Origin of the sequence: Tessaracoccus lubricantis, from assembly GCF_039544535.1 — a bacterium.
Lineage (GTDB): Bacteria > Actinomycetota > Actinomycetes > Propionibacteriales > Propionibacteriaceae > Arachnia > Arachnia lubricantis.
Window position 1 is genome coordinate 1 of the sequence record NZ_BAABLV010000017.1, and the last position, 57,671, is coordinate 57,671.

The following is a 57,671-nucleotide window of genomic DNA, read 5'->3' on the forward strand; positions in this document are numbered from 1 at the left end:
GGTGTTCGACCAGCGCGAGGCGTTGTTCGAACTTCAACGGGTCCGGGGAGAGTGAGGCAGCGGTGTCCCACAGCGCGGCCATCGCGCGTTGCAGCAGCTCGACTGTCTCGTTCATGACCACTATTCTAAACGAGCATGGGGTCAATATCGATGACGTTTGCCATCGAATCCCCAACGTCTTTGGTGGGGGTGCTGGGTCGGCTGCGGGGCCCCTTCGTCGTGTCCTGGTGCTCGTCCCTCGCACATGCCACGCTCAGGGACCGGCCCTTCGTCGTGGCTTGGTGCTTCCTTCGATTGTTCGCTCGTTCCTCGCGAACACTCAGGACAAGCGCAAGCTCGCAGGGCACGCTCAGGGACCGGCTCAGGGGGCGACGTCGCTCAGGGCGAGCCGCAGCTGCTCCACCGCCCAATCCAGCTCGGACTCACTGATCACCAACGGCGGGGCGATGCGCACGGTCTGCCCATGCGTGTCCTTCACCAGCACGCCCCGCTGCATCAGCCGCTCGCTGACCTCCCGGGCCGTGCCGACCGCGGGGTCGACGTCGACGCCGGCCCACAGCCCCGCCACGCGGACGGCGGTGACACCGTGCCCCATCAACTCCTCGAGCCGACCCGCCAAGTGCCCGCCCAGCCGACGTGCGCGCTCCTGGAACTCGCCGGTCTGCAGCATCTCCACCACCCGCAGCCCCACGGCCGCCGCCAGCGGGTTGCCGCCGAACGTCGAACCGTGCTCACCCGGCCGGATCACGCCCAGCACCTCGCGGCTGCCCACCACGGCCGACACCGGCAGGATGCCGCCTCCCAGCGCCTTGCCCAGCAGGTACAGGTCGGGCACCACGCCCTCGCGGTCGCAGGCGAACGTCTCGCCCACCCGGCCCAGGCCCGACTGGATCTCATCGGCCAGGAACAACACGTTTCGCTCGTCGCAGAGCTGCCGGATCCGCCGCAAGTAGCCGTCGGGCGGGATGATCACGCCCGCCTCGCCCTGGATCGGCTCGACGAGCACCGCCGCCGTCTCGTCCGTGATCGCGGCCGCGATCGCGTCGGCGTCGCCGTAGGGCACCATGTCGAAGCCGGGGGTGTAGGGGCCGAAGTCGTTGCGGGCCACGGGGTCGTCGCTGAAGCTCACCACCGTCGTCGTCCTGCCGTGGAAGTTGCCGGCCGCCACCACGATGCGCGCCTTCCCCGCCGGGATGCCCTTGACGCGGTAGCCCCACGCACGGGCCACCTTGATCCCGGTCTCCACGGCCTCTGCGCCGGTGTTCATCGGCAGCACCAGGTCCTTGCCGCACAGCCGCGCCAACGCCTCAGCGAAGGGCTCCAGGCGGTCGTTCCTGAACGCCCGGCTGGTGAGCGTCACGCGCCCCAGCTGCTCGGCAACCGCGTCGACCAGCGCCGGATGGCGGTGCCCGAAGTTCACTGCGGAGTAGGCGGCCAGCAGGTCGAGGTACCGTCGGCCCTCGGTGTCGGTCACCCACACGCCCTCCGCCGACGCGATGGTCACCGGCAGCGGGTGGTAGTTCTCCGCCACGTGCAGCTCGGCCGCGCCACCATCGACGACACGGGGGCCCGACGGCGACACCTCGCTGCCCCTCAATTCCAGCGTGCAGCACTTGATGCCACCGCCGCCCAGCAGCAGTTCCGACAGGTCCACCGGGATGGGCTGGAAGCCCCGCTCCCGAAGTTGCCGGGCGAACTCGTGCGCCGAGCGGGGGAGGATCACGTGGTAGCCGTCGCTGACGCAGTTGAGCCCGAACACGGCGCCGTCCTCATCGGAGACGACGATGGCGTCGGGGTATCGCTCCTCGAGCACCGCCCGGCTGGCGGCGTCGAAGGCGCTGGGCAGGTAGGCGATCTCGCCGCGCTCGGAGTCCAGCACGGCGATGGCCATGTCCAGGTGGTAGAACCGGGCGTCGATGAGGGTGAGCGAGACCACCTCGCGCTCGAACAGCTCGGCCACCTCACGGTGGCTCTCCGGCGTGGAGCGGAACCCGGTGCCGGCCAGGATGGTGTCGCCCACCAGGAGGAAGTCGCCCTCGCCCTCGTTGACGTGCGTCGGCTCGACGGTGTCGTAGCCGTTGCCGCGGAACCAGTCGGCGAACGCAGCCGCCTCGCCGGCCCGCTCCGGGTACAGGCACCTGGGCAGGTACGCCCGGCCGTCGACGACGAGGCCGCCGTTGGCGGTGTAGACCATGTCGGGCAGGCCGCGGACGGGCTCGATGAGCTCGACGTCGTGCCCGAGCGCCACGTACAGGTCGTGCAGTTCCTGCCACTGGGCGACGGCGCGGGCAGTGTCGGTGGGCCGGTCGGGCTGCATCCACGGGTTGATGGCGTAGGTGACCTCGAAGTGGTCTGGCCTGCACATCAGGAAACGACGGTGGTGCGGGGTGCGTCGTTCGGCGTCGGGGGCCGTGACGTGGGAGATGGCGGTATCCAGTGCTGCGGACATGGTTGCTCCTCGGAGGCGACGAGGCGGACGCTGTCCAGTGGCCCGGCGGAAGTTCGACCCGTCCGCAGCGGAGCGGACGAGGAAGATGCGACACGGGCACGCCACTTTCATTCTGGCACACGGGCCGCAGCGTGGGCAGAGGCTAGGGTTGCTTTGTGAGTACAAGCGGGTACGGCCGTGCCGCGTGGGTCGTCTGGGGAGTCGGCCTGCTCGCCTACGCCGTCGCCGTGATGCACCGCACGTCCCTCGGCGTGGCGGGCCTGGAGGCCGCCCAGCACTTCGGCACCACCCCGGGCATCATCTCCACGTTCGTGGTGCTGCAGCTGGCGGTCTACGCGCTGGCCCAGGTGCCCGTGGGGCTGACCCTCGACCGGTACGGGTCACGGGCCGTCATGACCGGCGGCCTCCTGCTGATCGTCGGCGGGCAGGCCCTGTTGGCGCTCGCCGACGACCTGCCGCTCGCGTACGCGGCCCGCATCCTGCTCGGCGTGGGTGACGCCTGCATCTTCAACGGCATCCTCAAACTGCTGCCGCGCTGGTTCGAGCCCCGCCGCATCCCCATCCTCACGCAGGTCACCGGCATGTTCGCCGGGTTCGGCCAGATAGCGTCGGTGGTGCTGGTGCTGCCGCTCATCCAGACGATGGGCTGGCGCATGGGCCTGCTGCTCGTCGCCGGCGCGAGCGTGTTCGCGGCCCTCGCCATCGTCGGTTGGGTGCGCAACGCGCCACCCGGCGAGGAGGCCGACACCGTCGTCGACCCGCTGCGCGAGATCCCCGGCCGCATCGCCGGCGTCACGCGGCACCCCGCCACGCAGCTCGGGTTCTGGGTGCACTTCACCTCCGGCTTCTCGATGAACGCGTTCATCTTCATGTGGGGCATGCCGTACCTCATCGTGGGGCAGGGCCTCAGCCAGCTGCAGGCCTCCGGCCTGTTCACGTTCCTGTCGATCGCGTCGATGTTCGCGGGGCCGGTCATCGGGGCGCTCACCGCACGGCATCCGCTGCGGCGCAGCACCCTGGCGCTCATCGTCGTGTGGTCGCTGATGCTCGTGTGGGCCGCGGTACTGCTGTGGCCGGGCCGCGCGCCGTGGGTGCTGCTGGTGCTGCTCGTCGTCGTCCTGTCGGTGGGCGGCCCGGGCACGGGCATCGGTTTCGACTTCCCGCGCACCTCGCTGCCGTCGACGCGGCTGGGTGCGGCCAACGGCATCGTCATCACCGGCGCGTTCACCGGCGGCACGCTGCTGATCCTGCTGATGGGTGTGTTCCTCGACTGGATCGCGGGCGGCCGCGCCTACACGCCGGAGCACCTCCGGCTGGCCTGGGCGCTGCAGGCGCCGTTCTTCCTCGTCGGCATCGCGGGCATCCTGCTGAGCCGGCGCCGGCTCCGCAAGCTGATGGAGGCGCAGGGCGTGGTGGTGCCCAGCTGGCGCGAGGTGCTCGAACGCCTGCGCCGCCGTCGCGGTCTGGGGTAGGCAGGCGGGGCAGTTTGGGGCCCTTCGACCTTCGCTGGCGCTCAGGCTCAGGGAGCGATCAGAACAGGCCCTCGGGCTGCGGCGGCGGAGCGTGCGTCGGGTCCACGTTGTCGAACAGCTTCGACACGGAGCGCCCGTTGTGGATGCGGTCGATCGCGCTGGCGAACAGTTGCGCGACGCTCAGGCACGTCAGGCCCGGGAAGTTCTTCGGCGCCGGGACGGTGTTGGTGGACACGATCTCCTTGATCGCGTCGGTGCCCATCAACTTCTCGACGGCGTTGCCGGTGAAGAGCCCGTGCGTGCAGGCCACGCTCACCTCGGCCGCGCCGAAGTCCTGCAGCGCCCGCACGATCTCCACGATGGAGCCGCCGGTGGCGATCTCGTCGTCGAGCACGATCGCGCGCTTGCCCTGCACGTCGCCGACGATGGCGTCGATGACCACCTTGTCGTCGGCCTTGCGCTGCTTCGAGCCGGCCGCGACGGGGAGGTTCAGCAGCCGCGACAACAGCGTCGCCTGCTTCGCGTTGCCCAGATCGGGCGAGACGACCACGCAATTGGTGAGGTCCTTGTCGCGGTAGTGGTCGGCGATCACGCCCAGCGCGGTGAGGTGGTCCACGGGCACCGAGAAGAAGCCGTGCACCTGGGGCGCGTGCAGGTTCATCGTCAGTACCCGGTCCACGCCCGCCGTCGCGAGCATGTCGGCCACCAGCTTGCCGCCGATCGAGATGCGCGAGGCGTCCTTCTTGTCGGAGCGCGCGTAGGCGTAGTGGGGGATGACGGCGGTGATCTGCCCGGCGGAGGCGCCGCGGGCCGCGTCGATCATCAGCAGCAGCTCCATGAGGTGCTCCTGCGTGGGCGGCACCAACGGCTGCACGATGTAGACGTCGCGCTGGCGGCAGTTGGCCAGGAGCTGGGCCTGGAGGCAGTCGTTGCTGAAACGTGAGATCTTCACCCCGGAGCGCCGCAGCCCCAGGTGGTCGCAGATCTCGTCGGCAAGCTCAGGATGTGCCGACCCGGAGAAAACGACGATGCCCTTCACCGGCAACCCCTAACGTCCTCGGTCTGGCCACAGCCTAGCGATCCGGACACCCCCGCCGCTGCCGGGTTCAGCGACACGGCCACCAGAGGCGCGTCGCCAACCGTTCACCCGCCGTTCAGGTAGCGCGCAGGAATCGTTCAGCCGACAGGCATAGCTTCCACGGCGGTGGTCGGACGACTGCCCCGAACGAGAAGAGGACACGCTCATGCGAGCAACCCGTACAGCCGCCTTCGTCGGCCTCGCCGCCCTGGTGACGCTCAGCGCCTGCGGTGCGGACAGCACCACCCCGGCCGACGGCGAACAAGCCGCCGCTGCCAACGCCGCTGCCGGCGACGCCTGCGCCCCCGTCGACATCGAGGCGAAGGAGGCCGAGATCGACGCGGCCACCGCCACCTCCGCCGCCGACTTCGGCGGCATCGACGGCCTCGTCGCCGCCGCGAAGGCCGAGGGCCAGCTCAACACCATCGCGCTGCCCCACGACTGGGCGAACTACGGCCAGATCATCGACTGCTTCAAGAACAAGTACGGCATCACCATCAACGAGCAGGCCCCCGACGCCTCCTCGGCCGAGGAGATCGCCGCCGCCGAGGCCAACAAGGGCACCGACAAGGCTCCCGACGTGTTCGACCTGGGCACCAACGTCGCGCTGTCGTCGACCGACTACTTCGCCCCCTACAAGGTGGAGCAGTTCGACGAGATCCCGGCCGACCAGAAGGAGGAGACCGGCCTGTGGGTCTCCGACTACACCGGCGTCATGGTGGTGGGCTACAACAAGACCCTCTTCGGTGAGATCACCTCGATCGACGAGCTGACCGACGCCAAGTTCGCCGGCACCGTCGCCCTCAACGGCAAGCCCGCCGAGGCCGGCGCCGCGTTCAACGGCTTCCTCCTGGCCAACCTGGCCAACGGCGGCTCCATGGCAGACCCGCAGCCGGGCCTGGACTACTTCAAGAAGCTCAACGAGGCCAAGGTGCTGAACCTGACCGACGTCACCCCGGGCACCATCGAGTCCGGTGAGCACGGCGTCGTCTTCGACTGGTCCTACAACATGGTGCCCGTCACGGAGAAGCTCGAGGCGCAGGGCGTCGAGTGGGCCACGTTCCTGCCCGAGGACATCGCGCTGGGCTCGTACTACAAGCAGGCCATCAACGTCGACGCCCCCAACCCGGCGGCCGCTCGCCTGTGGCAGGAGTTCCTGTACTCCGCCGCCGCGCAGAACCTGTGGGCCGAGGGCGGCGCCGTGCCGGTGCTCAACGGCCTCTACGGCGACGACTTCTCCGACGAGGCCAAGGCAGCCGCCCCGCAGGTCGACGCGCTCGTCTCGCCCACCACTGAGGAGGCCGACGCCATCACCGCGTTCCTCCAGTCCAACTGGGACTCGACGATCTCCTGATGCTCCAGACGGCAGCGGGCGTGAAGGCGCCCAGGACACGCCTCGCGCGGCAGGTGCGCGACGCGGCGGTGACGCTTCCCTTCTTCGCCTATCTTGCGGTGTTCCTGTTCCTGCCGACGGTCATCGTGATCTTCGGCGCGTTCAGGAACCGCGCGGGGGAGTTCACCGTCGACGGCGTGGCCAAGCTCTTCACGCCCGCTACCGCCCAGATCTTCGCCACGACGGCGTGGTTGTCGTTCGCGTCGGCGCTCATCGGCGCCGTCGTGGGCGGCGTCGCGGCCCATGCGCTGTCCACCGTGCCGCCCTCATCGCCGCTGCACCGCGTCTACACCGCGGTGTCGTCGGTGCTGGCGCAGTTCGGCGGCGTGATGCTCGCGTTCGCGTTCATCTCCGTGCTGGGCAAGAACGGCAACTTCACCCGCCTCATGGCCGGCGCCTTCGGCATCACCGTGCCGGGCGACTTCCTCACCTCGGTGCCCGGCCTCATCGTCGTGTACTGCTACTTCCAGATCCCGCTGATGATCATCGTGTTCCTCCCGGCCGTGTCAGGGCTGCGCAAGGAATGGCGCGACGCCACCGACAACCTGGGCGGCTCCGGCTGGACCTACTGGACGCGCGTGGCCGGGCCCATCCTCGCGCCCAGCTTCCTCGGCAGCTTCCTGCTGCTGTTCGCCAACGCGTTCTCGGCCTACGCCACCGCGGCCGCGCTCATCTCGCAGCGCACCATCATCGTGCCGATGGCCATCGAGGGCGCCATTCGCAACGAGAACAACATCGACATGCACTCGTACGCGCAGGCGCTGGCCACCGGCATGATCGTCGTGATCGCCGTGGTGATGGCGCTGTACGCGCTGCTGCAGAAGCGCACCGCGAGGTGGACCCGATGAGCCGCAGCGGGGCCCGCGCCCGCCGCCAGGCGGTGATGCGCTGGGTGGTGCTCGGCGCCGTCGGGCTGTTCCTCGCCTACCCCCTCTACGCGCTGTTCGAGTTCTCCATCCGCTTCCCCCTCACCGGCGCCTACTCGTGGGACGCGTGGGGCCGCCTGTTCGGCGCGGGCGATGCAGCCCGCCTGGGCCCGCTCTACACCGGCCTGACCAACTCGCTCATCATCGCGGTGCTGACGCTGACCATCATGTTCGTGCTCCTGCTGCCCACGATGGTGTGGGTGCGGCTCCGGTTGCCGCAGCTGTCGCGCATCGTGGAGTTCATCGTCCTGCTCCCGCTGACGCTGCCGGCGATCGTGCTGGTGGTGGGCCTCGTGCCGGTGTACCGCTTCATCGCCACGCGCGTGCTCGACACCAACGCCATCTGGCTTTGCTTCGCCTACGTGGTGCTGGTGCTGCCGTTCGCGTACCGCGCGCTCGACTCCGGCCTCAGCGCCATCGACGTGCGCACGCTCACCGCCGCCGCCCGCTCCATGGGCGCCTCGTGGCCGACGGTGTTGCTGCGGGTGGTCCTGCCCAACCTCCGCAATGCGGTGGCGTCGGCGGCGTTCATCTCGATCGCCGTCGTGCTGGGCGAGTTCACCATCGCCCGCATGCTGGCGCGCGAGAACCTCCAGACCGGCGTGATGCTGGTCAACCAGGCCGCGCCGCAGGTGGCGGCGGCCGTGTCCCTCCTCACCTTGCTGTTCGGCATCGCGCTGCTCGTCGGGCTCAGCTACATCACCTCGCGGCAGCCGAAGAAGAAGGTCAGGCCATGAACAACCACCCCGCCGTCGGCGTCGAGATGCGCGGCCTGCGCCGCAGCTTCGGCCAGGTGAAGGCGCTCGACGACCTCGACCTCGACATCCGCCCCGGCGAGCTCGTCGCCCTGCTGGGACCGTCCGGGTGCGGCAAGACGACGGCGCTGCGCGTGCTGTCCGGCCTGGAGGAACTCGACGCCGGCACCGTGTCGGTGGGTGCCCGCGACATCACCCACACCCCGCCGAACAAGCGCAACATGGCGATGGTGTTCCAGAGCTACTCGCTGTTCCCGCACCTCACGGTGACGGGCAACCTCGACTTCGCGCTGTCGATGCGCAAGGTGCCCCGCGGCAAGCGGCAGGCGATCATCGACGAGCACCTGGAGCTCGTCGGCCTCATCGCCCAGCGTGACCGCTACCCGCACGAGATGTCCGGCGGGCAGCAGCAGCGGGTGGCGCTGGCCCGGGCCCTGGCCTCGAAGCCCGACGTGCTGCTGCTCGACGAGCCGCTGTCGGCGCTCGACGCCAAGGTGCGCGTCCAGCTGCGCGACGAGATCCGCCGCATCCAGCAGGAACTGGGCACCACCACGCTGTTCGTCACGCATGACCAGGGCGAGGCCCTGGCGATGGCGGACCGGGTGGGCGTCATGCAGGCCGGCCGCCTCGAGCAGCTGAGCACGCCGCGCGAACTGTACGAACGCCCCGCCACGGAGTTCGTGGCGCGCTTCATCGGTGACACCAACGAGCTGCCGGGCGTGGTCTCGGCCGGTGGCGTGCTGGTGATGGACCAGTGGGTGCCGGCGCTGCCCGGGTCCATCCGGGAGGGGCGCGGCACTGCGCTGGTGCGGCCCGAGCGCGTCACCGTCACGGCCTGTGAGGACCACGTCGACGGCGGCGCGGGCAAGATGGCCACCGTGCGGCAGCTGTCGTTCCAGGGCGACCACGCCGTCGTGCACCTGGCGATGGCGGAGTCGGCCCAGGAGCTCACCGCGTTCGTCACGGCACGCGAGACGGCCGAGCTCGCGGTGGGCACCGACGTGCTGGTGGGCCTCGACCCGCTGCCCGTCCTCGTCGCCTAGCGCCGAGGTCCGGGTCCTGGAGTGGTTACTACTGCATGTAGGATCACGGCATGTCTCACCACCCCATGCACCAGCCGCAGTCGAAGGGCGTGGTCCGCACCCTGCACCACGACGCCGGCGAACGGCCCCACGTGCTGGTGTGGGAGGTCACCCGGGCGTGCCAGCTGGCGTGTCGGCACTGCCGTGCCGACGCCTTCACGAGGGCGGACCCACGCCAGCTGAGCACAGCACAGGGCAAGGCCCTGCTGGACGACTTCGCCGCCTACGGCACGCCCAAGCCCATCGTCATCCTGTCCGGTGGCGACGCGTTCGAGCGCCCCGACCTCGAGGAACTCATCGCCTACGGCACCTCGATCGGGCTACCGATGGCGCTGTCGCCGTCGGTGACGCCGCTGCTGACCGACGAGCGCCTCGCCTCCGTCCGCGAGGCAGGCGTGAAGGCGTTCTCCCTGTCGCTCGACGGCGCGACCGCCGAGACGCACGACTCGTTCCGCGGCATCAAGGGCACCTTCGACGACACCATGAAGGCTGCGGAACTCGTGGTCAAGCACGGGTTCCGGTTCCAGGTCAACACCACCATCTGCCGCAACAACCTGCGCGAACTGCCGCAGCTGCTGGCCACGACGATGAGCATGCAGGCCGGCATGTGGTACGTGCTGTTCCTCGTGCCGATGGGTCGCGGCTCGAACCTCGAACCGCTGGACCCCGAGGAGATGGAGGACGTGTTCCACTGGCTGCACGACGTCTCCGACCGGATCGCCGTCAAGGTGACGGAGGCGCCGAACTATCGTCGGGTCGCCATCCAGCGCGACGACCTGCGCGCCGCCGGCCAGCCCATGCCTGAGCGCGGTGAACTGCATGCGTGGTTGACGGAGGAGACCGAGCGGCTGCTGGGCAGCGTCGTCGAGCGTCGCACTCCGCGGCCGCCCATCGGGGTCAACAGCGGCCGGGGGTTCGCGTTCGTCGACCACATCGGCGACGTCTACCCCTCGGGCTTCCTGCCGTACAAGTGCGGCTCGGTGAAGGAGCAGTCGTTCCGCGAGATCTACGCCGAGGCGCCGATGATGAAGGCGCTGCGGGACCCGTCGTCGTACACCGGCAAGTGCGGCGTGTGCGAGTTCAACTGGATCTGCGGCGGGAGTCGCGCCAGGGCCCACGCGATGCTGGGCGACCCGTTGGCGTCGGACCCGACGTGCGTGTACCAGCCGCTCGCGGTCCGGGAGGGCCTGACGGCCTAGCCGGCGTGCAGGAGCAGGGCTTCGCCCTGGCCGCCGCCGCCACACAAGGCGACTCCGGCGCGCCCGGCCCCGCGACGGTGCAGCTCCAACGCCGCATGCAGCGCCAGCCGGGCGCCGGAGGCGCCGACGGGGTGGCCCAGCGCGACGGCGCCGCCGTGCAGGTTCGTCTTCTCCCAGGGGTAGTCCAACTCCTTCAGCGACGCCAGCGCGACGGCGGCGAAGGCCTCGTTGACCTCGATGAAGTCCAGCTCGTCCACCGCCCAGCCCGCGCGGTCCAGGGCCGCGGCCAGCGCGCGCGAGGGCTGCTCGTGCAGCTGCGTGTCGGGCCCGGCGACCTGGCCGGCCTCGCCCACGGCGCACAGCACGGTCAGCCCGTTGGCCTCCGCGTACTCCCGGGAGGTGACCACCAGGGCCGCTGCGCCGTCGGAGATCGGCGACGCGTTGCCCGCCGTGATCGTGCCGTCCTCGCGGAACGCCGGCCGCAGTCGACCCAGGGTATCGACGGTGGAGTCACCGCGCACGCCCTCATCGCTGGTCAGCACCAGGGGTTCGCCCCGCCGCTGCGGGATGGTCACCGGCGCGATCTCGTCGTCGAACAGCCCGTCGGCCGCGGCCCGGGCGGCCCGCACGTGCGAGTCTGCCGCCACCGCGTCCTGCTCCTCGCGGGTGAAGCCGTGCCGTTCGTTGCCGCGCTCGGTCAGCAGGCCCATCGAGATGCGGTCCGCCGCGTCGTCGAGCCCGTCGGCGGCCACGGCATCTTCCAGCGAGGCCGCCCCGTATTTCACGCCGGCGCGCACCCTAGCCAGGTGCGGCGCGTTGGTCATCGACTCCATGCCGCCGGCCACGACGACGTCGGCCTCGCCCAGACGGATCAACCGAGCCGCGTTCGTCACTGCGGCCAGCCCGGACAGGCACACCTTGTTGACCGTCTCGGCCGGCACGTCCATGCCCAGCCCGGCCGCCACCGCGGCCTGCTTCGCCGGGTTCTGCCCGCAGCCCGCCTGGATCACGTGACCCATGAACACGTACTGCACCGCCCCTGCGGCGACCCCGGCCCGCGAGAGCGCGGCCCGGATCGCGTGCGCGCCCAGGTCCACGGCCGTCAACGACGCCAGCTGCCCCAGCAGGCGACCCTGCGGGGTCCGCGCCCCGCCCACGATCACGACGTCCCTCATGCCGCCTCCTCCAGATCCACCGAGAACTCCGCGCCCGTCTTGGCCTCGAGTTCCTCCACCGAATGGCCCGGTGCCACCCGGCGCAGCACCAACCCGCCGTCGACCACGTCGAAGATGCAGAGGTCGGTGATGATGCGCTGCACCACGCCCTTGCCGGTCAGCGGCAGCGTGCACTCGGCCACGATCTTCGGTGACCCGTCCTTGGCCACGTGCTCGGTCAACACGATCACCCGCTCCGTGCCGGCCACCAGGTCCATCGCCCCGCCCATGCCCTTGACCAGCTTGCCGGGGATCTGCCAGTTCGCCAGGTCCCCGGAGCCGGAGACCTGCATGGCGCCGAGGATGGCCGCGGCCATCTTGCCGCCGCGGATCATGCCGAAGCTCGTGGCCGAATCGAAGATCGCCGCGCCGGGCAGCAGGGTGACGGTCTGCTTGCCCGCGTTGATGAGGTCCGGGTGCTCCTCGCCCTCGTAGGGGAACGGCCCCATCCCGAGGATGCCGTTCTCGCTCTGCAGCACCACGTGCACGCCGTCGGGCAGGTTGTTGGCCACCAGCGTGGGCATGCCGATGCCCAGGTTGACGTAGTCGCCGTCACGCAGCTCGGAGGCCGCCATCGCGGCCATCTCGTCCCTCGTCCACGCCATGTCACGCCTCCTGACGCATGCGCACGGTGCGCTGTTCGATGGGCTTCTCGCGCCCGGAATACTGCGCCAGGTGGTGCACGTACACCCCCGGCAGGTGCACCGCGTCGGGGTCGATGCCACCCAGTTCGACGATGTGCTCGGCCTCCGCGAACGTCACCCGCCCGGACGTGGCCACCACGGGGTTGAAGTTGCGGGCCGTGCGGTTGAACACCAGGTTGCCGCTCACGTCTGCGGTGTGGGCGTGCACCAGCGCCACGTCGGCGACGATGGCGCGCTCCAGCACGTACTCGCGGCCGTCGAAGACCTCCACAGGCTTGCCCTCGGCGATGATGGTGCCCACGCCCGTGGCGGTGTAGAACGCCGGGATGCCCGCGCCGCCGGCGCGCAGCCGCTCCGCGAGGGTGCCCTGCGGCACGAACTCCACCTCGAGCGAGCCGTCGATGTACTGCGCCATGAACGTCTTGTTCTCGCCCACGTAGGACGCCATCACCTTGGCCACCTGGTTGTTGTCCAGCAGCATCCCCAGGCCCACGCCGTCGATGCCCATGTTGTTCGACACCACGGTCAGCCCCCGAACGCCCGAATCCCGGACGATCTCGATCAGGTCCGTGGGATTGCCGGACAGGCCGAAGCCGCCCACGGCAAGGGTCATGCCGTCGAAGAGGTGGTCTCGCAGCACCGCTGCGATGTCGCCTCGAACCTTGCTCATCTCGCCACCTCCAGGCGCACGGCGTCGGCGACGGCGGCGGCGCCGTGTTCCGACAACGTGATCGTGTAGTGATTGGTGTCCGGCACGTCCACGACGGTGAACCCGGGCAGTCGGGCGGCCCATCCGGCCGCGTACTCGGGGGAGAAGAGCCCGCCCGGCTCGTCGACCATCCCGCGCGGCGCGCGCAGGAACAGCGTCGGCACCCGCAGCCGTTCCAGCGCCGTGCGGAAGTCGTTGCCGTCGGCGCGGCCCAGGTCGTGGAAGTCGCCCGCCATGGCGTTGTAGCTGGTGGCGGGCCGGTACGGGGGCTCGTCGCCGCTCAGGTCATAGCGGACGTAGCGCTCCACGTCCGCATTCCAGTCGGCGAACGCGGGGTGCTGCCGCCAGAACGCGATGTACTCCTCGGGGGAGTCGAACGTCATCGAGAGTCGCTGGGCTGCGGGGCCGAGGATGGCCTGCATCGCCTCGTCGGGGGTCGCGCCCGGGGGCATCGGCAGGGGCAGGCCGCCGTCGACCAGCACCAGGCGGTCGAGGAGGTGCGGGTGCCGGTCCGCCAGGGTGACGCAGACGAACCCGCCCATCGAGTGCCCCACGGGCAGCACGTGGTGGATGCCCAGGTGCTCCAGCGCGGCGGCCACGTCGTCGGCGTGCTGCGCCATGCCGTACGGCGCGGGCAGCGCGTTGGACCGGCCACGCCCGCGCAGGTCCGGCGCCACGATGCGCCAGCCGGGTAGCTGGCGGGCCAGCGGTGCCCACGCCCGCGACGACGACGTGATGCCGTGTACGGCGAGCAGCGTGCCCACCGGGTCGTGGTCCGGTTCCCACACGTGGCAGTAGATGCCGCCGGGCACCTGGACGTCTCGGCGGCTCATCGGGCCACCCACCCGCCGTCCATGACGTAGCTCGCGCCGGTGGCCATCCGCCCGTGCGGCCCGGCCAGGAACGACACCAGCGCGCCCAGGTCTGCCGGCTCCACGAACTCCTTGATGGCCGGCTGCACCAGCATGACCTTCTCGATCACCTCGGCCTCCGAGATGCCGTGCGACTTCGCCTGGTCGGCCACCTGGCCCTCGACGAGCGGGGTGCGCACGTAGCCCGGGTTGATGCACACGCTGCTGACGCCGTGCGGGCCGCCCTCGAGCGCGGTCACCTTCGACAAGCCCTCGAGCCCGTGCTTGGCCGACACGTACGCCGACTTGAACGGCGAGGCAACCAGGCCGTGCACCGACGAGATGTTGATGATCCGGCCGAACCCCTGCGCGTACATGTGCGGCAGCGCGGCGCGGATCAGCAGGAACGGGGCCTCCAGCATGATGCGGTGCAGCAACCGGAACGCGCCCGGGTCGAACTCCTCGATGGGGGAGACCCGCTGGATGCCCGCGCAGTTGACCAGGATGTCGCAGTCGAGCGTGAGGTCCTCGAGCGCGGCGGTGTCCGACAGGTCGACGACCCAGGCCTCGCCGCCCAGTGCCTCGGCGGTGGCCCGGGCGGCCGCCTCGTTGAGGTCTGCGACGACGACGAGCGCGCCGTCGGCTGCCAGCGCCTGGGCGCAGGCCAACCCGATGCCGCTGGCGCCGCCCGTGACGAGCGCCTTCCTGCCGGTCAGTGGGGTGCTCATGCCTGTCCTCCTCGGGGTTGCAGTGCGTTGGTGACGAAGTCCATGACGGCCTCGAACACGTCGTCGGGGATGCGCTGTGCCGGGTGGTCGGCGTCCCAGCTGAGGTAGCGCATGCCCACCACCTCGCCGACGCCCATCAGCGCCCAGGCGGCCACCTCCGGGTCGGCGACGGTGATCTCGTCGCGCCCGGCGGCCTCGGCCAGGGCCTGGGCGTAGCCCTCGAAGATGCGTGTGTAGTGCGTGCGCATCGCATCGGGCGCCACGAACCACGCCTCACGGATCAGCGGGTAGACCTCGGGGTGGCCGGCGAGGAAGTCGAAGTAGGCCCGGAACCCGCCGCGCTCGGCCTCGAGCCGGTCGGCGGCGCCCTCGGAGCCCTCGCGCATCGCGTTGCGCAACTGGCGGTTCAGGTCCACGACCACCTCGTGGTACAGCTCGGCCTTGCCGGGGAAGTAGAGGTAGAACGTGCCCATCGCCACGCCGGCGCCCTCGGTGATCTTCACGATCGACGCCTCGTGGTAGCCGTGCGAGGCGAACGCGGTGCGCGCCGAGGCCAGGATCTTGGCCTTGGTGCGCTCGCCACGTGCGGTGCGGGGTGCGGTGGTCGTCATCGACGACTCTCCTCTCTCAGTGCCCGGCGGCTGACCTTGTCGATGCCGGCGGTGGGCAGGGCGTCGGCGAAGGTGATCCTCGCCGGGGCTTTGAACGCGGCCAGGTGCGCGCGCACGTGGGCGATCAGCTCGGGGCCGTCCGCCGTCGCGCCCGGGCGCAGCACCACGTGGGCGTGGCCCACCTCGCCCCACACGTCGTCGGGCACGCCCACGACGGCGGCCTGCGCGACGGCGGGGTGCGTCAGCAGCGCCTCCTCCACCTCGGCGGGCGCGATGTTCTCGCCGCCGGAGATGTAGACGTCGTCGATGCGGCCCAGGATGGTGAAGTAGCCGGTCTCGTCGCGCGAGGCGAGGTCTCCGGTGTGGAGCCAACCGTCGCGCAGTGCGTCGTCGGTGGCGACGGGGTCGCCGAGGTAGCCGGCGAACAGCCCGGGCCCGCGCACCAGCAGCTCACCGGTGCCCGGTCCGACGACGGGTCGGCCCTGCACCGGATCCGCCAAAGCCACCTCGACGTGGGGGTAGGGGCGCCCGGCAGAGCCCACCCGCTCGAGGGCGTCCTCCGGCGGCAGGCACAGCACGTTGGGGCCGGCCTCGGTCAGGCCGTAGCCCTGGGTGAGGCGCACGCCGCGCGCGTGCCAGGTGCGCAGCAGTTGCGCGGAGGCGGGGGCGCCGCCGACGACGGCGGTGCGCAGCGTCGACAGGTCGGTGTCGTCGAAGGTGTACTCCTCGCTGAGCCGCCGGTAGTGCGTCGGCACGCCCATCATCGCGGTGATGCCGCGCGAGGGGATGAGCTCCAGGATGCGGCGGGCGTCGAACGTGCGCTCCAGCACGACGGTGGCGCCCACCGACCACGCCAGCAGCGGCTGGATGTTCCACCCGCCGGCGTGGTGCTGGGGCAGCACCGAGAGCACCACGTCGTCGCGGTCCAGCGGCACCACGCGCGAGAACGAGAGGTTGGTCCAGAAGCAGGTGTCGTGCGTCAGGACGGCGGCCTTGGGCCTGCCGGTGCTGCCGGAGGTGAAGATGATCAGCAGCGGGTCCTCGCCCTGCGGGCCGCGGCGCGGGCCGGCGGGGGAGGGGTGCGAGCGGGGCGGCACGCCGTAGGTGTCGAAGCGGGCGGTGCCCACGGGCTGGGGCAGCAGCGCCAGGGCCTCGCCGGCGAGGGTGGCGTACGCGTCCTCGACGACCACCAGCATCGGGTCTGCCACAGTCAGCGCGTAGGCCAGCTCCGCGGGGGCCGAGCGCCACGACAGCGGCACCAGCGCGATGCCGAGCCGGGCGCACGCGAACAGCCACACCACGTGGTCGGTGCTGCTGCCCGTCACGGTGGCGATCCGGTCACCTGCGCGGTAGCCGCCACGGGTGAGCCGCTCCGACAGCCGCCCGACGCGCTGCTCCAGCCGGGCGTAGGTGGTGGCGACGCCGCGGTCGTCGACGGCGACCCGGTCCGGGTAGGAGCGGGCGCTGTCGGTCAACCAGCGGTCGATCGTGTGGTCGGTGCTCACGTGATGTCCTCCAGCGCCTCGCGGGGGTGGCGCCCCCGTCGGCGCCCCACCATGCGGTTGAGCGTGCCAGACACGCCGCCCGGCAGGAAGAGCACGATGAGGATGAACAGCGTGCCCAGGATGAACATGGGCTCCGAGAGGGGGATGCGCAGGACGGCGGGCAGGTCTGCGATGGCGGGCGAGCTGGCCAACGCGTTGAGGCGCTGGTTCAGCAGCGTGTAGATGATCGCGCCCACGACGGCGCCCCACCGCGAGCCCACGCCGCCCAGCACCACCATGGTCAGCAGCGAGATGGTGAACTCGGTCGACACCGCCGTCGCCGATGCCCCCGATTGGAGCAGCAGGAACACCATGCCGGTGAACGTGGCCAGGGTGCCGCCCACGGCGAATGCGATGAGCTTGACCAGGTACGGGCGTCCGCCGAGCACCCGGACGCGGGTCTCGTTCTCGCGGACGGCGGCCACGTTGTGGCCGAGGCGGGAGTTCTCGATCCACGCCACGATGACGTAGACGACCGCGACGGTGATCAGCGCCACCCAGTAGAGGTTGCGGGTGTTGACCACGCCGATGAGGAGGTCCGGCACGTTGTCGGTGGCCATGGTGAGGCCCTCCTCGCCGCCGGTGAGGCGGCCGGGGTTGCGGCGCACCAGCACGTTGCCGGCCTGCGCGAACGCCAGCGTCACCATGGCGAACGAGATGCCGCTGACCCGGAGGCTGATGGCGCCCAGCACGTTCGCGATGAGGATGCCGATGACCAGCACGACGGCGGCCGCCGCGAGCAGCGGCAGCTGCGTGTTGCGCAGCACCACGGCCAAGCCGTAGACGCCGACGCCGAAGTACAGCGCGTGCCCGAACGAGAGCAGGCCGGCCACGCCGAAGATGAGGTGGTAGGACAGCGCGACCGCCACCATGAGCATGGTGAACGCCATGAGGTGCATGGAGCCCGCCGAGTAGGTGGGGCCGGGCAGGATGCCCAGGCCGGGGATGGCCAGCAGCGGCGCGACGAACAGGGCGACGACGACGGCCAGGCCGATGAGGTAGCCGCGGCCCTCGCGGGCGAGGAGCGTCTTCATGCCGCCGCCTTTCCGAGCAGGCCCTGCGGCCGGACGAGCAGCACCACGCCGAGCAACAGGACCACGATGAAGTCGCCGATGCCGAGGTAGAAGTTGGCGAACTGCTGCAGGAGGGCCACCAGCACCGAGGCGATGGCCGCCCCCGCCAGCGAGCCCATGCCTCCGATGACCGTCACGATGAACGCGAAGATCAACAGCGAGCCGCCCAGCAGCGGGGAGACGTAGCCGAAGAAGTGGCTGGCGAGCACGCCGCCGATGCCGGCCGCGATGCCGCCGATGGTGAACACGAGCGTGAACGCGCGGCGCACGTCGATGCCGAGGGCGGTGACCATCGACCGGTTCTCCACGCCGGCGCGGATGATGAGGCCGTAGCGGGTCTTGTTGAGGAACAACACCAGCCCACCCAGCACGAGGATGGCCGCGAGGATGGTGACGAAGCGGTCGTTGGGGATGCGGGCGCCGAGGATCTCGGTGGTCTCGCGCAGCCAGCCGCTCGAGTCCAGGAAGATCGGGTCCGGGCCCCAGATGCCCTCGAACAGAGCCACGGTGGCCAGCGACAGGCCCACGGTGACGAGGAGTTGCTCGATGTGGCGTTTGTACAGCGGCCGGATCAGGAGCAGCTCCGTGACGGCGGCGAAGATGCCGCCGACGACGGCGCCCACCAGGATCGAGCCGAAGAAGCCGGTGAAGGTGCCCGCGCCCAGGCGGCGCCCCACCTCGAAGCCGGCGAAGGCCGACAGGGTGAGGAACGAGCCGTGCGCGAAGTTCAGCACGCCCATCAGGCCGTAGATGAGGCTCAGGCCGGAGGCGACGAGGAAGTACAGGGCGCCCAGGCCCAGCCCGGTGAAGGTCAGGAGGATCAGCGTGCTCACTTCGTGGCCTCCCCGTGGACGCCGAGCAACTGCTGGACGCGCGCGGTGTCGTCGAGCAGTTCCCGGGCGTCACCGGTGTGGACGACGCGGCCGGAGTCGATGACGACCACCCGGTGCGCGAGTCGGTTGATGACCTGCAGGTTCTGTTCCACCAGCAGGATGGGGACGGTGCGGGCGGCCTCGTCGAGGACGGCGGCCACCTCGTGGACGATCTTGGGCGCCAGGCCCTTGGTGGGCTCGTCGACCAGCAGCAGGCGGTTGTCGTTGATGAGCGCCCGGCCCAGCGACACCATCTGCTGCTGCCCGCCCGACAGCGTGCCGGCGCGCTGCTGCGCGCGCTGCTTCAGCTCCGGGAACAGCTGGTGGATGAACTCCCAGCGAGGCTGGTCCTGGCGCGCTGCCAGCGTGAGGTTCTCCTCCACGGTCAGCATGCTGAACACCTCACGGTCCTCCGGCACGTAGGCGATGCCCCGCTGGATGATCCGGTGGGTGGGTTCGTGGTCGATGCGTTCACCGTCGAAGGTCACCGTGCCGGTGCGGTCGTACAGGCCGACGATGCCCTTCAGCGTGGAGGACTTGCCCACGCCGTTGCGGCCGAGCACGGCCGTGACGCCGGTGGCGGGCACCTCGAAGGTGATGTCCTCGACCACCTGCTGGCCGCCGACGGTGGCGCGCAGGTGCTCGACGGTGAGCAGGGGGGCGCTCATGCGATGTCTCCCAGGTAGGCCGACTGCACCGTCGGATTGGCCATGATGGCGCCGGGCTCGTCGAAGGCGAGGAGTTCGCCGTGGTGCATGACGGCGACCCTGCTGACCAGGCCGAGTACCACCTCGAGGTGGTGCTCGACGATCATGACGGTCTTGCCCAGGCTGTTGAGGTCGCGGATCACCTCGGTGAGCCCCGGCACGTCGGCGTGTGCGACGCCGGCCATGGGCTCGTCGAGGAGGATCACGCTGGGGTCCTGCGCGAGGAGGACGGCGATCTCGAGCTTGCGCTTGTCGCCGTGGCTGAGGTCGCCCGCCGCGGTGCGGCGCGACCCGAGCTGGACGACGTCGAGCATCTCCCGGGCCAGCCGGGTGGCGTCGTCGGCACTGCGCGGGAACTGGAGGATCGACAGGGTGCCGCCCAGCCGCTGCTGGGCGGCGAGCCGGACGTTCTCCAGGACGGACAACCGTGGGAACAGGCTGGAGGTCTGGAAGGTGCGGCCGAGGCCGTCGCGGGCGCGGGACGCCACCGAACGGTGGGTGACGTCCCTGCCGAGGAGGAGCACCCGGCCGCTGCTGGCCGGGTTGATGCCGCTGATCAGGTTGAACAGCGACGTCTTGCCCGCTCCGTTGGGGCCGATGACCCCCACCATCTCACCCGGTGCGACGGCCAGACTCACGTCCCGCACGATGCGTGCGCCGCCCACCTGCCAGCTGAGGTCCACGACCTCCAGCGCTGGTCCCACGGTTGTCTCCTGCGTCATCGTCGGCCGCTCACGCAGCTTCCGGCGGTGCCACGTCGGCGCCGTCCATGGTCTCGACGAGCTCGGGCACCCACTGGCCGCCCTCGTCCTTGAGCTTCACCACGAACATCGGCTGGATCATCGCGTGGTCCGAGGCGCGGATCTGCTGCGGGCCCTTGGGGGCGTCGAACTCCCACCCCTCGAGCGCTGCGATCATCTCCTCGACGTCGTCGCCGCCGCCCTCACGCACGGCCTGGACGATCATCTGCGCGGCGACGAAACCGTCGGGCGAGAACAGGTCGGCCTTGTGACCGCCCTCCTCGAGGTACGACACGAGCGCCTGGTTGACCTCGTTGTCTGCAGCACCGGCGAAGTAGTGGTTGAGGAAGTTGACCTTGTCGGAGGCCTCGCCGTAGGCGCCGTAGGTGGAGATGTCGCCCAGGTCGGTCATCACGTTGGTGCTCTCCAGGACGCCCTGCTGCGACAGGGCCTGCCACATCGCCCCCGACGTGGCGCCTGCCCATGCGACGAAGACCAGGTCCGGCTTGGCGTCGAGGATGCGCGCGGCGAACGGCGTGAACTCCGTCTCCGCCTCCGGCACCAGGAGCTCGGTGACCGTGGCGCCCTTGGCCTCGAGCACCGCCTTGGCGGCGGCGACGTTGCCCTGGCCGAACGCGTTGTTCTGCGCGAAGACCAGCACGTTCGAGCCCTCGGAGATCTGGCCGGAGGTGGTGGCGACGTCCTGCAGCGACTGGCGGCCGGAGCGGAACGTGTAACGGTTCGCGCCCGTGATGGCGTCGGCCGCGGCGGGGCCGGAGATGTAGAGCACCTTGTTCTGCTCGGCCTGCTCGGCGAGCGGGCCCGCGACACCGGACGAAACGGTGCCGCCCATGATCTTGGTGCCGTTGCCGATGGCCTCCTTGGCTGCGGCCACGGCCTTGTCCGGGTCGCCGCCGTCGTCGGTGTAGGTGATCTCGAGTTCGCGGCCGTCGACGGTTCCGGTGCCGTCGGTGGCGTAGTCGAGGCCGGCCTGGAAGCCCTGGTAGTAGGTCTCGCCGTAGGCGGCGAGCGGGCCGGTCTTGGAGTAGATGATGGCGACCTTGACGGGCTCGCCGGCCGGGGTCTCCGCCGAGCCGGACGTCTCGGTGCCGGTGGTCTCTGCGGCGGTGGTGCCGCCGCCGGCGGTGGTCTCGGTGTCGACGGGGGTGGCGCTGGGCGCACAGGCGGCCAGCATCAGTGACAGGCCCGCAGCGACGGCTGCGAGTACGGGCTTCTTTGTCCGCATGGGTTTCCTTCCGCTGAACATGAAAGGTGATTCAGGTATGAGGATCGTGCCCAAGCAGGGGCCGTCGTGTCAAGGGTTTCCGGTCACGATTGGGTCACGGTCTGCGGCGCGGCCGCGTTCTCCGCGAGCCGGTGCACGTGGCCGTGGATGATTTCCCACACCGAAGGGTCGCTGACTGGGCGGAAGTGGCCCTTGACGTCGAGGCGCACGTTGGTGGCGCCGTCGAGGTGCGAACCGCCGGGGATCATCTGGTCGAACGCGGGCGACAGCGACACGATGCGGGAGTTCACCTCGCGCTCGGCGATCAACGCCGCGAGCTCCGGGTGCTCGGGGTGGAACAGGCCCAGGGGCGAGCGGCGCAGCAGGAACGTGCGCTGCACCCGATTCCACAGCTGCGAGCCGCTGAAGGGGGTGGCGACCGTGACCATGCCGGTCAGTGCACCCTGCGAGCGGGGGTGCAGCAGCATCGCCTTGCCGATGAGCCCGCCCTTGGAATGCGCCACGACGACGGCGTCGGTGACGCCCAGCTGCTCCAACGCGTCGAGCCCCCGGGTGACGGAGGCCGAGAGCCCGCGGAGGTTCCAGCCCAGCGCGGGCACCTGGTGCACCGTGTGCCCCTGCGCCGTGAGCCACTGCTGCAGCGGTAGGAGGTAGCGCGGGTTCTCGAGGATGCCGGGGATGAGCACCACGGCCGGGCCGGTGCAGGTGCCGGGAGCCCCGGGGGTGCCGTCGTCCCGAGCCCGCAGCGAGAGGAACTGGTCACGCAGCGCCACCGTCCAGTCCTTCGCGGCCACCCACACCGACCGCGGGCTGCGCAGCACCGACCAGGCCGACGGCAGGCCCCCGTCGATCCTTGGACCCCCGTCGACCCCGCGTCCAGACTCCGCGTCGTCCGGGGTGGCGACCCCGGCTTCAGGGTCGAAGGGGCCGACGATCAACTCGGCGACCTCGTCGGCGTGGGAGTGCATCGCCTGGTGCGCACCGGGCACGACGGCGACCCGGGCCGGGCCGCCGGCCCGCTCCGCGAGGGTCTCGAGCCAGCGCCTCGGCGCCATCAGGTCGTGCTCGCCCGCCACGAGCAGCACCTCTGCGGTCGTCACGGCGATGCGGTCCTCGATGGGGTAGTCGAGCATGGCCGGGAAGGTCTCGACCATCCACCGGGGGCCGCAGCTGAGGAAGGCGCGCACCGACGCGGCGGCTGACGCGGGCGGCTCGTGGGCCGCCGATTGCAGGAACTGCCGCACCAACGTCCGGGTCCGGCGGTGCAGCACGTCGACGACGGGTGACAGCAGCGCCATCCGCCGGGTGAGGCCGGGTTCCTGCGCGGCCGCCTCGACCACCACCTGGGCGCCCATCGAGTGCCCGATCCAGACGGCGTCGCGCACGCCCAGTTCGGCGGCGGCCGTGCGCGCCATGGCGGCGAACTGGCTGATGCGCAGCGCCCGGTCGGGCTCGGGCGTGGGCCCGAAGCCGGGCAGGTTCAGCAGCACCAGGCGCCCGGCGCGGCCGAGCGCCTCGGCGAGCGGCTCGAAGTAGGTCGACGCCACCCCCAGGCCGTGCACCAGCACGAAGGTGCGCGCGGGGTCACCGTCGGAGGTCAGCGCCTGCAGTTGGCTACCCCCGACGCTGACGGTCGTGCTCGTCAGGTGCATCTGCCCAGCGTACGTGCGGGCCGGTTCCCCGCGGCCGGGCGTGGGAACCTCAGCCGACGCGGGCAGCGGCCAGCTCATCCTCCGGCGGCAGCGTGTGCTTCGGCGGTTCCTTCACGAACAGTGCCACGATGAGGCCCAGCAGCAGCACCGAGACGATGCCGAGGATGCCCCAGTGCTGCGCCGAGTCCTGGTCGGCCCGCGTCACCGAGACGCCGAGGGCGACGAACGCGCCGAAGAGCAGCGGCGCGAGGAAGCTGACGGCCCGGCCCGTCGTCGCGTAGAGGCCGAACATCTCGCCGCTCATGCCCTCGGGGATCAGGCGCGCGAGGAACGAGCGGCTCGCCGACTGCGCAGGCCCCACGAACAGGCACATCGCCAGGCCCAGGCCCCAGAACGCGGGCTTGCCGCCGTCGTGGAACACGAACACGCCGGTGCCGAGCACCACGAGCGCCAGGAGGGAGCCGACGATGACGCTCTTGGGGCCCAGTTGGTCGTCGAGGAGGCCGAACAGCATCGTCGCCACCCCGGCCACCACGTTGGCGGCCACGCCGAAGATCACCACCTCGCTGAACTCGAAGCCGAACGTGCCAGCCGCCAGCACGCCGCCGAAGGTGAACACCCCGGCCAGGCCGTCGCGGAACAGGGCCGACGCGATGAGGAAGAACAGGGTGTTGGGCGAGGTGCGCGCCAGCTTCGCGATCGAGGCGAACAACGCCCGGTAGGAGCCGACGAGGCCCAGCGACGGCGCCGGGTGCTGCCGACGGCGGTCCTTGAGCGCCAGGAAGATGGGGATGGTGAACACCACCGTCCATGCCCCGCACAGCAGCATGGAGAGGCGCACCTGCTCCGCGTCGAAGCCCGAGCCCATCAGCGCGATGATCACCAGCAGGATCGAGATGCCGCCGAGGTAGCCCAACCCCCAGCCCAGGCCGGAGACCCGGCCCACGTTGCGCGGCGTCGAGACCTGGTCGATGGCGGCGTAGTAGTTGACGTTGGCGATCTCGGAGACGACGTTGCCCGCGCCCAGCAGGATCGCGCCGAGGAGGAAGTACTCCGGTGCCGGCGCCACGAAGTACATCGCGGCGCAGATGGCCGCCAACAGCCAGGTCTGCCAGCGCAGGTGGAACATGCGCTTCCCGGAACGGTCGGACCCCTGCCCCAGGACTGGCGCCAGGAGCGCGATGAGGAGGCCCGCGACGCCGGTGGCCCAGGCCAGCTTCATCGTCACCTCGTCCTTCGGCCCGAACGCCGAGCTGGTCAGGTAGACCGAGAAGACGAACGTGGTGATGACGGTGGCGAACGGCTGCGTGCCCCAGTCCCACAGCGCCCACGAGAAGACCCTGCGCTTCGAGGCCCTCATGGACGGGAGGGCGCCGACCGTCGCGAGGGGCGGGGTCATGTCGGGAAAGGGGGAAGTGCTCACACGCGCACACTAACGCCGAACGGTCAACTTTCAGTGAAGTGCCGGCAACACACCCGAAAGTGTGTCGAATTGCCCGTATACGTGCTCCTCAAAAGACGTTACGGTGATTTGTGTGGGCCACCGTCCACGCGAAAGGAAACAAGGAGGAATCATCATGCGAATCGGTTCTGCCATCGTCCTCATGGCCATCGGCGCCATCCTGGTGTGGGCCGTCGACGCAGACGTTCCTTACGTCAGCCTCGACATGATCGGCTACATCCTGATCGCCGCCGGCGTGATCGGACTCATCTGGGCGCTCATCGCATCCCAGCGCAGCCGGGTCACGGAGTCTCGCACGCTCCAGGACCCGCACACCGGTGAGACGGTGCACCGTGCGGAATCGCACGAGGGTCTCTGATTCATTTACCACAAGGAAGGGTCCACTCCGGAGGGGGTGGGCCCTTCGTTTTGGTGGGACCCCACCAGACTTGGACGATCGATTTTGTGGACTCGATCCAAGTTGTAAGGTGGGCTCGCAGCCATAGGAACCCACACCGGCGCCCACGACGGTCGCACGGGAGCAAAGAGGAAAGGCATACGCATGACCGACAACGGAGTCCTCAAGTACGGGGATCTCGAACTCGATCTGCCGATCGTGGAGGCCACGCAGGGAAACAACGGTTTCGACATCAGCAAGCTCCTGGCACAGACTGGCGTCACCACCCTTGACCCTGGATTCGTGAACACAGCGTCGTGTACCTCGGCCATCACGTTCATCGACGGTGACAAGGGGATCCTCCAGTACCGGGGGTACCCGATCGAGCAGCTCGCCGAGAAGGCCACGTTCATCGAGGTGGCCTATCTGTTGATCTACGGCGAACTGCCCACCCAGACCCAACTCGACGACTTCTACGGCAAGATCTCGCGCCGCATGATGCTCGACGAGCGCCTCCGCGAGCTGTACCGCAGCTTCCCGCGCGGCGCGCACCCCATGCAGGTGCTGGCGGCCGGCGTCACGGCGCTCGGCGCGTTCCACCGCGACCACCTCGACGTGCACAACCCGGAGCACGTGGAGGAGTCCTCGCTGCGCCTGCTCGGCTCCATGCCGACGCTGGCCGCGTACGCCTACAAGTCCTCGATCGGCGCCCCGTTCCTCTACCCGCAGACCAAGCTCGGCTACGTCGAGAACTACCTGCGCCTCTCCTTCGGCACCCCGATGGAGGAGTACGAGATCGACCCCGACGTCGTACGGGCCTTCGAGACGCTGTTCATCCTCCACGCAGACCACGAGCAGAACGCCTCCACCTCGACGGTGCGCCTCGTGGGTTCGGCGGACGCGAACATCTACGCGTCGATGAGCTCCGGCGTGGCCGCCCTGTCGGGCCCGCTGCACGGCGGCGCCAACCAGGCGGTGCTCGAGATGCTGCGCGAGATCAGTGCCGAGGGCCTCAACATCAAGGACTTCGTCGCCCAGGTCAAGGACAAGAAGTCCGGCGTGAAGCTGATGGGCTTCGGCCACCGCGTCTACAAGAACTACGACCCGCGGGCCAAGATCATCAAGGGCCACGCCGACACGCTGCTGCGCGGTTCCGACAAGAACAACCACCTGCTCGACATGGCGCTCGAGCTGGAGCAGACCGCGCTCAGCGACGACTACTTCATCGAGCGCAAGCTCTACCCCAACGTCGACTTCTACACCGGCCTCATCTACGAGGCGATGGGCTTCCCGGCGTCGCACTTCACCGCCCTGTTCGCCCTGGGCCGCCTGCCCGGCTGGATCGCGCAGTGGCGCGAGCAGCACGCTGACCCGAACCGGAAGATCGGCCGCCCGCGGCAGATCTACGTGGGTGAGAAGGAGCGCGACTACCTGCCGATCAACGAGCGCTGACCCTGCAAATCGCGCTGACAAGGGCCCTGGTATACCAGGGCCCTTGTTTTTTTGCTCACCCCGGTGCTCGGCTCCCTCCGAACGCCTCGGGGCAATGGGCCTCTGACTAGGCGCTGAGGGAAACCGAACAACTTCGTACAACCCAAATCCCCGAACAGCCGTCTCGGCGGCCACGGAGCGGAGATGATGGTGGTGCTGGACCGCAGAACATTGGGGGGGTGGTCCAGACACCGTGAGGGGTGAGGCCCCGTCGGCCATCGTTCCATGGGGCCGACGGCGGCCGACTCGCGGGCCGCAAACGCTCACCACGCCTGCTCGAAGACTCCACCGTTCCTGTTCCTGCCCCGGGCCTGCCCCGAGGATGGCAGGAACCAGGAGGTCGTAGTGCGCAGAACCCTTGCCCTGTCCGCCGCAGCGTCGCTGGTGGCTGGCTTCATCGTCGCAGCCGGCACCAGCCCCGCCCGGGCCGCCGAACCGGTGGTGCTCCCCACGCCGCAGTCCATCACCCACGACGGCGTCGCCGTCGACCTGGGCGGTGCGGTCACCGTCGTCGCCCCGCAGGACGTGGACCCGCCCGCCAGGCGAGGACTCGCCGAGGTGCTCGCAGCCGTCGGCGCGACGGTGACGTGGGCCACGCAACCACCCGCAGCCGGGACGGTCATCCACTTCTCGGAGACGGGGCCGGCGACGCAGGCAGTCGCCGCCCAGCTGGGGGTCGCTGACGCCTCCGACCTCGGCCCCGAGGGGTACGTGGTGGCCAACGGCACCGTCGGCGGCCGACCCACCGTCCTCCTCGAGGGCGCCACCGCGCGCGGCCTGTTCCACTCCGTCGACACCTTCGCCCAGCTCATCCAGGGCTCCACGATGGTGGCGGCGACGGTGCGCGACTGGCCGTTGATGCCGATCCGCGGAGGAATCGAGGGCTTCTACGGGATCCCGTGGTCGCACCAGGCGCGGCTGGACCAGTTCGAGTTCTACGGCGACCACAAGATGAACACCTACATCTACACGCCGAAGGACGACGCGTACCTGCGCAGCCAGTGGCGCACGCTGTACCCGCAGCCCGAACTCGACCAGCTGCGGGAACTGGTCACCACGGCGCGGGACCACCACGTCGAGTTCGTGTTCGCGCTGTCGCCGGGCAACGACATCTGCTACTCGCTGGACAGCGACTTCGTCGCGACGATCGCCAAGTTCGAGCAGTTGCGCGCCATCGGGGTGCGCTCGTTCTACATCGCGCTCGACGACATCGACCCGTACCTCAAGTGCCAGCAGGACCTCCAGCGCTTCACGCTGCCCGGCTTCCGCAAGCTGGCCGAGGGCCAGGCCTACTACCTCAACCGCGTGATCAACGAGTTCATCAAGCCGAACGGCCTGGAGCCGCTGCAGACGGTGCCCACCAACTATGCGGGCTCCGCGCCGGACGCGTACAAGCTGGAGTTCGGCACGCAGGCCGACGACTCACTGATCATGCAGTGGACCGGCGAGGGAGTGTTCTCCGACCAGATCACGATGGAGTCGGCTGAGCGCGCGAAGACGACCTACAACACCGAGCACCTCTACATCTGGGACAACTTCCCGGTCAACGACGGGCAGCCCGACCGGTTGTTCCTCAACCCGCTCGACGGGCGGGCCGCCGACCTGTACCAGCACCTCGACGGGTTCACGTCGAACCCGATGGTGCAGTCCTACGCGTCGATGATCGCGCTGGCCGGTTACGCCGACTACACGTGGAACGGGCCGGCGTACGACCCGCAGGTCACCCTGGCGCGCATCCTCGACGAACTCGCCGGCGACGACCCGGCCATGCGGGACGCGCTCGAGGTGTTCGTCGACCTCAACCAGGACTGGCAGCCGTACCGTCCGACGTCGCCGCAGGCGCCCGCCCTGGGCGCCGACATCGTCGACTTCTGGGCCGCGTACGAGGCGGGCACCACGGCGGGCGCCGCGCCGCTGAAGGCGCGGTTGGCCGTGATCGCCGGGCTGGAGGAGTCGCTGGCGGGCATGGCGATGCGAGGGTTCTACGACGATTCGCTGCCCTGGATCCAGGCCGCCGCCGAGTGGGCCACGGCCATGGGCGAGGCCATCGCCGGGCTCGAGGCGCTGCACGACGACGACGGGGCCGGCGCCGCCGCGTCGTTCCTGGCCTCCGCGGCCGAGCGGCACAAGGCCGCCTCGACCTACCGCGTCGACGGGCTCGACGGCCTGACGCCGGTGGCGGACAAGTACATCCCGAAGGTGGGCGACACCCGATTCGACACATTCCTGCAGGACGCCTACGGCCGGTACCTGACGTGGCTGGGGGCGTCGGGACACCAGTCCGGCTCGCTGCCGGCCACGGCCTCCCGCTCGGCGGCGCTGGGGCAGTGGCAGGACTACGCCGTCGCGCGCATGACCGACGGCGACCTGGGCTCGTACTGGTGGTCCAACGCCGCGCCGTCGACGGGCGACTGGGTGCAGGTCGACCTCGGATCGGTGCAGGAGGTCGGGGCGGTGTCGGTGCACCAGGCCGACGCAGACAACACTCGGGGCGACATGTTCTACCGCGCCGCGCTCGAATACTCCACCGTCGGGTCGTCGTGGACGTCTGCGGGGGAGTTCACCGACCAAGTGGTCATCGCGGCCTCGTTCCAGCAGCCGGTGCAGGCACGGTACGTGCGGGTGCGGGCCACGGGGCCCAACCCCGGCGCGCAGTGGATCAAGGTCCGCGAGTTCCGCGTCGTGCCGCCGAGCGCCGAGCTGGAGAGCACCGTCCCCGGCACCAACGCCGTGGCCGCGGTCGACGCCAACCTGCAGACGGCGCTCGAGGGCACGGCGGAGGCGGGCGAGTACCTGTCCCGCGGCCTCGACGAGCCGCTGACCAACGCGCGGATCCGCGTGGTGGGCGCCCAGCTGAGCGGCACCGTCGAGGCGTTCGCGGACGGCGAGTGGGTCGTCGTGGGCGAGTTGTCGTCGCCGTGGTTCGAGGGCGTGGTGGGCGGCCAGGTCACCGCCGCGCGGCTCGTGTTCGACGGCGGGCCGGTGAGCGTGACCGAGCTGGTGGTGTCGCCGTGGGACGGCGTGGTGCCGACCGAGTCGCCGTCGCCGTCTGTCTCGCCCGAGCCGACGAAGTCGCCGAGCGCGAAGCCGACCGTGACGCCCAGCGCGAAGCCGACGGTGACGCCCAGCCCGAAGCCGACCCCGACGAAGCCGGGCTTCGTCCGGACCCCTCCCTACACGCTGCCGGGGCATCACCTGGTCGGCGGCAGGGACTGGAACACCACCTGTGAGTCCTACTCACAGACCGAGCGGTGCCGCACCGAGATCTGGGCCACCGTGGTCAGGGTGGTGGACGGGAAGTTCGTGCGGGAGAGCGGGTGGGCGTTCAACAACCTCACATACCTGCCGTTCATGTCGCGTGAGGCGTGGCGGGCCAATCCCTTGGGTGTCGCCGGTGAGTTCACCTCTGGTGGTCGGCAGTGGCGCACGGAGTGCGACACCTTGGCCACGGGTCGCGGTGCCTGCCGGAGCTACACGATGACGACGGTGTACGCGGCCACCGCGAAACCTGAGGGTGGTTACGCCTTCAGCCAGTCGAACGAGTGGGTGTTCAACAACATCGTGATGTTTGGTTCCTGAGGGGATCGTGAGCGCTAGCGAACATCCCACGAAGGAAGCACCCTGAGCCGGGCGCCCAGCGCCCGGTCGCAGGGCGCGAGGCGTGGTGACGGGCGTGTGTGTGATCTTGTGGGTCCTTCGACCGCTCGCAGGGCGCGAGGCGTGGTGACGGGCGTGTGTGTGATCTTGCGGGTCCTTCGACCGCTCGCAGGGCTCGCGGCTCAGGAAGCGGGATTGTTCCCTGAGCCGGGCGCCCCGCGCCCGGTCGAAGGGCGCCAGGCGTGACGGGCGTGTTTGTGATCTTTCGGGTCCTTCGACCGCTCGCAGGGCTCGCGGCTCAGGAAGCGGGATTGTTCCCTGAGCCGGGCGCCCGGCGCCCGGTCGAAGGGCGCGAGGCGTGGTGACGGGCGTGTGTGTGATCTTGTGGGTCCTTCGACCGCTCGCAGGGCTCGCGGTTCAGGAAGCGGGATTGGTCCCTGAGCCGGGGCGCCCGGCGCCCGGTCGAAGGGCGCCAGGCGTGACGGGCGTGTTTGTGATCTTGTGGGTCCTTCGACCGCTCGCAGGGCTCGCGGCTCAGGAAGCGGGATTGGTCCCTGAGCCGGGCGCCCCGCGCCCGGTCGAAGGGCGCGAGGCGTGGTGACGGGCGTGTGTGTGATCTTGTGGGTCCTTCGACCGCTCGCAGGGCTCGCGGTTCAGGAAGCGGGATTGGTCCCTGAGCCGGGCGCCCGGCGCCCGGTCGAAGGGCGCCAGGCGTGGTGACGGGCGTGTGTGTGATCTTGCGGGTCCTTCGACCGCTCGCAGGGCTCGCGGCTCAGGAAGCGGGATTGTTCCCTGAGCCGGGCGCCCCGCGCCCGGTCGAAGGGCGCCAGGCGTGGTGACGGGCGTGTGTGTGATCTTGCGGGTCCTTCGACCGCTCGCAGGGCTCGCGGCTCAGGAAGCGGGATGGTCCTTCGACCGCTCGCAGGGCTTGCCGTTCAGGAGGCGACCGAAGCTGCTCAGCCGGCGGCCGGGTCGTCGTCGGGCGCCCCGACCTCCGCGATCTGCAACGCCCCGGTCGGGCAGTTGCCCACCGTCGTGCGGAGGCGCAGCGCCAGTTCGGCGTCGGCGACCGCCGGATTGATCCACGGGCGGCGACTCGTGTCGAACACCTCCGGCATGTTGCGCACGCACTGGCCGTTGTGGTTGCACAGCGCCGAATCGAACGTGACGTCCACGAGGGGGCCGGTGTAGCGCTTGCGGCCGTGCGTGGGGATGTCGCGCTCCGACAGCGGCCGGGCGACGGCGACCGCGCCGATCATCACGCCCTCGTCGTTGCGCAGCGCGGCGAACGTCATCTCGATGTAGATGCTCACGCCGTCCTCGCGCAGCGACTTGGTGCGCCGCGCCTGACCGTCCGAGGCCAGCCCGCCGCGTGCCATGGCCGACGAGAACCCGCGGTGGTGCGCCTCGCGGAGCTTCTCGGGGATCATGAAGTCGACGTCGCGGCCGATCGCGAACTCCTTCGACCAGCCGAACAGGTCGACGCACGCCCGGTTCCAGGCCCGCACGAGGCCCTGCTCGTCGATCACGATGATGGCGTCGGTGGCGCTGTCCAGCGCCCAGCCTGCGTACTCTCCGGTCAGCACACCGTCGGCGGTGCTCCAGCTGGTCATGGGCCCTCCTGCTCTCCGGCCCATCATGGTGCACCCGGCGCGAATAAGTCCAGAATCCTAGTCAGAACGGCGCTCGGCCCACCAGCTCTTCAGCAGCTCGACGGCGGCGTCGTGCTCCATCGGGCCGTGCTCCGTGCGGTGCTCGAGCAGGAACCTGTAGGCCTCGCCCACCTCGCGGCCGGGGCCCAGGCCGAGGATCTCCATGATCTGCGTACCGTCCAGGTGGGGGCGCAGCGCCTTGATCTCCTCCTGCGCGGCCAGTTCGTCGATGCGCCACTCCAGCTCCTCGTACGCGCGGCGCAGCTTGGTGGCCTTGCGCTGGTTGCGGGTGGTGCAGTCCGCCCGGGTGAGGATGTGCAGGCGCTCCAGCTCGTCGCCCGCGTCGCGGACGTAGCGGCGCACGGCGGAGTCGCTCCACTCGCCGTCGGCGTAGCCGTGGAAGCGCAGGTGCAGGTCGATGAGCTTCGCCACCGCCTTGACCACCGCGGTGGGGTAGGTCAGCGCCTTGAGCCGCTTGGTGGCCATCTTGGCCCCGACGACGTCGTGGTGGTGGAAGGTGACCTTCGAGCCCTCGAAGCGTCGGGTGGGGGGCTTGCCGATGTCGTGCAGCAGCGCCGCCAGCCGGTTGACGATGTCGGGCTGGTGCCCGCGGTCCTTCTCCAGCTCGATGGCCTGCTCCAGCACGGTCAGTGAGTGCTCGTAGACGTCCTTGTGGTGGGCGTGTTCGTCGACCTCCAGCCGCAGCGCCGGCAGCTCCGGCAGGATGATGTCGGCGACACCGGTGCGCACGAGCAGGTCGATGCCCTCCCGCGGCTGGTCCGTCAGCAGCAGGCCGGTCAGTTCGGCCTGGATGCGTTCCGCCGAGACGATCTGGATGCGGTCCGCCATGTCCTTCATCGCGGCGACGACCTCGGGGGCGACGGTGAACCCGAGCCGCGACGCGAACCTCGCGGCCCGCATCATGCGCAGCGGGTCGTCGGAGAAGCTGGCCTCGGGGGTACCCGGCGTGCGGATGACGCCGTCGGCCAGGTCGTCGAGGCCGCCGTAGGGGTCCACGAACTCGCGCGTGGCCACGTTGATGGCCATGGCGTTGACGGTGAAGTCGCGGCGGACGAGGTCGCCGTCGATGGTGTCGCCGAAGTTCACCTCGGGCTTGCGGGACTCGCTGCGGTAGATGTCCGCGCGGAACGTGGTGACCTCGATCTGCCACTCGTTGCCGTCGGCCCTCTTCATCGCGCCGATGGTGCCGAAGTCGCGGCCGATGTCCCACGTCGACGGCGTGAACTCCTTCAGCAGCGCGTGGGTCTGGTCCGGCATGGCCGAGGTGGTGAAGTCGAGGTCGTGTCCGAGTTGGCCGAGCAGGGCGTCGCGCACCGAGCCGCCGACGAGGAACAGGTCGTGGCCAGCCCGGCGGAACAGCCGGCCGAGGTCGTCGATGACTGGCGCGATGCGCAGGAGTTCCTGCATCGCGTTGGTCTGGGCGGCGGTCAAGCTGGGCACGGGCGACGATTCTACCCTCCGCGCCGCCGAGGCCTCGCGGGGAGAGCCACGGTCCCCCCGCTCTCCCCGCGAGGGGTCTCAGGAGAGGGCGGCGTGTTGCAGGTGGGGCGCTCCTCTCGTGATCGTCTCTCCACGCTAATCCCCGCAGTCGCCCCTTGCTAGGCCCAAGTGGGTGAAAAGGCTTGTCCTGCGGGTGCGTGGCGCGGCGCCGTCGTCGTGCCGCCCGGCACAATGTGGTGCATGCCTGATCTCTGGGAGAAGCTGCTGCTGACCGGCATCGTCGTGGCCGTCGCGCTGGTGTTGCGCCTCGTGCTGGTGTTCGCGATCCGCCGGACGGTGAAGTCGTTGGTGAGCCGGGAACGTGATGTCGGCGACGACCTGGGCGGGCGCGCCCGACGCATCCTCGCCCGGGCCAGCGGCGTCAGCGCCGAGCGGCACCGGCAGCGCGTCGAGACCCTGGGGTCGCTGCTGCGCAACATCGTCGACGTCGTGCTGCTGGTGGTCGTCGTGCTGACGGTGCTGGCCACGTTCGGGGTGCCGATGGGGCCGCTGATCGCGTCGGCCGGCGTGGGCGGCGTGGCGCTGGGCTTCGGTGCGCAGTCGCTGGTCAAGGACTACCTGTCGGGCATCTTCATGCTGGCCGAGGACCAGTTCGGCGTGGGCGACCTCATCCGCGTCGGCGAACTGACCGGCACGGTGCAGGAGGTGACGCTGCGCGTGACGAAGCTGCGCGACGCGTCCGGCACCGTCTGGTACGTGCGCAACGGGGAGGTGCTGACGCTCGGCAACGTGTCGCAGGGGTACTCCACGGCGACGATCGACGTGCCGGTGGCCATCGACGAGGACCCGGTGAGGGTGCAGGACCTGCTGCGCACCGCCGTCGGACGGATGGACGAGGAGCCGGAGTTCGCCGAACTGTTGCTGGAGCCGCCGTCGGTGCTCGGCGTGGGGGCGATGGAGGGCGGCACCATGACGGTGCAGGTGCTGATCAAGACGGGCCCGAACCAGCAGTGGGCGCCGATGCGGGCGGTGCGGGCCCGCGCCCAGCGGGCGCTCGCGGAGGCCGGGGTCCGCGGCCCGATCCTGCCCGGCGGGGTGGCACCGCCGTCGACCCCCGGCGCTACCTGAGTCGACCCGACGGCGACCCGCCCCAGACCTGAGTCCATCCGACGGCGACCCCAGGCCGATTCGGTCTCGCCCGACGCTCCGCCTACTCTGGAAAGGTCGACTTCTGCACGTCGACACGGTGCACGCCTGCGAGAGGAACACATGGCAACCACTGGGAAGAAGACCCCCAAGCGCGCCACCAAGCGGCCGACGGGCCGGAGGGCCGCGCAGAAGTCGCGCGCCCGGAAGATCTGGGGCCGCATCGGCATCACCGCCCTGGTGCTGTTCATCATCGGCGGCCTGAGCGGCATCGCCGGCTTCGCGTACCTCTACAACACCACCGAGCTGCCGGACCCGAACTCCGACTTCACCACCAACACCACCTTCCTCTACTACCAGGACGGCGCGAACCAGCTGGGCTCGCTCGCGGTGCAGAACCGCGTCACCATCCCCTACGACCAGATGCCGCAGCTGATGAAGGACGCCGTCATCGCAGCGGAGAACCGCTCGTTCTGGGAGGACCCGGGCTTCTCGGTGACCGGCATGCTGCGCGGCGCGTGGTCGATCGCGCGGGGCGGCGAGGTGCAGGGCGGCTCCACCATCACGCAGCAGTACATCAAGATCCTCTACCTCGACTCCGGCCGCACCCTGTCGCGGAAGGTGCGCGAGCTGTTCCTGGCCACGAAGATGGGCCGGGAGATGCCGAAGGAGGAGATCCTCGAGGGCTACCTCAACACCATCTACTTCGGCCGGGGTGCCTACGGCATCCAGGCGGCCGCCAAGTCCTACTTCCTCAAGGACTCCGCTGACCTGAGCGTCGCCGAGGCCGCCGCGCTGGCCGCCATCCTCAACAACCCGGCCGCGTTCAACCCGTCGGGCGGCCCCGAGAAGCTGGAGCGCCTGCTCGGCCGCTACCAGTACGTGCTCGACGGCATGCTCGACATGGGCGCCATCTCGCAGGCCGAGCACGACGCGGCCCGCCCGGCGCTCCCGACGTTCCCCGAGGTGCCGATCAACAACCGCTACGGCGGCCCGAAGGGGTTCCTCATCAAGATGGTCGAGGACGAGCTGCTGGCCAACGGCTTCGACGAGGGCCAGATCCAGGGCGGCGGGCTCAAGATCATCACCACGTTGAACAAGCCGATGCAGGAGGCCGCCATCCAGGAGGCGCAGCGCCACACCGCGCTGGCCGCGGCCGACGCCGAGGGCAACCCCGACCCGTCGAAGCTGCACGTCGCCATCTCGTCGGTCGACACCGCCACCGGCGGGATCGTGGCCCTCTACGGCGGGCCGGACTACGTGACCAGCTCCCGCAACTGGGCGACGACGCCGCGCCCCGCCGCGTCGACCTTCAAGCCGTTCGCCACGATCGCCGGCCTGCGCAACGGCTTCTCGCTCAACTCGGTCCTCAAGGGCGACACCTTCACCCCCCGAGGTGACACCCAGCCGGTGCGCAACGAGTTCCACCACCAGTACGGCGACGTGACGCTGCGCAAGGCGACGGCGGACTCCATCAACACCGCGTTCGTCGACCTCACCGAGCAGATGGACAACGGCCAGCAGGAGGTCATCAAGGCCGCCAACGACGCGGGCGCCCCCACCGGCCCCGCGTGGGAGAGCTCGGGCAACCGCATCGCGCTCGGCTTCGGCGAGGTCAAGCCGCTCGACATGGCCAACTCCTACGCCACGCTCGCCAACTCCGGGCAGCGCAACGGCACCCACATCGTCAAGCAGGTCCTCGACCGCAACGGTGACGTCCTCTACGAGGCCAAGCCCGCCAACGAGCAGACCGTCGACCCGAACGTGGCCGCCAACGTGACCGACTCGCTGCGCTCCGTCGTCGAGGAGGGCACCGGCCGTCGCGCCCAGGAGCTGGGCCGCCCCGTCGCCGGCAAGACCGGCACCAACGGCGTCGAGGACGCCATCACCTCGGCCTGGTTCGTGGGCTACACCAAGCAGCTCTCGACGGCGGTGATGTACGTCGCCGGCGACGGCGGCAACGAGGACCTCCAGGCGTACAAGCGGCCCCAGGACGCGACGTTCTTCGGTTCGAGCTACCCGCTGATGACCTGGGTGGCGTTCATGGAGCGCGCCACGGAGGGAATGGAGGTGCTCGAGTTCGACGAGCCCAAGGACATCAAGGCGGAGAAGGGCGAGACCACCGACGAGTCGGAACCGCCGGCCAGCGAGGAGCCCTCGCCGACGCCGAGCCCGTCGCCGACCCCGTCGGAGTCGCCGACCCCGACGCCGTCGCCGACGCCCACCGTCGTCGAGACCACGCAGGCACCCGCGACGACGCCTCCGGCCACCACGCAGGCGCCGCGCCCCACTCCCACGCAGGCGACGTCGCGCCCGGCCGCCACGAAGCCGCCGGCCACCACGGCAGAACCGGTGCCGACGGAGGAGGCGACGGTGGCCCCGCCGCCGGAGCCGACCCCCACGGACACCGCCGCTGCGCAGGACGCGGAGACCGCCCAGCCCTGAGGAAGCCAGCGGATACAGTGAGCGCGTGAAGAACGCGCTGCTGCCCGGCCTCGGTGGCCCCATGGGCCGTCACGCCACCCCGCGGGGACTCTGGTTCAACCCGCTCCCTTGGGCGTTCCTGCTTGCCACCGGCCTGTTCCTGGTGCTCTTCCTGCGCCACGTCCCCTGCGTGCAGACCACGGCGCACCAGGAGATCGACATGTACAAGATGCTGTGTTACACGGACATCCAGTCGTCGTTCCTGAGCCAGGGCTTCGGGCGTGGGCAGTCGCCGCTGGGCAGCGCGACGATGCTGTTCGCGCCGCTCATCGCCGCCGCGATCCTGGTGACCCGCAAGACGGCGACGGCCGTCTTCGACGCGCCGATCAGGCGCAGCGCGACGCTGGCCAACGAGGTCGACGCCAGCGTGACGTTCTTCGCGATCACGGCCGTGGGGCTCTTCGCGTGCTTCCTGGTCCTCGTCGCGTGCGTGGCCTGGCTCGGCCGCCGACGCCCGGGCCGGCCGTCGTGGGACGCGCTGCTGGTGGCGGCCTCGCCCGTGGTGCTCGCCGTGGGGTTGGTCAACTGGGACCTGGTGCCGGTGGCGTTCACCGCGCTCGGCCTCGTGCAGGTGGCCCGGGGCCGGCTGGTGGAGGCCGGCATCGTGCTGGGCCTGGCCGCGTCGGCGGGGACGATGCCGATCGGCGTGGTGCTCGCGGTGCTGGTGGTCGCGGGGCTGAGGGGCGGGTGGCGCAAGGCGTTGCTGTTCATCGTGCCCGCGCTGGTGACGTTCTTCGCGGTTCACCTGCCGCTGCTCATGCAGAACTTCGACCGCGTCTACATGTACTACCACGGCGAGATCAACCGGGAGACCAGCTACGGGTCGCTGTGGTACGTGCTGCAGCTGATGTTCGGGCTCGAGCTCCGCTCGTCGGGCTCGCTGCTGTTCGTGGTGCTGCTGCTGGCGCTGGGCTCGTTCATCGCGTACCTGTACGTGACACGCAAGCGGCCACGCGTCGGTTCGATGGTGGCCGTGGTCATCTTCGCCACGTTGCTGCTGGGCCCCGCGTACCCGCCGCAGTCGGCGTTGTGGCTGCTGCTCGCGTTGGTGGTGGCCCGGCCGTACAAGCCGGAGATGGCCGCGTTGGCGCTCACGCAGGTGCTGTACTACATCGCGATCTGGGGCTGGCTGGGCGGCTGGCTCACCACCAACCAGAACGGGCCCTACATGCTCTACTGGGCGGCGATCATCCTGCACGTCGCCGTCGAGGTGTGGATCCTGACCGAGGTGGTCTCCGACATCGTCCAGCCCGCGCGCGACGCGCTGCGCACCCCAGACCTGGTGGACCCGATCGGCGGGGTGCTCAACGACGGCGAGGTCGCCGTCGTGGTGCCGGGGCCGGAGGCGGGCCCGCTGGACGAGGACTACCTCGCCGGCTTCGAACGCCCCACGCCGGCCAAGGTGGGCTAACTGCCCTCGGGCCAGTCGTCGGGCGAGTCCTTCCCGCCGGCCACCACCTTCTCGTCCTTCAGGTCCGCGACGGAGTCCTTGGGGCGGTAGCCCAGGTCGAGCATGGTGTTGGTGAGGTCCCAGCGCCGGTTCGGGTTGTCGGAGATCGCGTAGTAGAGGCCGTAGCCGACGCCTTCGGCCTCGATGGCGCAGCGGAAGACCTGTTCGGTGTCGTCGCTGCTGAGCCACATCGCGTGCAGCAGTTCCTCGTCGGCGGCGAGCGGGTCGTCGGTGGACCAGCCGATGCGCAGCGCGATGAACTCCATGCCGAACTTGTCGTGGTAGTACCGGCCCAGGGCCTCCCCGAAGACCTTCGACACGCCGTAGAGCGAATCCGGGCGCGGCAGGTGGTGCGGGTAGACGGGCCAGTCCTCGTCGCGGTCGTACATGCCCATGGCGTGGTTGGACGACGCGAACACGAAGCGCCGGACCCCCGCCTCGCGGGCGGCCTCGAGCGCGTTGCGCAGGCCGATGATGTTGGGGCCCACCACCTCGTCCCACTCGGCCTCCGGTGAAGCCTGCCCGGCGAGGTGCAGCACCACCTCGACGCCGTCCATCAGGCCGCGCACCTCGTCGTAGTCCTCGAGGTCTGCCTTGTGGAGGCGCTTGGCCTGCTCGTCGTTGGCGGGGGTGCGGCCGTGGGAGACCACGTCGTAGTCGGGCATGAGTCGCTGCTCGAGGAGCAACCCGATGCCGCCCGTGGCTCCGGTGATCAGGATCTTTCGCTTGTCAGCCATGATCCATCTTCACAAATGGTGGGGGCCAGCCACACCACCCCCACGGGCCGAGGGGTCAGTGCCAAGTGATCCGGTCAGGGGTCGCCGTCGTCATGCGGGTGGTGACCGGCACCTCGTCGCCGACCTTCACGTGCGAGTCGTCGCCTGGGACGAAGACCATCGACGAGTGCATGTGCGGCGGCTCCGCGAACGCGCGTTTCCGGCCGCCGATCTGGTACGGCGACAACGTGCGGCCGGCGGCGTCCAGCAGCCCCTGCGCGACGGTGACGCCCCGCTGCTTCCAGGACCGCTGCGGCACGGGGGCGGCCAGGGCGACGCCGTGCGCCGTGCCGCCGGAGACGATCACGATCCAGCCGTCCCTCGGTGCCGCGACGCCGTGGTAGCCGAGCTTGTGGCCCTTCCTGATGCGGTGCACGTCGAGGACGGTGGCGGTGGTGCGGTAGGCCTGCTTGTCGCCGAGCCAGAGGCGGGTGCCGACCCTGAGGAACGTCGGCACGTCCAGGCCGGCTGCGAAGCTGCGGTAGTCGTCGACGCTCAGGTGTGACACCCACACCGGGCCCGTGCGGGTGGCGAGCCCCGTCTGCGCGAGGCGGTTGGCCTCGGTGAGTGAACCGTCGGCCGGGAGATGGATGGCCCACCCCTCGAACCAGAGGTCGCCGAAGGTATCCGCGGTCAGCTGCCGGGGGTCGAGGCCGTGGCGGTGCATCGCGGTCTCGATCTCGACGACCACCCGGGCCCTTGGGTGCGACTGGCTGAGCGCGCGGAGGTCCTCGACCCGGGAGACGGTGGTGATGACCTTCGGGTCGTCGAGCAGGGCGCTGGCGGCGCCGTCGAACGGGCGCCACGGGTTGAGCACGACGATGTCGTGGTGCCAGCCTCCGGCGCGCACCTGTTGCACCTCCTCGGCGATGCCGACGGCCAGCGTCTGCGCGCCCAGCCTGTCGGCCTCCGCCGCGAGAACGCCCAGCCGGAAGCCGTAGCCGTTGCCCTTCGCGACGGGCACGAGGCCCGACACCTGCTGCTGGAACGCGTCCTGGTGGGCGCGCCAGCGGTGCGCGTCGATGTGCAGCGTCAGCGTCATGTCATCGCCTCTTGAGGTACTGGTTGAAGGCCCAGTGGATGGGCCCGTTGATGGCGCGGTCCCACTCGCCCAGGTAGGCGACGGCCTCGCCGCCGGTGCCCACCTTGAACTGGATGAGGCCGATCTCGGGATGGTCCGCGCCCACGCCCTCGACGATGCCGCGCATGTCGTAGACGGCGCAGCCGGCGGCGTTCGCGTCGCGGATCATCTGCCACTGGACGGCGTTGGACCCGCGCACCTCGCGCTTGGCCGTGGTGGAGGCACCGTAGGAGTACCAGGCGTGGTCGCCGACGGTGACCATGGTGGTGGCGGCGACGAGGTCGCCGTCGTGCTCGGCGAGGTAGACCTTCATGCGCTCCGGGTCCTCGGCGTTGAGCGCGTCCCACATGAGCTCGAAGTAGGACAGGCTGCGGCCGGTGAAGCCGTCCCGCTTGGCCGTCTCGAGGTAGATGCGGTGGAAGGCGGCGAGGTCGGCGCGGGTGCCGGTGCGGACCGTGACGCCCTCCTTGTCGGCCTTCTTGATGTTGCGCCGCCAGAGCTGGTTCATGCCCTTGAGGAGTTCGTCGTCGGTCTTCTGGGTGCCGTCGTCGTGGCGCAACGGGAGGTGGAAGTTGAACTTGGGTTGGCCGGCGGCGAAACCCTCACCCTTCTCGTCGGTGACCCAGCCACCGTGCAGGAGCGCGTTGCGCACCCGCGTGCCGACGAGGGTGGTCTCATCGGGCTGCTGCTGCGACAGGAGCGTGACGTCGTCGTCGGCGACGGCGTCCTTGATGCTCTGCGCCGTCCAACGGCGGTGGGTGAGCCACGGCCCGATCCGCACCGCGAACGCCTTGCGGCCCTTCGCGTGCGCCACCAGGGCGTCGAGGTGCTCCTTGACGTCGGCGCGCGCCCAGTCGAGGACCGGGCCTTCGGGGAGGTAGGCGAGGTAGCGCTTCACCTTCGGCAGTTGGCGGTAGAGGATGAGGCCGACGCCTGTCAGGTCGCCGTCGACGAAGAAGCCGACTGACTCCGAACGCCACTCCGGCTTCACCTTGCCCCAGGCGGGGGTCTGCAGGAATGACGCGGAGCCCCGCGCCTCGATGAAGGCGAGGTGTTCCTCGGCCGAGATGGGACGACACTGGATGCTCACGGGTCTCAGGCTACCGAAGTCGCGCTCCGGTGGGCCCGGGCTGCGGCACGGGGAGCCCGAAGGGGTGGGGCACGGCGGGCACGTCGGGCCTGCCGAACTTATCCCTACCGCGGACGGGGGGTCGGTGTGGATAATCCACACTGACCCCCACTTTTGGTAGCGATATTTGCGGCCCCCCGTTGCCGCCCCCGTGTGCGGCCCGACTTCGGCCGTGCAGTGCACGTGCCTGTGCCGGGCGGGACCGGCGGCGAACGGGCGCCGGGGCCGTAGGATTCGGCCATGCCCGACGTCCGCCCATACCTCCAGAGCGCCGTCGACACCTACCTCCAGTCCTGGATCCTGCGCGGCCTTGCCGTGGTGTGGCTGGGCTGGCTCGTCTACGGCTGGCTCTACGGCTTCCCGGGCGAGGACTTCATCCCGTACCGCATCGACTTCGACGTCTACCGCATCGGCGGGCAGGTCTTCCGCGACGGCGGCGAGCTGTACGGCACGATGCCGGAGACCGTCGCCGGCATCAGCCTCCCGTTCACCTACCCTCCCATCGCGGCGGCGATCTTCTCCCTGCTGACGTTCGTCTCGTGGCGGGCCGGCTCGGTCACGCTGTCGGCGCTGACCGTGGCGTCCATGCTGGTGGTGCTCTTCCTCGTGGTGCGCGAGCTCGGCGCCAACCGGCGCGACTCCGTCTGGCTCACCGTCGCGCTGGGGTGCATCGCGCTGTACCTCAACCCCTTCGCCGAGACTGTGCAGTTCGGGCAGATCAACGCCGTCCTCATGGCGTTGGTGATGGTCGACCTGCTCGTGGGGCGCGGCAAGTGGTGGCAGGGCTCCCTGATCGGCCTGGCGTTCGCCATCAAGCTCACGCCCGCCGTCTTCCTGGGGTGGTTCCTCATGCGTCGCGACTGGCGCCAGCTCGCCGTCGGCGTGGGCTCGGCGCTGCTGTTCACGGGCGTCGGGTTCGCGCTGAGGCCGGCCGACTCCTGGGCCTACTGGACCCGCGTGCTGCCGGCCTCGGAGCGGATCGGCGAACCCGCGTACCCGTCGAACCAGTCGCTCAACGGCATGCTGCACCGCGCCATGTTGGGCGACTCCGCCACCTGGGTCTGGTTCATCGCCAGCGTGGTGATCGGGCTGGCCTGCCTCGTCGTCATCCGGCGACTCCTGCAGCGCGGCGACGACCTCACGCCCGCCGTCGTCCTCGGCGTGTACGCATTGGTGGCCTCGCCGGTGTCGTGGGACCACCACTTCGTCTGGGCCGCGCCGGCGATGGTGCTGACGACGGCGTGGCTGTGGCGACTCCGCCGCCCCTGGCCTGCCTGGGCGGCGGCGGCCCTCACCGCCGCCGGGCTGTGGATCTTCAGGCACGCACCGCACTGGGAGCTGCCCCACCCGCCAGAGCAGAACCCGCTGTGGACCCCGCTGCAGCAGGTCGTCGGCGGGGCCTACTTCTGGTGGGCCCTGGGCTTCCTCGCCCTCGCCGCGCTGTGTTCCCGTGAGCAATTGGATGGGGTCGTGGCGCGACACGCCGAGAATGACGTCCCAAACTCACCGTGACCCCATCCAATTGCTCACGGCAGCACGCCCACGCCAGGTACTCACCGGGGCGGGAAACAAGTAGGGTCGTGTGCATGGCAAACATGAATGAGAAGCCGGAGATCGACTTCCCGGGCGGCGAGCCCCCGGCAGATCTCGAGATGACCGACATCGTGGAGGGCGACGGTGCCGTCGCCGCTGCCGGCGACGTTGCGCACGTCCACTACGTGGGTGTCGCGTTCAGCTCCGGCGAGGAGTTCGACTCCTCGTGGAACCGCGGCGAGCCGCTGTCGTTCCGCCTGGGCATCGGCCAGGTCATCCAGGGCTGGGACAAGGGCATCCAGGGCATGAAGGTGGGCGGCCGCCGCCAGCTGGTCATCCCCTCGCACCTCGCGTACGGCGAGCGTGGCGCCGGCGGCGTCATCGCCCCGGGCGAGACGCTGATCTTCGTCTGCGACCTGGTCGGCCTCAACTAACCACAGGCAGGCCCCGGGGGGCTCAGGCGAACGGGTCCGGGAAGCCGACGTAGATCGTCTCCAGGTACGCCTCGATGCCCTCCGGGCCGCCCTCGCGGCCCAGCCCCGAGTGCTTCACCCCACCGAACGGCGCCGCCGCGTTCGAGATGGTGCCGCCGTTGACGCCGAGCATCCCCACCTCCAGCAGTTCGGTCAGCCGCCACGCCCTGGCCATGTCGGAGGTGTGCACGTAGCCCGACAACCCCACCGGCGACGCGTTGACCCGCTCGACGACCTCGTCCTCGGTCTCGAACGTCGTCACCGGCGCGACGGGGCCGAAGATCTCCGACGACGTGATCGCCGCGTCGGCCGGCACGTCCGCCAGCACCGTGGGGGCGTAGAAGTACCCCGGCCCGTCGACGGCGGAGCCGCCCGTCAGCAGCCGCGCGCCCTCCTTCACCGCACCGTCGACGAGGCTGGCGACCCCCTCGCGCGCGCCGGCCGAGATCAACGGTCCCACGTGGGTGCGGTCGTCCAGCCCGTCACCGACGGTGAGCGCGCCCATGCGCTCAGCCAACCGCCGCGCGAACTCGTCGGCGACCCCCGCCTGCACGTAGAACGTGTTCGAGGCGTTGCACGCCTCGCCCATGTTGCGCATCTTCGTCTGGTACGCCGACTCCACCGCCTTGGCCAGGTCGGCGTCGTCGAACACGACGAACGGCGCGCAGCCGCCCAGCTCCATCGAGGTGCGCACCACGTTGGCGGCGCACTCCTCCAGCAGTTTCATCCCGACGGCGGTGGAGCCCGTGAACGACAGCTTCCGCAGGCGACGGTCGCGGATCATCGGCCCGGTCACCTCCGACGAGTGTTCCGTCGGGATGATCCCCACCACTCCCTCCGGCACGCCGGCCTCCTCCAGCAGCTTCACGAATGCCAGCGACGTGAGCGGCGTGAGCGTGGCCGGCTTCAGGATGCTCGTGCACCCCGCCGCCAGCGCCGGCGCGATCTTGCGCGTCGCCATGGCGAGCGGGAAGTTCCACGGGGTGATGAACAGGCAGGTGCCCACCGGCCGCCGCACTGTCAGGATCCGCAGGTTGCCCTCGGGCGACGGCGTGTAGCGGCCGTTGATGCGCACCGCCTCCTCCGCGTACCAGCGCAGGAACTCGCCGCCGTAGGTCACCTCGCCGCGGGCCTCGCCCAGGGGCTTGCCCATCTCCAGCGTCATCAGCGTGGCGAACGTCTCCGCCCGTTCCATGAGCAGGCCGTGGGCGCGGCGCAGGATCTCGGAGCGCTCCCGCGACGGCGTGCGCGCCCACGTCGCGGCTGCTGCGTCGGCCGCGGCGAGCGCTGCCATCCCGTCCTCCGGGGTGGCCGAGGCCACCGATGTCAACACCTGGCCCGTGGCCGGGTTGTGCACCGGGAACGTCTCGCCGGAAGACGACGGCCGCCACTGGCCGCCGATGAACAGCCCGGTGGGGGCCAGCGCCAGCGCGCTGGAGGTGGGATCTTCGGACATGGTCACTCCTGACGTCTGCGGCGGGGAGTCGCTCGTGCCCAATTCTACGAAACCCTCAGCCGGTGCGTGGTTGACCCCTTGACGCAGCACGCGCAGCGGGAGAGGCTGGGGGATGGCCGGACCGGCCCCGCACACGTCAGGAGAAGCCATGGCCCACTTCTTGCTCTCAGTCATCCACGCCGGCGACCCCTTCCCCGAGGGCGCCGACATCCAGGACATCTTCGAGACGGTGGGCCGGCTCAACAAGGAGATGATGGACGCCGGCGTCTGGGTGTACGCGGGCGGGCTCACGCCACCGTCGGAGGCCCGCTACGTCACGGAGGAGGGTGTCGTGGTCGAGGGCCCCGTGCTGGACTACCCGGACCAGATCAACGGGTTCTGGATCCTCGACGTGGACGACGACGCCGCGGCGCTCGAGTGGGCGAAGCGGGCAGTGGCCACCGGCTGCAACCGCACCGTCGAGGTGCGCCCGTTCCAGAACGACTGACCCACTAGGCTCGACGGGTGCAACCACGCCCCACGCCCACCGTCACGCAGCGCATCATCGGCGAGGTGGTCTTCCTCGCCGGGCTCCTGGCATTGGTGGAGGTGCTGGTGCGTGGCTTCGACGTCAACCGGCTGCTCGGCCTCGTCACGGCATGCGTCGTGGGCTATGGCCTGCGCGGACTCATCGCCGTGTTCCGACGGTGGCGCCGCAAGGAACTGCCCGCCGATTGATCACTCCGGCTCGTTGCCCGACGGCGCCCCCAGCAGGTAGGACGGCGCCACGCCGTCGTACATGAGGTGGGTCATCAAACCCTCGCGGGCGTGCGGCAGGTTGTGGCAGTGGTCCATCCAGATGCCCGGGTTGTCGGCGACGAAGGCGACGTCGAACGTGTCGCCGTGCTCCACGTTGAGGGAGTCCACCCACCAGGGGGAACCCGACGCCGGCACGCCGTTGCGTGCCAGCACCACCATGTGGTGGCCGTGCAGGTGCATGGGATGCACCTCGCCGCTGCCGTTGCTGATGCGCATGCGCACGATGTCGCCCTCGCGCACCATGTACATGGGCACGTTCCTGCCCATGCGGCCGTTGATGGTCCACCAGTAGCCCGGCGCGCCGTCCAGGAAGCCTGGGAGGCGGCCGATGTCGTAGGTGAAGTTCCGATCCGCCCCGTCCGGGTCGAAGCCCAATGGTGCGGGTGAGCCGTAACCGAGTGGGTCCAGTTCCTCGTCGGGCGCCGGCGTCTCGCCCGGCGCACCGTCGCCCACCACCAGGGTGACGCCCGGTGCCTGGACGCGGGCGGGCGCGGTCACCTCGAGGTCGGCGCGGCCCCCGCCGGTGACCGTCACCTTCCGGTGCTCCACGGGCGTCGGCGCCACGACGTCGACACCGTCGATGGCCGCCAGCGTGAAACTGCCCGACGCCCACACGACGGTGGGCGCGTTGTCGGTGTTGACCACCCGCACGCGCACCGTGGCCCCGTCCGGCGCGGCCACGCGGACCTCCTCGCGCGTGCCGTTGACGGTGCGCGACGTGCCGGGGTAGGTGTGCAGCAGCATCACGGCGTCCGCCGGCGCCTCCTCGGGCTCGATCACGAGGGCGCCCAGCAACCCGCCCAGCACCTGCCGGTGCGACAACTGGTGCGCGTGGTACCAGAACGTGCCCACCTGCTCGGCCCGGAAGCGGTACGTGAAGCTCTCCCCCGGGTGGACGGCGTCCTGCGTGACGCCGGCCACCCCGTCCATGGCGTTGGGGACGTCGAGCCCGTGCCAGTGCAGCGTGGTGCCGCCGTCGACGTCCTCGTTGTGCAGGACCACCTCGACGACCTGGCCGGCGACGGCGCGGATCTCCGGCCCGGGCGTGCTGCCGTTGAGCGTGAAGCCGTCGAAGGCCTTGCCGTCGGGGAGCGTGACCCGCTCGGCCCGGGCGGTGAGCGTCACCCGGACGTCGGGCTCGGCGGTGAGTCCGCCGTCGAGGCTGGCGACGGCGACCCCACTCGCCTGGCCGTGCGCGTCAGGTTGGGGGCCGCCTCCCCAGTCGGCGACCCCCATGTCTGCGGCGGAATACGACGACGGCAACCGGCTGGCCCCCCAAAGCCAGCCGGTTGCCACCAGAAGCACGACGAGCGCGACCAGCCCGGTGAGGCGGGCCAGCCGGCGACCGTCACGCAGGGACACGAAGGTCTTCGGTCCTGGTCCCGGTCACCACCGTGGGCACGCGCGACGCCCGGCGGGCGGCGTGGAACGCGGCCACGGCCAGCAGTAGCGCGTTGGCCCCATGCAGCAGCGCCATCATCGTCATGCCGTGGCCGAGGAACCCGAGGGCCACCTGGACGATGACCAGCGCGAGCACGATGGCCGCCCACTTCACCGCGCCGTCGAACTTCGCGAGGAAGCCCACCACGAGGAGTGCGAGCGCGACCACCGGGATGACGTACATGCCGTTGAGCCCGTGGACCAGGATGCCCAGGGCCTCCGGGAACGGCGGCGGGCCGTCGGCGGACATGTCGAAGGTGCCGCCACCGGAGAGGAATGCCACGACGCCGGCTGATGCCCAGGCGTGCATGGCGGCTTGCAGTGCGACCAGGCCGACGATCACGAAGGCCAGGATCTTGTACAACGAACGCATGGGATCCCCCGATCCACTTTCGCTGGTGACCTCCACTAGCGATGAGGGAATTCTTGTCTGAGGCCCAAGTCAGCGTCAATAGGTTGCGGTCCAGCCGTTTGGCCGACAACGCGAGGCCCGGACCACCTGGGGGGCAGGTGTCCGGGCCGCGTGCCGAGCCGTGCACCGGCTCGCTGTGGGTCTCAGGCGTCGAGTGCGACTGCCTGGGAGGGGCGCTCGATCTCCATCTCGTTGATGTCGGCGTTGATGCGCATGCCGTAGAACGAACGATGCACGAAGTACATCGACACCACCAGGAACACCGCCGCCAGCACCCAGGTGACGACCTGGCCGCCCTGCGCGTTGAGCGAGACCGCCAACTCCACGGCGAGGAGCCCGAACAGCGTGGTGAACTTGATCACCGGGTTCAGCGCCACCGAGGAGGTGTCCTTGTACGGGTCGCCGACGGTGTCGCCGACGATCGTGGCGTCGTGCAGCGCCGTGCCCTTGGCGTCGAGGTCGACCTCGACCAGCTTCTTGGCGTTGTCCCAGGCGCCTCCCGCGTTGGCCATGAAGATGGCCTGGTAGAGGCCGAACAGCGCCATGGCGATCAGGTAGCCGATGAAGAAGTAGGGCTCGACGAACGCGAACGCCAGTGTGGCGAAGAACACGCCCAGGAAGATGTTGAACATGCCCTTCTGGGCGTACTGCGTGCAGATCTGGACGACGCGCGAGGAGTCCTTCTCGCTGGCGCGCGTCACGCCGTCGAGCTTGATGTTGGCCCCGATGAACTCCACTGCGCGGTAGGCGCCTGTGGTGACGGCCTGGATGGAGGCGCCCGTGAACCAGTAGATCACCGCGCCGCCGACCAGCAGCCCCAGCAGGAAGGGGGCGTGCAGTAGCGACAGGTTCTGCACCGCCTCCGCGTTCTGTAGGCCGTCGGTGAGCCCCATCATGATCGAGAAGATCATCGTGGTGGCGCCCACGACGGCGGTGCCGATCAGCACCGGCTTCGCCGTCGCCTTGAACGTGTTGCCCGCGCCGTCGTTGGCCTCGAGGAAGTACTTGGCCCGCTCGAAGTTGGGCTCACGGCCGAACTCGGTGGACAGCTCGTCGAAGGCGCTGGGGTCCTCCTCGACGGTGGACAGCTCGAACACCGACTGGGCGTTGTCGGTCACCGGGCCGTAGGAGTCGACGGCGATGGTGACCGGGCCCATGCCGAGGAAGCCGAACGCCACCAGGCCGAACGCGAACACGGCCGGTGCCAGCATGATGTCGCCGAGGCCGAGCGTGGAGATGCCGTAGGCCACGGCCATCAGGCCGGCGATCGCCAGGCCCAGCCAGTAGCTGGAGAAGTTGCCGGAGACCAGGCCGGACAGGATGCCCAGCGACGGTCCGCCCTTGTTCGAGGAGATGACGACCTCCTGCGTGTGCCGGGCGCTGGTGGACGTGAAGACCTTGACCAGTTCGGGGATGAGGGCGCCGGCGAGCGTGCCGCAGCTGACGATGAGGGACAGCTTCCACCAGAGGCCGCCGTCGAGGTTGCCGATGAGGAGGATGGAGGTGAGGAACGTCGTGGCGATGCAGACGGCGGAGGTGATCCACACCAGCGTGGTGAGGGGGGCCTCGAAGTCCATGTCGTCGGCGTTGCCGTAGCGCGCCTTGGTCCAGGCGTGGTTGACGAAGTACGAGATGCCGGAGGCCACCACCATGGCGGCGCGGATGACGAAGAGCCACACCAGCAGCGTGACCTGCATCGACACCTCGGGCACGCCGATGAGGATGAAGGTGATGAGCGCGACGCCGGTGACGCCGTAGGTCTCGAAGCCGTCGGCGGACGGGCCGACGGAGTCGCCGGCGTTGTCGCCCGTGCAGTCGGCGATCACGCCGGGGTTGCGGGCGTCGTCCTCCTTGATCTTGAAGACGATCTTCATCAGGTCGGCGCCGATGTCGGCGATCTTGGTGAAGATGCCGCCGGCGATGCGCAGCGCGGACGCGCCCAGCGACTCACCGATGGCGAAGCCGATGAAGCAGGCACCGGCGATCTCGCCGGGCAGGAACACCATGATGATGAGCATCATCGCCAGTTCGACGGAGATCAGCACCATGCCGATGCTCATGCCGGACCGCAGCGGGATGTCGTGGCAGGGGTAGGGCTTGCCGCCGATGGCGGCGTGGGCGGTGCGGGAGTTGGCCAGGGTGTTGACGCGGATGCCGTACCAGGCCACGCCGTAGGAGCCTGCCATGCCGATCAGCGAGAACGCGATGACGATGGCGGTCTTGCCCACCCCGAACCCGACGAGGAACAGGTAGTAGAAGACGATGATGGCCGCGATGAACGCCCACAGCACGAGGAGGAAACGACCCTGCTGCTTGAGGTAGGCCTTGCAGGTGGTGTAGATCAGCTCGGAGATCTCGCGCATGGCGGTGTGGGCGGGCATGCGCTTGAGCTGCGTGTAGGTCATGAGGCCGAAGCCCAGCCCCAGCGCGCAGACGATGAGGCCCAGGCCGAGGAGGGCGGAGCCTGGGATGCCCAGGAAGTCGACGCTGCCGAGGTCGGGCAGCTGGAGGTTGGCCTCCCCGCCGATGTGGGTCTCCCCGGGTGGGGCGCCGTCGCTCGAGCATCCGGTGATCCCGAGGGCGGTGAGTCCCGCCAATGCGAGGGCCGCCCAGCGGGCGCGCCTCATTCCTGAACTGGAGCCTGTCGTATCCATAGCGACCGTCTTCTTCCTTGAAACTGGCCCGTGACGCGTGTGCCGTCACCTTCATACTACTTCCGGTAGTAGGCGGGATCGCCGGGGGTGGGATTAGATCGCTCATCCCAGCCGCATCCCTCCGGCCGCAGAGTTGACCCCGGTGCCGCTATAGGCTCGCGGCGTCCGCCCGGGAGTGACCCGGGCGGGGTATTCCTTGGGGGAAGTATCGTGCGCCGCGTCGCTACCGTCATCATTGCCGTCCTGCTCGCCCTGGCCTCGGGAGTGGTCGTCACTCCGGCCCGGGCCGACCTCTTCAACCTGCGGATCGGGCTCTCCGGGGAGCCCGTCCACGCCGACGACCTGCTCACCGTCACCGGCACCTCGGACCTGCGCGGTGGTGAGGTCTGCATCGTCGCGGTGGACAGCACCGCACAGAACTGCAACTCGCCGGCGTGGGGGTCGGTGAACCAGATCATCACCATCGGCACCTTCATCGAGCAGCCCATCGAGGCGCCGCCGCTCGAGGTGGGCAAGTGGAAGGTCATCGCCGTCGATCGCGGCGTGAAGACCTCCGAGGCCGTCTTCGAGGTCTTCGACTGCGGCGACAACTGCAACCCGGCGGGGGCGCTGCAGGCGATGGCGCAGTGGAAGGAGTCGGCCGCCGAATCGTTGCCGTTCCACGGCGCCCTGTGCGTGGGCGCGGGCGCGGCCACGATCGGCCGCGACGCCTACAAGGCCATCCAGGGCCTGCGCAACCTCACGAAGAACCTCAAGGAGATCGACAACGACATCGCGCGGCTGCGCAACCTCCGGGACGCCCTGGGTGACGCGGAATGGCGCAAGCGGATGTCGGACCTGCTCAAGGCCAAGTCCAACGCGGAGAAGGCGCTGAAGCCCGCCCTCATGGCGATCGGCGCGGGCTCGTCGCGCAGCGCGCTGGGCGGCATCTTCCAGGAGATGCGCGACGCGACGGATTCGGCGTGGGGCGGTTACGTCAACTGGTACAACGCGTTCGACGTGGTCAGCGGCAAGTGGTGGGCCACCACCAGCGCCTGGACGGCCGGCAAGATCCTGGCCAACATCAACTGCCGGGCGGCCCTGATGTACTCCGACATCGTTGCCGACCCGCCGGACTACGACTACGGCACCGTCGCGGAACCGGTCTTCCAGTACGCCGACGGCGACCTGCCCGAGAACGAACCGCTCGCCGAGCTGCTCCGGGTCACCGACCAGGCCCAGGGCTACGGCACGGCGAGCAGGATCGCCGTCGAACGGCTGCAGGGTGCCCAGGAGCACGGTGACGCCGCCGGCATCCGGCGCCAGGCAACTGCGGCCGCGCAGTTCAACAGGCTGCTGTCGGACGCCAACGCCCGTCAGGCGGACCTCCTGGAGGAGGTGGCCTCCCTCGCCGACGACAACGGCGTGTGGGGCGGCACCCGACGAGACGCCCTGGCAGACCTCGACCAGTGGCAGCGTCGCGCCGCCGCCGGCGAGATCACCGCCGAGGAGCGCGCGACGCTCTCCACCGAGTACGGCCTGACCGACGCGGAGATCGACGACCTCGCCGCGTGGCAGGCGGAGTGGGCGCCGGAGACCTTCCCCACCGTCGAGGAACGCTGGGCGGCCCAGGGCGCCTACGCGGCGCAGGTACGCGCGAACGGCTTCAGCGTGAGCGAGGTCACGCAGCTGCAGGAACTCGGTGCCACCGACGCGATGATCGAGGACCTGGAGATCCAGGTGGCCCACCAGAACACCGACGCGGCGCAGCTCGACGCGGAACAGACCGACAGGATGCGCTCGCTCGCCACGACGCTGCGCGCCGAGGCGTGGCCCATGAGGCAGTTCACGCTGTGGCTCGAGCAGGTGGCCGCCGGCGTGCGCACGCCCGTGACGCCGGAGCGTCCGGTGATCAACTTCATCACCGCCTGCGGCGAGTACGGCTCGGTGGAGCTGCCCACCGTCGAGGGACTCACCTACACCCAGACGCCGGCCGACGCCCGCGAGGGGCTGGTCACGGTCCGCGCCACGGCGTTGCCGGGCTACGTGATCGCCGACGGCGCGGTCAGCGTGTGGAACATCGACCTGGGGACCTACCGCGAGTGCCAGACGCAGGCCATCATCGCCGCCGACGCCACCGTCGAGGTCCCGAAGGGCGGGCAGGTGACCCTCGACGTCAGCCCGCTGGTCACCACCACCTCCGCCTACTCGGTGGCCGTGGCCACGGCACCGGCCAACGGCTCCGCCTCGCGCACGGGCACCACCGGCATCCTGTACCGGCCACGTGCCGGCTTCGTGGGCACCGACACGTTCACCTACAAGGCCACCGTCAACAACGCGCCCACGCTCAGCGACACCGGCACGATCACCGTCACGGTGACGGAGGCCCTGGTGGAGGTGACGCCGGTGCCACCCACGTTCACGCAGATCACGCAATGCAACCAGTACGGCTCCGTGACGCTGCCCACGGTGGCCGGGCTGACCTACACCGCTGACCCGGCGGGTGCCCGCGAGGGCGACGTGACCGTCACGGCGACGGCGAACGCGGGCTACGGCATCGCGCCCGGCGCCGTCTCGCGCTGGGTGATCCCGCTGGGCAGCTACGTCGAGTGCGCCAGCCACGAGGTCAGGGCCGACGGCACCGAGACCGCCACGCGCCGCGGCACGCCCGTGCGGGTCGACCTGGGTGCGCTCGTCCAGGCGTCGGGGCCGTACTCGCTGCGGGTGGTGACCCCGCCGACGAACGGGTCGGTGCCGTACGTGCTGGCCCCGGCCACCTACGAGTACCGCCCACGGGCAGACTTCGTCGGCACGGATTCCTTCAGGTTCCGTGCCACCCTGAACGCCGACACCTCGGTGTGGGCAGAGGGCGTCGTGACCATCTCGGTGGTGGACGTCAACGACCCGCCCGTCGTGCGGGTGCGCATCGCCCCGCCGATCGTCGTGAACCAGGGCTCGATCCTGCCCAATCCCTACACGGTCTCGGACCCCAACGGTGACCCGGTCAGCTACGAGTGGCGGGCCAGCACCGCACTGACCTCCACTTCGAGCTCCCCGGGCAACCTGGGGTTCACGGACCCCAACGCCGAGGGTTGGCTGGAGCTGACCGTCACCGATTCGCACGGCGCGGCAACCGACGGCGAACGCGTCCCGGTGACCGTCACCAACGTGGCGCCCACCATCAGGGGGGTCATGCCGGTGCGCGCGGTGCCGGGCGTCGAGGCGGTCCTGGAGCTGGAGGTGTCCGATCCGGGGCCCGACGACAACCCCGTGTTGACCTGGGACTTCGGTGACGGGAACACCGCCACGGGCACGCAGGTGCGCAACACCTGGGCGGCCGGCACATATCCGCTCAAGGTGACCGCCACCGACAAGCACGGTGCGGCGCGGAGCCTCAGCTCCACCGTCACGGTGGCGCCGACGGTCGTCGACGCCGGGCCGGACAAGTTCGGCATCGTCAACCGGTCGCTGGTGTTCGACTACTTCACCCGCTCCACGAAGGCCGATGCCTGGCTGACGTACGAGACCGACTTCGGTGACGGCACCTTCCGCCGCAACCAGTCGGCCTTCACGTACCCGGCCACCGGCGACTACACCGTGACGCTGCGGGCCACGGATGCGCGCGACGGCAACCGCCAGATCACCGACACCGCAGACGTGCGCATCCGTGAGCACGACGTCGTGGTGGTGGCGCACGTGCTGCCGGGCACCGTCGCCGGTGGGTCCGCCGAGGTGCGCGCCAGCGTCTACGACCGCCGCACGTGGGCGGTGCTGCCGGATGTCGAGGTCACCTTCACCATCGACGGGCACGTCCTGCGGCAGACCACCGACGCAGCGGGCCAGACCACCGCGAAGCTGGCCGTCGCCCGCACCGGTGCGCCCGGGTCGGTGACCGTCGCGGTGGTCGACGACGGCCACTTCGGCGGCGACAGCGTGACGCTCGACATCGAGCGCCAGACCAAGCCGGCGGCCGACATCGTCTTCACCGTCGACGAATCGGGCTCGATGGGCGGTGCCCAGAGCGCGGTGCGCAGCCAGTTGAGCGCCATGGCCAACCAGTTGGCGCCGTCGTTGGACTACACCTTCGGCGTGTGGGGCTTCCCCGGCGCGCACGGCTTCCAGGAGGCCCACCTCCACTGGCCGTTGACCACCCGGCTGGACGACTTCTCGCAGGGCGTCGACGGGCTCGACGTCGGGGGCGGCGGCGCCGAATGGGGCACCGATGCCATCGTGCAGGCCCTGGGGCCGGTCAGCGGCTGGCGTCCGGGCGCGGCCCGCTGCGTGGTGCTCATCGGTGACGAGGCCTTGCAGTCGCGTGCCCACACCGCGGAGGATGCGGCCGCGGCCCTGACGGCCGCCAACGCGACGCTCTTCACCATCACCACCCCCACGGTCGGTGCCGGTTACAAGGCCCTCGCCGAGGGCAGTGGTGGCGCCGACTTCAGCATCAGCGAGTTCGTCAAGGACCCGCAGCCGGTGATGGAGGCGCTGTTGCAGTCGTGCCAGCACATCGCCAGCCAGCGGCCGGACCTGTCGGTCACCATCACCGACGAGGTTGACTCGGTCGGGGCGGGCATGGACCAGACCTACCGGATCACCGTGGCCAACAACGGACGGGGCGACGCCACCGGTGTGGTGCTGCGGGTGGAGCTCCCTGCGGACCTGACGCGCGTCGACCCGGCCGGCGACGGCGTGCTGGAGCTGGCGCTGCCCGACCTCCCGGCGGGGGAGACCTGGACCGGCACGGTGGTGGCGCGCAGCGCGCTGGCGCACGAAGGAGGCCAGGTGGAGGTGCAGGCCTCCGTGAGCGACGACGGCGTCGCTGGCGCAGACCCGACGCCCGAGGACAACCACGCCTCGGACACCACCACCATCACGCCGGCCCTGCCTGACCTGGCCGTAGCGATCGATGACGGGCTCGACTCCGCCGCCGTCGGCACGGAGCAGGGGTATGTCCTGACCGTCACGAACAATGGGCGCTTCGGGGCCACCGGGGTGGAGGCGCAGGTCACCGTTCCGGAGGGCATGATCGTCGTGGATGCCGCCGGCGCGGCCGCTTCCCCGGCGCTGACGTGGGAGGTCGGGGCGCTCGAACCCGGGGCGCAGTGGAGCCGCACCGTGGTGCTGCGCACGTCGTCCGAGCATGCGGCGACCACGGTGACCGTGCGCGCCGAGGCACATGACGACGGGGCCCGGGGCGAGGACCCCACACCCGCCGACAACGTGGCCGAGGACGCCACGGCCATCGAGGCCGTGCCGAGCGCCAGCCCGTCGGCGAGCGTGAGCCCGTCGCCGAGCGTGAGTCCCTCGCCGAGCGTGAGCCCCTCGCCGAGCGTTTCACCACTGCCCAGCCGGTCGCCATCCCTGCGACCCAGCGTTGGTCCCCGGCCGTCGGCCACGCCGAGGGTGTCGGAGGACCTGATGCTGTACGTCACGCCCGGCTACCACGACGTGAACGGCCGCAGGTGGTTCACGCGTTGCGAGCCCTACTCGCAGACCTCGCGCTGCTGGACGTACATCTGGGCGAGGTTCCCGCAGCGGGTGGCCGGAGGCTACACGGTCAAGGACGGTTGGCTGTTCAACAACCTCACCTACCTGCCGATGCGCCGAGCCACGTGGGCCAACAACCCGCTGGGCAACGACGCGGAGTGGATCGCAACGACGGATGGGCGGCCCTGGCGCACGGAGTGTGACACCCGCGCGACCGGACGTGGGGCCTGCCGCAGCTACGTGGAGATCTCCCAGTTGACGGCCACCCAGCTCACCGGAGGTCAGTACCGCTACGCGTGGGTGAAGAAATGGGTGTTCAACAACATGGTGCTCTTCGCCGATTGAGCCGGCAGCCAAAAAGACGACACGGCGCTCCGCTGACAGCGGGAGCACGTCTTCCTACGCTGACCGAATGACCGGAGAAGTGCTCGACCTCGACGCCGTCGCGCTGGCGCCACCGACGGGGCGCCGCGTGCCGGCATGGACGCCGGGCCGCACGCTCATCGGCTCCCTGGCGGTGGTCGCGGCCTTCGTGGCGGTTGGGGCGGTGCTGCTGAGGCCACCGCCCCCGCCGGAGCCGGAGGTGCTGGGCATGCGGAGTGGGCCCGTCGAGGCGTGGCGTTGGAACGTGGGCGAGCGCAACGTGGTGGCGTTCGCCCCAGTGTCCGGCGACGGGATGCTGCTGGCCGAGGGCAACGACGGTGGGCGGGGCAGCACCGTCGCGCTGCTCGACGCTGCCACGGGGAGCGAACGCTGGCGCAAGCAGATCGAGACAGTCCCCGTCCGCAGCCAGGTGGCGGACCTTCCCGGCACGCCGTGGGTCAGCGTCGCCGTCGAGGGTTCACACGTGCTGCTCGACCGCGAGACGGGTGCCGAACAGGGCAGGTTGCCGGCCTCGGGCAACACGTGGATCGCCTCGAGCAATCAGGGCACCCTCTTCGTGGGGTCTCCCGATGACGGGGCCTTGGGTGGCGGTGGGGACCGTGTGACTGCTTACCGGTCGGACGACCTCGGGACGCCGCTGTGGTCAGCCGCCATCGGTGGGGCCTCGGAGGCCGTGGCGGTGGATGCAGCCCCGGTGTTGGAGACCGGTGGGTACGCCTACTTCCCCTCGGCGTCGGGGGCCGAGTCGACGACGCACTACCGCTATGTGCTCGACATGGACGACGGCTCGTCCCCGTCGTGGCAGCCCTTCTCGCCCGCGATGGCGGTGGTGGACGGCGTCACGATCATCCACGAGTACGGCTGGGTCATCGCGCTCGACCCCCAATCGGGCGAGCACCTGTGGCGTTCCGACGAGGGCCAGTGGAACGTCGTCGCGGGCGTGGACGTGCTGTATCTCGTGCCGGACGTGCCCAACGCAGCCGTGCAGCGCGTTGATCCGCACACCGGAGAGGTGCTGTGGGCCGCGCCGGTGGCGGAACCGGTATGGCCCAGCCTGGCCTCTCACGATGCTGCCGTCCTGTGGGGCGACGACCCCATCGTCGTCGAACGGTTCCAGCAGTCGGGCGAGGCCTCCATCGTGCGATTCGACGCCCGCACCGGGCGTGAGATCATGCGGCTCTCGGTGGAGACGCTGCCCGACTCGGGAGCCATCGACGTCGGCGACGAGCAGCTCTTGGTGCGCCTCGCCATCGCGGGTTCCGACGAGATGCCCACCTCCGTGCTCATGGGGGTGGATCCCGGGACCGGCGACGTGCTCTGGCGACGCGAAATGGCAGAGCAGTACGTCTTCCTGGCCGGCCGACGGTTGATGGGCACCAGCGACGGTGCCGAGGTCGCCGTCTACGGCTGAGCCCGCCGTGCCCCGTGGGGGAGGCAGGGCTGAACCCGGCGTCACACCGCCGCAGGTGCCTTCGAGCTGGTCAGGCCTGGTCGTCGAGGCGCTGGAGCGCCGCCTCCCATCGCTCGCTCAGCGAATCCGGCGTGTAGCCGTCCTCGAGGAGCTCGTGCGTCAGGTCCAGTTCGGTACCGCCCTCGACGGGCCGCATCTTGAGGTCGACCAGCGAGCGGGGGGAGCCTTCGGCCTCGTGCCACGAGAACCGGATCTGCTCCATGGGGTGGAAGCTGCGGGTGACGCCGTGCGGGCCGTCGGTGGACGCCCAGTCGACCCCCTTCGATCCCAGCTGCCCGCCCTTGCCCAGCAACGCCTCCTGGCCGTGGGGCTGCATGAGCGCCGCCCAGACTTTCTCGAGTGGTTTGGCGACCCGCCGGGTCACCCTCACACTCTTTGTTTCCGCCGTCTCCTCCACAACAGTGTTCATGTGTGTGCACCTCCTGGGTACTACGGGCAACTTCTACGGTGCCCTGATACCCAAGCCTAACCCCGTCCCTGACGCGGAGAGAGGGGGGTGCGCAAAATCTCCCCGAGGAAGTCGACGCGCAT

44 protein-coding genes are annotated in these 57,671 nt (G+C 70.1%); 18 read left to right on the plus strand and 26 right to left on the minus strand.

Annotation, left to right across the window (positions count from 1 at the left end):
• Positions 1 to 361: 361 nt before the first annotated feature.
• A complete protein-coding gene (gene rocD / locus ABEA30_RS15920; RefSeq protein WP_386085807.1) occupies positions 362 to 2,449 on the minus strand; it encodes an ornithine--oxo-acid transaminase in 2,088 nt (695 codons plus the stop codon).
• Between the two features lie 155 nt (positions 2,450 to 2,604).
• Here rocD and ABEA30_RS04800 point away from each other — a divergent pair, with 155 nt between their 5' ends.
• Complete coding sequence (locus ABEA30_RS04800) at positions 2,605 to 3,921, plus strand: MFS transporter (RefSeq protein WP_345579779.1); 1,317 nt, start codon at positions 2,605 to 2,607, stop codon at positions 3,919 to 3,921.
• A 58-nt stretch (positions 3,922 to 3,979) separates the two neighbouring features.
• Here ABEA30_RS04800 and ABEA30_RS04805 read toward each other — a convergent pair whose 3' ends face one another.
• Positions 3,980 to 4,960 (minus strand): ribose-phosphate diphosphokinase, encoded by a 981-nt coding sequence (locus ABEA30_RS04805; protein ID WP_345579782.1) that lies wholly within the window; start codon positions 4,958 to 4,960, stop codon positions 3,980 to 3,982.
• 205 nt (positions 4,961 to 5,165) lie between these two features.
• Here ABEA30_RS04805 and ABEA30_RS04810 point away from each other — a divergent pair, with 205 nt between their 5' ends.
• From ABEA30_RS04810 to ABEA30_RS04830, 5 genes are read left to right on the plus strand one after another with little or no spacing between them, the layout of a single operon-like run.
• Complete coding sequence (locus tag ABEA30_RS04810) at positions 5,166 to 6,353, plus strand: ABC transporter substrate-binding protein (protein ID WP_345579785.1); 1,188 nt, start codon at positions 5,166 to 5,168, stop codon at positions 6,351 to 6,353.
• On the plus strand, positions 6,353 to 7,240 hold the full coding sequence (locus tag ABEA30_RS04815) for an ABC transporter permease (RefSeq protein WP_345579788.1): 888 nt from the start codon (positions 6,353 to 6,355) through the stop codon (positions 7,238 to 7,240). Before ABEA30_RS04810 ends, ABEA30_RS04815 begins: the two co-directional genes overlap by 1 nt.
• Entirely contained in the window at positions 7,237 to 8,055 is an 819-nt protein-coding gene (locus tag ABEA30_RS04820; RefSeq protein WP_345579791.1) for an ABC transporter permease, read from the plus strand. Before ABEA30_RS04815 ends, ABEA30_RS04820 begins: the two co-directional genes overlap by 4 nt.
• Complete coding sequence (locus ABEA30_RS04825; RefSeq protein WP_345579794.1) at positions 8,052 to 9,116, plus strand: ABC transporter ATP-binding protein; 1,065 nt, start codon at positions 8,052 to 8,054, stop codon at positions 9,114 to 9,116. The genes ABEA30_RS04820 and ABEA30_RS04825 overlap by 4 nt, the downstream gene beginning before the upstream one ends.
• A gap of 50 nt (positions 9,117 to 9,166) precedes the next feature.
• Positions 9,167 to 10,354, plus strand: a complete 1,188-nt coding sequence (locus ABEA30_RS04830) for a TIGR04053 family radical SAM/SPASM domain-containing protein (RefSeq protein WP_345579797.1) — start codon at positions 9,167 to 9,169, stop codon at positions 10,352 to 10,354.
• Here ABEA30_RS04830 and ABEA30_RS04835 read toward each other — a convergent pair.
• The 14 genes from ABEA30_RS04835 to ABEA30_RS04900 form a co-directional block, all read right to left on the minus strand.
• Positions 10,351 to 11,529: an acetyl-CoA C-acetyltransferase gene (locus ABEA30_RS04835; RefSeq protein WP_345579800.1), complete on the minus strand. Its 1,179-nt coding sequence runs from the start codon at positions 11,527 to 11,529 to the stop codon at positions 10,351 to 10,353. The genes ABEA30_RS04830 and ABEA30_RS04835 overlap by 4 nt on opposite strands.
• A complete protein-coding gene (locus ABEA30_RS04840) occupies positions 11,526 to 12,173 on the minus strand; it encodes a CoA transferase subunit B (protein ID WP_345579803.1) in 648 nt (215 codons plus the stop codon). Before ABEA30_RS04840 ends, ABEA30_RS04835 begins: the two co-directional genes overlap by 4 nt.
• A 1-nt stretch (position 12,174) precedes the next feature.
• The gene (locus ABEA30_RS04845; RefSeq protein WP_345579806.1) at positions 12,175 to 12,882 is read right to left on the minus strand and encodes a CoA transferase subunit A; all 708 of its coding nucleotides are present in this window, start codon (positions 12,880 to 12,882) and stop codon (positions 12,175 to 12,177) included.
• Positions 12,879 to 13,754, minus strand: coding sequence for an alpha/beta fold hydrolase (locus ABEA30_RS04850; RefSeq protein WP_345579809.1), 876 nt, complete (start codon positions 13,752 to 13,754; stop codon positions 12,879 to 12,881). The genes ABEA30_RS04845 and ABEA30_RS04850 overlap by 4 nt, the downstream gene beginning before the upstream one ends.
• A complete protein-coding gene (locus ABEA30_RS04855) occupies positions 13,751 to 14,500 on the minus strand; it encodes a 3-hydroxybutyrate dehydrogenase (protein WP_345579812.1) in 750 nt (249 codons plus the stop codon). Before ABEA30_RS04855 ends, ABEA30_RS04850 begins: the two co-directional genes overlap by 4 nt.
• Positions 14,497 to 15,111, minus strand: coding sequence for a TetR/AcrR family transcriptional regulator (locus ABEA30_RS04860; protein WP_345579815.1), 615 nt, complete (start codon positions 15,109 to 15,111; stop codon positions 14,497 to 14,499). The genes ABEA30_RS04855 and ABEA30_RS04860 overlap by 4 nt, the downstream gene beginning before the upstream one ends.
• Complete coding sequence (locus ABEA30_RS04865) at positions 15,108 to 16,616, minus strand: class I adenylate-forming enzyme family protein (protein WP_345579818.1); 1,509 nt, start codon at positions 16,614 to 16,616, stop codon at positions 15,108 to 15,110. Before ABEA30_RS04865 ends, ABEA30_RS04860 begins: the two co-directional genes overlap by 4 nt.
• On the minus strand, positions 16,613 to 17,689 hold the full coding sequence (locus ABEA30_RS04870) for a branched-chain amino acid ABC transporter permease (RefSeq protein ID WP_345579821.1): 1,077 nt from the start codon (positions 17,687 to 17,689) through the stop codon (positions 16,613 to 16,615). The genes ABEA30_RS04865 and ABEA30_RS04870 overlap by 4 nt, the downstream gene beginning before the upstream one ends.
• Positions 17,686 to 18,561 (minus strand): branched-chain amino acid ABC transporter permease, encoded by an 876-nt coding sequence (locus tag ABEA30_RS04875; RefSeq protein WP_345579824.1) that lies wholly within the window; start codon positions 18,559 to 18,561, stop codon positions 17,686 to 17,688. Before ABEA30_RS04875 ends, ABEA30_RS04870 begins: the two co-directional genes overlap by 4 nt.
• Positions 18,558 to 19,268: an ABC transporter ATP-binding protein gene (locus ABEA30_RS04880; protein WP_345579827.1), complete on the minus strand. Its 711-nt coding sequence runs from the start codon at positions 19,266 to 19,268 to the stop codon at positions 18,558 to 18,560. The genes ABEA30_RS04875 and ABEA30_RS04880 overlap by 4 nt, the downstream gene beginning before the upstream one ends.
• Positions 19,265 to 20,011, minus strand: coding sequence for an ABC transporter ATP-binding protein (locus tag ABEA30_RS04885; protein ID WP_345579829.1), 747 nt, complete (start codon positions 20,009 to 20,011; stop codon positions 19,265 to 19,267). The genes ABEA30_RS04880 and ABEA30_RS04885 overlap by 4 nt, the downstream gene beginning before the upstream one ends.
• A 28-nt stretch (positions 20,012 to 20,039) precedes the next feature.
• A complete protein-coding gene (locus tag ABEA30_RS04890; protein ID WP_345579832.1) occupies positions 20,040 to 21,293 on the minus strand; it encodes a substrate-binding domain-containing protein in 1,254 nt (417 codons plus the stop codon).
• 83 nt (positions 21,294 to 21,376) lie between these two features.
• Entirely contained in the window at positions 21,377 to 22,945 is a 1,569-nt protein-coding gene (locus ABEA30_RS04895; RefSeq protein WP_345579835.1) for an alpha/beta hydrolase, read from the minus strand.
• 49 nt (positions 22,946 to 22,994) lie between these two features.
• Positions 22,995 to 24,368, minus strand: coding sequence for an MFS transporter (locus tag ABEA30_RS04900; protein ID WP_345579838.1), 1,374 nt, complete (start codon positions 24,366 to 24,368; stop codon positions 22,995 to 22,997).
• 154 nt (positions 24,369 to 24,522) lie between these two features.
• Between ABEA30_RS04900 and ABEA30_RS04905 the strand changes: the two genes are divergently transcribed.
• The 3 genes from ABEA30_RS04905 to ABEA30_RS04915 all read left to right on the plus strand — a co-directional run bounded on the left by ABEA30_RS04905 (position 24,523) and on the right by ABEA30_RS04915 (position 29,853).
• A complete protein-coding gene (locus tag ABEA30_RS04905; RefSeq protein ID WP_345579841.1) occupies positions 24,523 to 24,765 on the plus strand; it encodes a DUF6458 family protein in 243 nt (80 codons plus the stop codon).
• 183 nt (positions 24,766 to 24,948) lie between these two features.
• The gene (locus ABEA30_RS04910) at positions 24,949 to 26,235 is read left to right on the plus strand and encodes a citrate synthase (RefSeq protein ID WP_345579844.1); all 1,287 of its coding nucleotides are present in this window, start codon (positions 24,949 to 24,951) and stop codon (positions 26,233 to 26,235) included.
• A gap of 384 nt (positions 26,236 to 26,619) precedes the next feature.
• Complete coding sequence (locus tag ABEA30_RS04915; RefSeq protein ID WP_345579847.1) at positions 26,620 to 29,853, plus strand: beta-N-acetylglucosaminidase domain-containing protein; 3,234 nt, start codon at positions 26,620 to 26,622, stop codon at positions 29,851 to 29,853.
• Positions 29,854 to 30,827: 974 nt separating this feature from the next.
• Here ABEA30_RS04915 and ABEA30_RS04920 read toward each other — a convergent pair.
• The gene (locus tag ABEA30_RS04920; protein WP_345579850.1) at positions 30,828 to 31,484 is read right to left on the minus strand and encodes a (4Fe-4S)-binding protein; all 657 of its coding nucleotides are present in this window, start codon (positions 31,482 to 31,484) and stop codon (positions 30,828 to 30,830) included.
• Positions 31,485 to 31,541: 57 nt separating this feature from the next.
• Positions 31,542 to 32,951 carry a CCA tRNA nucleotidyltransferase gene (locus ABEA30_RS04925; protein ID WP_345580160.1) on the minus strand — a complete coding sequence of 470 codons (1,410 nt, stop codon included), beginning with the start codon at positions 32,949 to 32,951 and terminating at the stop codon, positions 31,542 to 31,544.
• A gap of 273 nt (positions 32,952 to 33,224) precedes the next feature.
• Here ABEA30_RS04925 and ABEA30_RS04930 point away from each other — a divergent pair, with 273 nt between their 5' ends.
• The 3 genes from ABEA30_RS04930 to ABEA30_RS04940 all read left to right on the plus strand — a co-directional run bounded on the left by ABEA30_RS04930 (position 33,225) and on the right by ABEA30_RS04940 (position 38,025).
• Positions 33,225 to 34,112, plus strand: a complete 888-nt coding sequence (locus ABEA30_RS04930) for a mechanosensitive ion channel family protein (RefSeq protein ID WP_345579853.1) — start codon at positions 33,225 to 33,227, stop codon at positions 34,110 to 34,112.
• Between the two features lie 141 nt (positions 34,113 to 34,253).
• Positions 34,254 to 36,575 carry a transglycosylase domain-containing protein gene (locus ABEA30_RS04935; RefSeq protein WP_345579856.1) on the plus strand — a complete coding sequence of 774 codons (2,322 nt, stop codon included), beginning with the start codon at positions 34,254 to 34,256 and terminating at the stop codon, positions 36,573 to 36,575.
• 25 nt (positions 36,576 to 36,600) lie between these two features.
• A complete protein-coding gene (locus tag ABEA30_RS04940) occupies positions 36,601 to 38,025 on the plus strand; it encodes a glycosyltransferase 87 family protein (RefSeq protein WP_345579859.1) in 1,425 nt (474 codons plus the stop codon).
• Here ABEA30_RS04940 and ABEA30_RS04945 read toward each other — a convergent pair.
• Genes ABEA30_RS04945 through ABEA30_RS04955 form a run of 3 tightly spaced genes read right to left on the minus strand, consistent with a single transcriptional unit; the run spans position 38,022 to position 41,011 of the window.
• Positions 38,022 to 38,801 (minus strand): NAD(P)-dependent oxidoreductase, encoded by a 780-nt coding sequence (locus ABEA30_RS04945; RefSeq protein ID WP_345579862.1) that lies wholly within the window; start codon positions 38,799 to 38,801, stop codon positions 38,022 to 38,024. The genes ABEA30_RS04940 and ABEA30_RS04945 overlap by 4 nt on opposite strands.
• A 55-nt stretch (positions 38,802 to 38,856) precedes the next feature.
• Positions 38,857 to 39,882, minus strand: a complete 1,026-nt coding sequence (locus ABEA30_RS04950) for an alanine racemase (protein ID WP_345579865.1) — start codon at positions 39,880 to 39,882, stop codon at positions 38,857 to 38,859.
• A 1-nt stretch (position 39,883) separates the two neighbouring features.
• Positions 39,884 to 41,011, minus strand: coding sequence for a lipid II:glycine glycyltransferase FemX (locus ABEA30_RS04955; protein ID WP_345579868.1), 1,128 nt, complete (start codon positions 41,009 to 41,011; stop codon positions 39,884 to 39,886).
• Between the two features lie 279 nt (positions 41,012 to 41,290).
• Between ABEA30_RS04955 and ABEA30_RS04960 the strand changes: the two genes are divergently transcribed.
• Positions 41,291 to 42,562, plus strand: a complete 1,272-nt coding sequence (locus ABEA30_RS04960) for a glycosyltransferase family 87 protein (RefSeq protein WP_345579871.1) — start codon at positions 41,291 to 41,293, stop codon at positions 42,560 to 42,562.
• 83 nt (positions 42,563 to 42,645) lie between these two features.
• Positions 42,646 to 43,017: an FKBP-type peptidyl-prolyl cis-trans isomerase gene (locus ABEA30_RS04965; RefSeq protein ID WP_345580163.1), complete on the plus strand. Its 372-nt coding sequence runs from the start codon at positions 42,646 to 42,648 to the stop codon at positions 43,015 to 43,017.
• Between the two features lie 22 nt (positions 43,018 to 43,039).
• Here ABEA30_RS04965 and ABEA30_RS04970 read toward each other — a convergent pair whose 3' ends face one another.
• Positions 43,040 to 44,512, minus strand: coding sequence for an NAD-dependent succinate-semialdehyde dehydrogenase (locus tag ABEA30_RS04970; protein WP_345579873.1), 1,473 nt, complete (start codon positions 44,510 to 44,512; stop codon positions 43,040 to 43,042).
• Positions 44,513 to 44,660: 148 nt separating this feature from the next.
• On the opposite strand from ABEA30_RS04970, the gene ABEA30_RS04975 reads away from it, so the two are divergent.
• Positions 44,661 to 44,999: a YciI family protein gene (locus tag ABEA30_RS04975; protein ID WP_345579876.1), complete on the plus strand. Its 339-nt coding sequence runs from the start codon at positions 44,661 to 44,663 to the stop codon at positions 44,997 to 44,999.
• Between the two features lie 17 nt (positions 45,000 to 45,016).
• Positions 45,017 to 45,229 carry a hypothetical protein gene (locus ABEA30_RS04980; RefSeq protein WP_345579879.1) on the plus strand — a complete coding sequence of 71 codons (213 nt, stop codon included), beginning with the start codon at positions 45,017 to 45,019 and terminating at the stop codon, positions 45,227 to 45,229.
• Here ABEA30_RS04980 and ABEA30_RS04985 read toward each other — a convergent pair whose 3' ends face one another.
• The 3 genes from ABEA30_RS04985 to ABEA30_RS04995 all read right to left on the minus strand — a co-directional run bounded on the left by ABEA30_RS04985 (position 45,230) and on the right by ABEA30_RS04995 (position 49,789).
• Positions 45,230 to 46,672: a multicopper oxidase family protein gene (locus ABEA30_RS04985; RefSeq protein ID WP_345579880.1), complete on the minus strand. Its 1,443-nt coding sequence runs from the start codon at positions 46,670 to 46,672 to the stop codon at positions 45,230 to 45,232.
• The gene (locus ABEA30_RS04990; protein ID WP_345579882.1) at positions 46,659 to 47,123 is read right to left on the minus strand and encodes a hypothetical protein; all 465 of its coding nucleotides are present in this window, start codon (positions 47,121 to 47,123) and stop codon (positions 46,659 to 46,661) included. The genes ABEA30_RS04985 and ABEA30_RS04990 overlap by 14 nt, the downstream gene beginning before the upstream one ends.
• A gap of 182 nt (positions 47,124 to 47,305) precedes the next feature.
• A complete protein-coding gene (locus ABEA30_RS04995) occupies positions 47,306 to 49,789 on the minus strand; it encodes a sodium-translocating pyrophosphatase (protein WP_345579885.1) in 2,484 nt (827 codons plus the stop codon).
• 237 nt (positions 49,790 to 50,026) lie between these two features.
• On the opposite strand from ABEA30_RS04995, the gene ABEA30_RS05000 reads away from it, so the two are divergent.
• Together ABEA30_RS05000 and ABEA30_RS05005 are read left to right on the plus strand one after the other, a co-directional pair.
• Positions 50,027 to 55,630 (plus strand): PKD domain-containing protein, encoded by a 5,604-nt coding sequence (locus ABEA30_RS05000; protein ID WP_345579888.1) that lies wholly within the window; start codon positions 50,027 to 50,029, stop codon positions 55,628 to 55,630.
• Between the two features lie 67 nt (positions 55,631 to 55,697).
• Positions 55,698 to 57,080, plus strand: coding sequence for an outer membrane protein assembly factor BamB family protein (locus tag ABEA30_RS05005; RefSeq protein ID WP_345579890.1), 1,383 nt, complete (start codon positions 55,698 to 55,700; stop codon positions 57,078 to 57,080).
• A 70-nt stretch (positions 57,081 to 57,150) separates the two neighbouring features.
• On the opposite strand, the gene ABEA30_RS05010 is transcribed toward ABEA30_RS05005, so the two are convergent.
• Complete coding sequence (locus ABEA30_RS05010; RefSeq protein WP_345579893.1) at positions 57,151 to 57,549, minus strand: SRPBCC family protein; 399 nt, start codon at positions 57,547 to 57,549, stop codon at positions 57,151 to 57,153.
• Positions 57,550 to 57,671: the final 122 nt, after the last annotated feature.

Excerpts from the sequence above, each read along its gene's own strand:
- ABEA30_RS04870 (WP_345579821.1), bottom strand. The coding sequence starts at position 17,689 with ATGAAGACGCTCCTCGCCCGCGAGGGCCGCGGCTACCTCATCGGCCTG.
- ABEA30_RS04960 (WP_345579871.1), top strand. The coding sequence starts at position 41,291 with ATGCCCGACGTCCGCCCATACCTCCAGAGCGCCGTCGACACCTACCTC.
- ABEA30_RS04920 (WP_345579850.1), bottom strand. The coding sequence starts at position 31,484 with ATGACCAGCTGGAGCACCGCCGACGGTGTGCTGACCGGAGAGTACGCA.
- ABEA30_RS04990 (WP_345579882.1), bottom strand. The coding sequence starts at position 47,123 with ATGCGTTCGTTGTACAAGATCCTGGCCTTCGTGATCGTCGGCCTGGTC.
- ABEA30_RS04880 (WP_345579827.1), bottom strand. The coding sequence starts at position 19,268 with ATGAGCGCCCCCCTGCTCACCGTCGAGCACCTGCGCGCCACCGTCGGC.
- ABEA30_RS04825 (WP_345579794.1), top strand. The coding sequence starts at position 8,052 with ATGAACAACCACCCCGCCGTCGGCGTCGAGATGCGCGGCCTGCGCCGC.
- ABEA30_RS04840 (WP_345579803.1), bottom strand. The coding sequence starts at position 12,173 with ATGGCGTGGACGAGGGACGAGATGGCCGCGATGGCGGCCTCCGAGCTG.
- ABEA30_RS04975 (WP_345579876.1), top strand. The coding sequence starts at position 44,661 with ATGGCCCACTTCTTGCTCTCAGTCATCCACGCCGGCGACCCCTTCCCC.
- ABEA30_RS04965 (WP_345580163.1), top strand. The coding sequence starts at position 42,646 with ATGAATGAGAAGCCGGAGATCGACTTCCCGGGCGGCGAGCCCCCGGCA.
- ABEA30_RS04995 (WP_345579885.1), bottom strand. The coding sequence starts at position 49,789 with ATGAGGCGCGCCCGCTGGGCGGCCCTCGCATTGGCGGGACTCACCGCC.
- ABEA30_RS04945 (WP_345579862.1), bottom strand. The coding sequence starts at position 38,801 with ATGGCTGACAAGCGAAAGATCCTGATCACCGGAGCCACGGGCGGCATC.
- ABEA30_RS04890 (WP_345579832.1), bottom strand. The coding sequence starts at position 21,293 with ATGCGGACAAAGAAGCCCGTACTCGCAGCCGTCGCTGCGGGCCTGTCA.
- ABEA30_RS04905 (WP_345579841.1), top strand. The coding sequence starts at position 24,523 with ATGCGAATCGGTTCTGCCATCGTCCTCATGGCCATCGGCGCCATCCTG.
- ABEA30_RS04910 (WP_345579844.1), top strand. The coding sequence starts at position 24,949 with ATGACCGACAACGGAGTCCTCAAGTACGGGGATCTCGAACTCGATCTG.
- ABEA30_RS04860 (WP_345579815.1), bottom strand. The coding sequence starts at position 15,111 with ATGACGACCACCGCACCCCGCACCGCACGTGGCGAGCGCACCAAGGCC.
- ABEA30_RS04835 (WP_345579800.1), bottom strand. The coding sequence starts at position 11,529 with ATGAGGGACGTCGTGATCGTGGGCGGGGCGCGGACCCCGCAGGGTCGC.
- ABEA30_RS04855 (WP_345579812.1), bottom strand. The coding sequence starts at position 14,500 with ATGAGCACCCCACTGACCGGCAGGAAGGCGCTCGTCACGGGCGGCGCC.
- ABEA30_RS04930 (WP_345579853.1), top strand. The coding sequence starts at position 33,225 with ATGCCTGATCTCTGGGAGAAGCTGCTGCTGACCGGCATCGTCGTGGCC.
- ABEA30_RS05005 (WP_345579890.1), top strand. The coding sequence starts at position 55,698 with ATGACCGGAGAAGTGCTCGACCTCGACGCCGTCGCGCTGGCGCCACCG.
- ABEA30_RS04925 (WP_345580160.1), bottom strand. The coding sequence starts at position 32,951 with ATGCAGGAACTCCTGCGCATCGCGCCAGTCATCGACGACCTCGGCCGG.
- ABEA30_RS04820 (WP_345579791.1), top strand. The coding sequence starts at position 7,237 with ATGAGCCGCAGCGGGGCCCGCGCCCGCCGCCAGGCGGTGATGCGCTGG.
- ABEA30_RS04895 (WP_345579835.1), bottom strand. The coding sequence starts at position 22,945 with ATGCACCTGACGAGCACGACCGTCAGCGTCGGGGGTAGCCAACTGCAG.
- ABEA30_RS04815 (WP_345579788.1), top strand. The coding sequence starts at position 6,353 with ATGCTCCAGACGGCAGCGGGCGTGAAGGCGCCCAGGACACGCCTCGCG.
- ABEA30_RS04845 (WP_345579806.1), bottom strand. The coding sequence starts at position 12,882 with ATGAGCAAGGTTCGAGGCGACATCGCAGCGGTGCTGCGAGACCACCTC.
- ABEA30_RS04970 (WP_345579873.1), bottom strand. The coding sequence starts at position 44,512 with ATGTCCGAAGATCCCACCTCCAGCGCGCTGGCGCTGGCCCCCACCGGG.
- ABEA30_RS04850 (WP_345579809.1), bottom strand. The coding sequence starts at position 13,754 with ATGAGCCGCCGAGACGTCCAGGTGCCCGGCGGCATCTACTGCCACGTG.
- ABEA30_RS04830 (WP_345579797.1), top strand. The coding sequence starts at position 9,167 with ATGTCTCACCACCCCATGCACCAGCCGCAGTCGAAGGGCGTGGTCCGC.
- ABEA30_RS04810 (WP_345579785.1), top strand. The coding sequence starts at position 5,166 with ATGCGAGCAACCCGTACAGCCGCCTTCGTCGGCCTCGCCGCCCTGGTG.
- ABEA30_RS04950 (WP_345579865.1), bottom strand. The coding sequence starts at position 39,882 with ATGACGCTGACGCTGCACATCGACGCGCACCGCTGGCGCGCCCACCAG.
- ABEA30_RS05010 (WP_345579893.1), bottom strand. The coding sequence starts at position 57,549 with ATGAACACTGTTGTGGAGGAGACGGCGGAAACAAAGAGTGTGAGGGTG.
- rocD (WP_386085807.1), bottom strand. The coding sequence starts at position 2,449 with ATGTCCGCAGCACTGGATACCGCCATCTCCCACGTCACGGCCCCCGAC.
- ABEA30_RS04935 (WP_345579856.1), top strand. The coding sequence starts at position 34,254 with ATGGCAACCACTGGGAAGAAGACCCCCAAGCGCGCCACCAAGCGGCCG.